The sequence below is a fragment of the Streptomyces sp. NPDC014894 genome, from assembly GCF_043080985.1.
Classification (GTDB): domain Bacteria; phylum Actinomycetota; class Actinomycetes; order Streptomycetales; family Streptomycetaceae; genus Streptomyces.
Map to the genome: position 1 here is coordinate 10,820 of NZ_JBIBWD010000021.1, position 56,927 is coordinate 67,746.

The 56,927-nt window shown below is 73.3% G+C and carries 42 protein-coding genes, 1 tRNA gene and 2 pseudogenes (1 of these 45 cut by a window edge); 14 read left to right on the forward strand and 31 right to left on the reverse strand.

From position 1 onward, the window contains the following. Positions 1-586 precede the first annotated feature (586 nt). From mpaD to ACF089_RS33220, 3 genes and pseudogenes are all read right to left on the reverse strand, one after another. Positions 587-1,894 (reverse strand): daptide-type RiPP biosynthesis aminotransferase, encoded by a 1,308-nt coding sequence (gene mpaD, locus ACF089_RS33210; protein ID WP_392034998.1) that lies wholly within the window; start codon positions 1,892-1,894, stop codon positions 587-589. Positions 1,895-1,905: 11 nt separating this feature from the next. Continuing rightward, positions 1,906-2,943, reverse strand: coding sequence for a ketoacyl-ACP synthase III family protein (locus ACF089_RS33215; protein ID WP_392035001.1), 1,038 nt, complete (start codon positions 2,941-2,943; stop codon positions 1,906-1,908). 55 nt (positions 2,944-2,998) lie between these two features. Beyond that, a pseudogene (locus ACF089_RS33220) lies at positions 2,999-8,692 on the reverse strand (beta-ketoacyl synthase N-terminal-like domain-containing protein); the annotation flags it as partial. Between the two features lie 368 nt (positions 8,693-9,060). Here ACF089_RS33220 and ACF089_RS33225 point away from each other — a divergent pair. The 3 genes from ACF089_RS33225 (at position 9,061) to ACF089_RS33235 (ending at position 12,686) form a co-directional block, all read left to right on the forward strand. Then, positions 9,061-10,251, forward strand: coding sequence for a cytochrome P450 (locus tag ACF089_RS33225; protein ID WP_392035004.1), 1,191 nt, complete (start codon positions 9,061-9,063; stop codon positions 10,249-10,251). Between the two features lie 125 nt (positions 10,252-10,376). Beyond that, positions 10,377-11,366, forward strand: a complete 990-nt coding sequence (locus ACF089_RS33230; RefSeq protein WP_392035007.1) for an SAM-dependent methyltransferase — start codon at positions 10,377-10,379, stop codon at positions 11,364-11,366. 54 nt (positions 11,367-11,420) lie between these two features. Further along, on the forward strand, positions 11,421-12,686 hold the full coding sequence (locus ACF089_RS33235; protein ID WP_392035010.1) for a cytochrome P450: 1,266 nt from the start codon (positions 11,421-11,423) through the stop codon (positions 12,684-12,686). Between the two features lie 35 nt (positions 12,687-12,721). Here ACF089_RS33235 and ACF089_RS33240 read toward each other — a convergent pair whose 3' ends face one another. The 4 genes from ACF089_RS33240 to ACF089_RS33255 all read right to left on the reverse strand — a co-directional run bounded on the left by ACF089_RS33240 (position 12,722) and on the right by ACF089_RS33255 (position 16,360). Further along, positions 12,722-13,042 carry a hypothetical protein gene (locus ACF089_RS33240; RefSeq protein WP_392035013.1) on the reverse strand — a complete coding sequence of 107 codons (321 nt, stop codon included), beginning with the start codon at positions 13,040-13,042 and terminating at the stop codon, positions 12,722-12,724. A gap of 93 nt (positions 13,043-13,135) precedes the next feature. Continuing rightward, the gene (locus ACF089_RS33245; RefSeq protein ID WP_392035015.1) at positions 13,136-14,398 is read right to left on the reverse strand and encodes an acyltransferase family protein; all 1,263 of its coding nucleotides are present in this window, start codon (positions 14,396-14,398) and stop codon (positions 13,136-13,138) included. 104 nt (positions 14,399-14,502) lie between these two features. Beyond that, a complete protein-coding gene (locus tag ACF089_RS33250; RefSeq protein WP_392035018.1) occupies positions 14,503-15,321 on the reverse strand; it encodes an SGNH/GDSL hydrolase family protein in 819 nt (272 codons plus the stop codon). A gap of 244 nt (positions 15,322-15,565) precedes the next feature. Next, on the reverse strand, positions 15,566-16,360 hold the full coding sequence (locus ACF089_RS33255; protein ID WP_392035021.1) for a polysaccharide deacetylase family protein: 795 nt from the start codon (positions 16,358-16,360) through the stop codon (positions 15,566-15,568). 147 nt (positions 16,361-16,507) lie between these two features. Between ACF089_RS33255 and ACF089_RS33260 the strand changes: the two genes are divergently transcribed. Genes ACF089_RS33260 through ACF089_RS33270 form a run of 3 tightly spaced genes read left to right on the forward strand, consistent with a single transcriptional unit; the run spans position 16,508 to position 19,229 of the window. Continuing rightward, complete coding sequence (locus ACF089_RS33260; RefSeq protein WP_392035024.1) at positions 16,508-17,209, forward strand: response regulator; 702 nt, start codon at positions 16,508-16,510, stop codon at positions 17,207-17,209. Then, positions 17,206-18,678: an ATP-binding protein gene (locus ACF089_RS33265; protein ID WP_392035027.1), complete on the forward strand. Its 1,473-nt coding sequence runs from the start codon at positions 17,206-17,208 to the stop codon at positions 18,676-18,678. Before ACF089_RS33260 ends, ACF089_RS33265 begins: the two co-directional genes overlap by 4 nt. Then, positions 18,675-19,229 (forward strand): GerMN domain-containing protein, encoded by a 555-nt coding sequence (locus ACF089_RS33270; protein WP_392035030.1) that lies wholly within the window; start codon positions 18,675-18,677, stop codon positions 19,227-19,229. The genes ACF089_RS33265 and ACF089_RS33270 overlap by 4 nt, the downstream gene beginning before the upstream one ends. A gap of 419 nt (positions 19,230-19,648) precedes the next feature. On the opposite strand, the gene ACF089_RS33275 is transcribed toward ACF089_RS33270, so the two are convergent. Then, the gene (locus ACF089_RS33275; RefSeq protein WP_392035032.1) at positions 19,649-20,074 is read right to left on the reverse strand and encodes a winged helix-turn-helix transcriptional regulator; all 426 of its coding nucleotides are present in this window, start codon (positions 20,072-20,074) and stop codon (positions 19,649-19,651) included. A gap of 76 nt (positions 20,075-20,150) precedes the next feature. Here ACF089_RS33275 and ACF089_RS33280 point away from each other — a divergent pair, with 76 nt between their 5' ends. Beyond that, a complete protein-coding gene (locus ACF089_RS33280) occupies positions 20,151-20,561 on the forward strand; it encodes a RidA family protein (protein WP_392035035.1) in 411 nt (136 codons plus the stop codon). A gap of 93 nt (positions 20,562-20,654) precedes the next feature. On the opposite strand, the gene ACF089_RS33285 is transcribed toward ACF089_RS33280, so the two are convergent. Continuing rightward, complete coding sequence (locus ACF089_RS33285; protein ID WP_392035038.1) at positions 20,655-21,674, reverse strand: zinc-binding dehydrogenase; 1,020 nt, start codon at positions 21,672-21,674, stop codon at positions 20,655-20,657. A 61-nt stretch (positions 21,675-21,735) separates the two neighbouring features. Between ACF089_RS33285 and ACF089_RS33290 the strand changes: the two genes are divergently transcribed. Continuing rightward, complete coding sequence (locus ACF089_RS33290; protein ID WP_392035040.1) at positions 21,736-22,044, forward strand: ArsR/SmtB family transcription factor; 309 nt, start codon at positions 21,736-21,738, stop codon at positions 22,042-22,044. A 144-nt stretch (positions 22,045-22,188) separates the two neighbouring features. Here ACF089_RS33290 and ACF089_RS33295 read toward each other — a convergent pair. Both ACF089_RS33295 and ACF089_RS33300 read right to left on the reverse strand, forming a co-directional pair. Next, positions 22,189-22,439, reverse strand: a pseudogene (locus ACF089_RS33295) (CGNR zinc finger domain-containing protein); the annotation flags it as partial. Positions 22,440-22,567: 128 nt separating this feature from the next. Further along, positions 22,568-22,655, reverse strand: a tRNA-Leu gene (locus tag ACF089_RS33300). A gap of 468 nt (positions 22,656-23,123) precedes the next feature. On the opposite strand from ACF089_RS33300, the gene ACF089_RS33305 reads away from it, so the two are divergent. The 3 genes from ACF089_RS33305 to ACF089_RS33315 are packed head-to-tail and all read left to right on the forward strand — an operon-like array spanning position 23,124 to position 25,761. After that, complete coding sequence (locus tag ACF089_RS33305; RefSeq protein ID WP_392035044.1) at positions 23,124-23,825, forward strand: class I SAM-dependent methyltransferase; 702 nt, start codon at positions 23,124-23,126, stop codon at positions 23,823-23,825. Positions 23,826-23,842: 17 nt separating this feature from the next. Beyond that, the gene (locus ACF089_RS33310; protein WP_392035047.1) at positions 23,843-24,547 is read left to right on the forward strand and encodes a tRNA-dependent cyclodipeptide synthase; all 705 of its coding nucleotides are present in this window, start codon (positions 23,843-23,845) and stop codon (positions 24,545-24,547) included. Then, positions 24,544-25,761 carry a cytochrome P450 gene (locus tag ACF089_RS33315; RefSeq protein WP_392035050.1) on the forward strand — a complete coding sequence of 406 codons (1,218 nt, stop codon included), beginning with the start codon at positions 24,544-24,546 and terminating at the stop codon, positions 25,759-25,761. The genes ACF089_RS33310 and ACF089_RS33315 overlap by 4 nt, the downstream gene beginning before the upstream one ends. Positions 25,762-25,829: 68 nt before the next feature. Here ACF089_RS33315 and ACF089_RS33320 read toward each other — a convergent pair whose 3' ends face one another. Together ACF089_RS33320 and ACF089_RS33325 are read right to left on the reverse strand one after the other, a co-directional pair. Beyond that, on the reverse strand, positions 25,830-26,111 hold the full coding sequence (locus tag ACF089_RS33320) for a heavy-metal-associated domain-containing protein (protein ID WP_392035053.1): 282 nt from the start codon (positions 26,109-26,111) through the stop codon (positions 25,830-25,832). A gap of 171 nt (positions 26,112-26,282) precedes the next feature. After that, positions 26,283-28,448, reverse strand: a complete 2,166-nt coding sequence (locus ACF089_RS33325) for an MMPL family transporter (protein WP_392035056.1) — start codon at positions 28,446-28,448, stop codon at positions 26,283-26,285. A gap of 278 nt (positions 28,449-28,726) precedes the next feature. On the opposite strand from ACF089_RS33325, the gene ACF089_RS33330 reads away from it, so the two are divergent. Then, entirely contained in the window at positions 28,727-31,933 is a 3,207-nt protein-coding gene (locus ACF089_RS33330; protein WP_392035059.1) for a BTAD domain-containing putative transcriptional regulator, read from the forward strand. A gap of 610 nt (positions 31,934-32,543) precedes the next feature. Further along, positions 32,544-32,966, forward strand: a complete 423-nt coding sequence (locus ACF089_RS33335) for a nuclear transport factor 2 family protein (RefSeq protein WP_392035062.1) — start codon at positions 32,544-32,546, stop codon at positions 32,964-32,966. Between the two features lie 230 nt (positions 32,967-33,196). On the opposite strand, the gene ACF089_RS33340 is transcribed toward ACF089_RS33335, so the two are convergent. From ACF089_RS33340 to ACF089_RS33425, 18 genes are all read right to left on the reverse strand, one after another. Continuing rightward, on the reverse strand, positions 33,197-33,595 hold the full coding sequence (locus ACF089_RS33340; RefSeq protein WP_392035065.1) for a nuclear transport factor 2 family protein: 399 nt from the start codon (positions 33,593-33,595) through the stop codon (positions 33,197-33,199). Between the two features lie 155 nt (positions 33,596-33,750). Beyond that, on the reverse strand, positions 33,751-34,842 hold the full coding sequence (locus ACF089_RS33345; RefSeq protein ID WP_392035068.1) for a sugar phosphate isomerase/epimerase family protein: 1,092 nt from the start codon (positions 34,840-34,842) through the stop codon (positions 33,751-33,753). 34 nt (positions 34,843-34,876) lie between these two features. Next, positions 34,877-36,304 (reverse strand): alkaline phosphatase family protein, encoded by a 1,428-nt coding sequence (locus ACF089_RS33350; protein WP_392035071.1) that lies wholly within the window; start codon positions 36,302-36,304, stop codon positions 34,877-34,879. Beyond that, complete coding sequence (eboE, locus tag ACF089_RS33355; RefSeq protein ID WP_392035073.1) at positions 36,301-37,470, reverse strand: metabolite traffic protein EboE; 1,170 nt, start codon at positions 37,468-37,470, stop codon at positions 36,301-36,303. The genes ACF089_RS33350 and eboE overlap by 4 nt, the downstream gene beginning before the upstream one ends. A gap of 12 nt (positions 37,471-37,482) precedes the next feature. Further along, entirely contained in the window at positions 37,483-38,331 is an 849-nt protein-coding gene (locus tag ACF089_RS33360) for a TatD family hydrolase (protein WP_392035076.1), read from the reverse strand. Then, entirely contained in the window at positions 38,331-38,927 is a 597-nt protein-coding gene (locus ACF089_RS33365) for an EboA domain-containing protein (protein ID WP_392035079.1), read from the reverse strand. Before ACF089_RS33365 ends, ACF089_RS33360 begins: the two co-directional genes overlap by 1 nt. Further along, positions 38,921-39,796 carry a sugar phosphate isomerase/epimerase family protein gene (locus ACF089_RS33370; protein ID WP_392035082.1) on the reverse strand — a complete coding sequence of 292 codons (876 nt, stop codon included), beginning with the start codon at positions 39,794-39,796 and terminating at the stop codon, positions 38,921-38,923. The genes ACF089_RS33365 and ACF089_RS33370 overlap by 7 nt, the downstream gene beginning before the upstream one ends. Then, the gene (locus ACF089_RS33375; RefSeq protein ID WP_392035084.1) at positions 39,793-40,803 is read right to left on the reverse strand and encodes an SCO3242 family prenyltransferase; all 1,011 of its coding nucleotides are present in this window, start codon (positions 40,801-40,803) and stop codon (positions 39,793-39,795) included. Before ACF089_RS33375 ends, ACF089_RS33370 begins: the two co-directional genes overlap by 4 nt. A 263-nt stretch (positions 40,804-41,066) precedes the next feature. Beyond that, the gene (locus ACF089_RS33380; RefSeq protein ID WP_392035087.1) at positions 41,067-42,191 is read right to left on the reverse strand and encodes an inositol-3-phosphate synthase; all 1,125 of its coding nucleotides are present in this window, start codon (positions 42,189-42,191) and stop codon (positions 41,067-41,069) included. 252 nt (positions 42,192-42,443) lie between these two features. Next, complete coding sequence (locus ACF089_RS33385) at positions 42,444-46,250, reverse strand: ThuA domain-containing protein (RefSeq protein WP_392035090.1); 3,807 nt, start codon at positions 46,248-46,250, stop codon at positions 42,444-42,446. A gap of 215 nt (positions 46,251-46,465) precedes the next feature. After that, on the reverse strand, positions 46,466-47,470 hold the full coding sequence (locus ACF089_RS33390) for a sugar phosphate isomerase/epimerase family protein (RefSeq protein WP_392035093.1): 1,005 nt from the start codon (positions 47,468-47,470) through the stop codon (positions 46,466-46,468). Positions 47,471-47,519: 49 nt separating this feature from the next. Continuing rightward, the gene (locus ACF089_RS33395; RefSeq protein WP_392035096.1) at positions 47,520-48,737 is read right to left on the reverse strand and encodes a Gfo/Idh/MocA family protein; all 1,218 of its coding nucleotides are present in this window, start codon (positions 48,735-48,737) and stop codon (positions 47,520-47,522) included. A 56-nt stretch (positions 48,738-48,793) separates the two neighbouring features. After that, complete coding sequence (locus ACF089_RS33400; RefSeq protein WP_392035099.1) at positions 48,794-49,840, reverse strand: substrate-binding domain-containing protein; 1,047 nt, start codon at positions 49,838-49,840, stop codon at positions 48,794-48,796. A gap of 79 nt (positions 49,841-49,919) precedes the next feature. Beyond that, entirely contained in the window at positions 49,920-50,960 is a 1,041-nt protein-coding gene (locus ACF089_RS33405; RefSeq protein ID WP_392035102.1) for an ABC transporter permease, read from the reverse strand. Continuing rightward, positions 50,957-52,489, reverse strand: coding sequence for a sugar ABC transporter ATP-binding protein (locus tag ACF089_RS33410; RefSeq protein WP_392035105.1), 1,533 nt, complete (start codon positions 52,487-52,489; stop codon positions 50,957-50,959). The genes ACF089_RS33405 and ACF089_RS33410 overlap by 4 nt, the downstream gene beginning before the upstream one ends. A gap of 577 nt (positions 52,490-53,066) precedes the next feature. Next, the gene (locus ACF089_RS33415; protein ID WP_392035108.1) at positions 53,067-54,248 is read right to left on the reverse strand and encodes an ROK family protein; all 1,182 of its coding nucleotides are present in this window, start codon (positions 54,246-54,248) and stop codon (positions 53,067-53,069) included. 291 nt (positions 54,249-54,539) lie between these two features. Then, positions 54,540-55,016: an NUDIX domain-containing protein gene (locus ACF089_RS33420; RefSeq protein ID WP_392035111.1), complete on the reverse strand. Its 477-nt coding sequence runs from the start codon at positions 55,014-55,016 to the stop codon at positions 54,540-54,542. 31 nt (positions 55,017-55,047) lie between these two features. Beyond that, positions 55,048-55,995: a beta-ketoacyl-ACP synthase III gene (locus ACF089_RS33425; RefSeq protein ID WP_392035114.1), complete on the reverse strand. Its 948-nt coding sequence runs from the start codon at positions 55,993-55,995 to the stop codon at positions 55,048-55,050. A 215-nt stretch (positions 55,996-56,210) separates the two neighbouring features. Between ACF089_RS33425 and fdhD the strand changes: the two genes are divergently transcribed. After that, positions 56,211-56,927 carry the 5' portion of a formate dehydrogenase accessory sulfurtransferase FdhD gene (fdhD, locus tag ACF089_RS33430; RefSeq protein ID WP_392035117.1) on the forward strand. Its footprint extends 123 nt past the window's final position, so the window shows 717 of its 840 coding nt (coding positions 1-717); its start codon is at positions 56,211-56,213; its stop codon lies beyond the right edge, outside the window.

Genomic DNA, 56,927 nt, shown 5'->3' on the forward strand with positions numbered 1-56,927 from the left:
CGCCCGGCCCAAGGCCCCACCGAGCCCCGGGCCCGCCTCGGCCGATGTCCGGTCGAATCCTGCGCAGCCCAGGAAACGGAGCCCGAGGGCAAGCCCGACCGAGCCCCCGACCCACCCGAACACGGACCCGACCGGGACAGGCGGCCGCCCGGCCCAAGGCCCCACCGAGCCCCGGGCCCGCCTCGGCCGATGTCCGGTCGAATCCTGCGCAGCCCAGGAAACGGAGCCCGAGGGCAAGCCCCGCCGAGCCCCCGACCCACCCGAGCGGGGGCCCGACCGGGACAGGCGGCCGCCCGGCCCAAGGCCCCACCGAGCCCGGGCCCGCCTCGGCCGATGTCCGGTCGAGTCCTGGGCAGCCCAGGAAACGGAGCCCGAGGGCAAGCCCGACCGAGCCCCGGACCCGGCCGGGACAGGCGGCCGCCCGGTCGGAGACCGGACCGAGCCGCAGACCCACCGCGGCGGGGAAGCCCGGCCGAGCGCGGGGTCAGGCCCGAAGGGCAGTCCGAGGGCCCGCCCGGGTGGAGCCGTCACCCGGGCGGGCCGGATGCGCCGGCGGCCCGGGGGCTTGGCCCGGGCGCCGGCGCTCTCAGGAGGCGCGGGCGGACTCCCTGGCGGCCGCCCTCGCCTCGCGCGCGGCGGCGAAGTCGGTGAGACCGGCCTCCACCGCCGCGAGCAGTTCGCCGATCTCCGCCTCGGACCAGGTCAGCGCGGGGAAGAACTGGAGCGCGCTGGGGCCGGGATACACCAGGACGCCCCGGGCCCGCACCGCGTCCAGCATCCGCATGACGTGCGGCTGCCAGTACGGCGCGCCGGACGGGGTCCGCAGATGCAGCGCCTGGAAGCAGCCCAGACCGGTGACCTCGGCGGCGAGGTCGAGCCGCGCCACGAGCCCCTTGAGCCCCTCGGCGAGCAGCCGCCCGTTGCGGCGGGCCGTGCTCAGGGCGTCGAGTTCGCGGATCTGCTGGAGGGTGGCGACGATCGCGGCGCAGCTGGCGGGGGTGCCCGCCTGGGTCTCGCCGTGGATGAGGGTCGCGTCGTGCTCGGCGAACTCGTCCCAGACGCGGTGGCCGACGAGGACGGCGGAGGCGGCGCAGGATCCGTTGGTCAGGCCCTTGGAGGTGAGCAGCAGATCGGGCGACTCGGGCCACAGTTCGCTGGCGAAGAGCGTTCCCGTACGGCCGAATCCGGCGGCGACCTCGTCGCAGACCAGCAGATAGCCGTGTTCGCGGCGGAGGGTGACGAGGGCTTTGACCATGTCGGCGCCCAGGGCGAGCGAGCCGCTGCCGAGGACCGGTTCGACGACCACGGAGGCGACCTGGGAGCCGCACTCCTCCAGCAGCCGGGTCAGCTCCCGCGGGTCGTCGTGGCCGACGTGGCGGATGAGGCTGGTGTCCGCGCCGTACATCGGCTTCCGGAAGTCCTCGCCGGAGAGCGAGAATCCGCCGTAGGTCTGGCCGTGGTAGCTGCCGCGGAGGCCGACGATCAGTTTGCGGTCCTCCTGGCCGCGCAGGCTGGCGTACTGCCGTGCGATCTTCATGGCGACGTCGTTGGCCGAGCTGCCGGAGGTCGAGAAGAGGACGCGCGCGTACGCGTCGGGCCCGGCGGCCTCGATGAGGGCGCGGGCGGCGTCCCGGGCGTAGTCGTGGCTGCGGCGGAAGGCTCCCATGTACGACGCCTCGGCGGTGGCCCGGGCGACGGCCTCGGCGACGGCCTCGTTGCCGTAGCCGAGGTTGGCGTTCCACAGCCCGGAGGTCGCGTCCAGCACCTCCGCGCCGTCGGCGAAGGTCAGTCGGTGTCCGTGGGCGCGGACCACATGGCGGTGCGGGGAGCCGTGCTCGCTGGGCGGCAGCAGCAGATCCCACACGGGGTGGTCGGCGACGGTGTGTTCGGACATGGGTCTCCCCCTCAGTCGAGCCACGATGGACGGTCGTCGATGCGGATGGCGGCGGTGGTGCCGGTCCAGCCGGGGGCCGCGGAGTGCAGAAGGACGTGGTCGCCCGCGCCGATCGCTCCGGAGGCCAGCATGCGGTCGAGTGTGACGAACTGGTCGCAGCCGCCCATATGGCCGGTGTGGCGGCCGAGTTCCCAGCTGGAGCGGCCCGCCGGGATGCCGAGGGGCTCCAGGAACCACTGGTCCAGGGCCCGGCCGTCGGCGTTGACGGAGATCACGGCGGCGACGTCGGAGGCGTTGATGCCCGCGTCGACGATCGAGCGCTGCAGCAGTTCGAGGCTGAAGGCGCTGATGAGGTCGATCGCCTCGGTCATGGGCATCACCGACTCGGTGAACTCCCTCACCGTCCGCGCGAGGCTGAGCGGCTCGAACCTGGGCTCCCTGGGCGGCAGCAGATCGTCGTCGCCCCGGTGCCAGCCCTCCAGTTCGGGCAGGGTGGCGGAGTTGACGGCGAGGACCTCGGCGAATCCGGACTCCGCGCTGAGGGTCACGGCCGCCGCGCCGTCGCCGACCACGATGGCCGGGGCGAAGCCCCGCCAGCGGTCGATGAGCGGGGTGGAGTAGTTCTCGGCGGAGGTGATCAGCGCGCTGCCGCGCCGGGCGGCGCCGGTGAGCTGGCCGACGGCGGTCTCCAGGCTCGCGAGCATGCCGTTGCAGCCCTGTCGGATCTCCAGCGACGGGATCCGGCCGAGGCCGAGTTCGCGCATGATGTAGCCGGGTACGGAGATGTCGTCGGGCCCCTGGTAGAAGGCCCCGGAGTGGAGGAAGGACTCGATCGGCTCGCCCGGGTCGGCCCGGCGCTCCAGGGCGGTGCGGGCGGCGAGTACGGCCATGTCGGGGGCGGCGAGGTCGCCGGCGACATGGGTGCCGCGCCAGCCGATGGTGTCGTACAGCTCCTGGTCGTACAGGCCCTGGGCGATCGCGTCCTCGGCGGTCGTGTGGGGCGGCAGATGGGTGGCCACGGAGCTGAGGTGGACGCCGGTTACGTTCACGGGGCGCGCTTCCGCCTTTCGGTGGTGGTACGGGGGTGTGGTGGGCGGCCCGTGCTCAGCCGAGCCGTTCCTTGAGGTGACGCACCAGCAGGTCGGCGGTGGGGCAGTCGCGGACCAGGGTGGTCGGCAGCCGCAGGCCCGTGGCCCGGTTGAGGCGGTTGCGGAACTCGATCGCGCTGAGCGACTCCAGTCCGAGGTCCTTGAGGGGGCGTCCGGTGTCGACCTCGTCGGGCGAGGCGTAGGACAGCACGGCGGCCACATGGGTGCGTACGAGGCCGTGCAGCAGGGTGTCGCGGCCGGCGTCCGGCAGGGCGGCGAGCCGCGCCCGGAGCGCGTTGTCGTCCGCCGCCGCCTCGGCGCGGATCCGGGCGGCGGGGCGGTCCGGCAGCCGTACCAGCCGCCGCAGCAGCGGGTGGAGGCGGCCGGTCCGGGCCCGGGCCCGCAGCGCGGCCGTGTTCACCTCGGCGGGCAGGAGTACGGGGGCGCCGAGGGCCCGCGCGGCGTCCAGGAGGTCGGGGGCGTCGGGGAGGCCGAGCGGTTCGAAGCCCGCCGGGCCGCTCGTGCCCGCGCCGGCGCAGGCGTCGGCGGCGGTGTGCCAGTGGCCTCCGGCGATGCTGACGGCGGGCTCTCCGGCGGCGTGCCGGGCCAGGGCCACGGCGTCGAGGGCGGCGGCCTCGGCGGCGCGCGCGAGCCGGCCGGGCGGTGCGCCGAGTGTGCCGTCGGCGTGCGAGAGGAGGACGAAGGCGTCGAGCGGTCTGCCGCGGGTGAGGCGGTCGAGAGTGCGGGCGACGGCCGCGGCCCCGCCGCCGCCCGGGTCGCCTCCGCCTCCGCCTTCGTCTTCGCCCGGTCCGCTCGCGTGTGCCGCCGTGTCGCCCGTGTGCGCGTCTCCTGTGGCCGTGTCGCCCGCGGCCGCGTGTCCCGCGGCCGCGTGTCCCGTGGCCGCGTGGACGACGACGGTGAGCGGACGCGCGTCGGGCACCTCGTCGAGAAGGGCGGCGAGGGCGATCGGGTCGGCGGGATCGATGTCGGCGACGGTGACCGTCACCGGCGCGCCGCCGAGTTCGGCCGCGGCGGGGCCGGCGCCCGCGTCGTGCCCCCCGGGGCCGGTCAGCAGCAGCAGATGGCGTACGCCGTGGCGCTCGACGAGCCGCCGGGCGAGCGACGCGCCCAGCGGGCCGGTCCCGCCGGTGATGAGCGCGGTGCCGCCCGGGGTCGGCTCCGGGATCCGGTCGGGCCACTCCACCGGGGTGAGACGGGGCGTGTACGGGACGCCCCGGCGGAGCGCGAGCTGCGGCGCGTCGGCGCGCAGGGCGGCGGCCAGGGCGCGCCGGGACGCCGGGCTGTCGTCGAGATCGAGGAGGGCGCAGCTGTCGGGGTGTTCGGCCTGGACCGACCGGATCAGGCCGACCAGCGGCGCGTCCACCAGGCCCGGGACGTCCTCGCCGTCACGGGCGGCCACCGTGTGCCGGGTCAGCAGGACGAGCCGGGCGGCGCGCAGCCGGTCGTCGGACCGCCAGCGGTCCAGGGCACGGCAGGGGCTCGGGGCGTGCTCGTACGGATCGCGCGGCACGCCGGACCCGGTGGCGGTGGCTGTGGCTGTGGCGGTGGCGGTGGCGGTGGCGGTGAAGGAGGCTCCGAGCAGGATGACGGTGTCCGGCGCGGGGCCGCCCGCCGTGAGGGCGTCGCCGAGGGCGTCGAGATCCCGGTGGGCGTCGGTGTAGAGACCGGCGGCCATGAGCGCGCCGCGCACTCCGGCGGGGTCGGCGCCGACGAGCGCGCACCGCCCCCGGTCGGCGGGCGGGCCCGGCGGCGCGGCGGCGGTCCACTCCACCCGGTGCGGTGTCCCCCGGCGGATCCCGCCGAACGGCACCGGCCCGGGGCCCTCGGTCCGCTCCAGCGCGGCCACCGACAGCACGGGCCGTCCGGTCTCGTCGGCGGCGTGCAGCGACAGTCCGCCGCCGGGCCGGGGCTCGACCCGCACCCGCAGGGCGACGGCTCCGGCGGCGTGGAGCACCAGGCCCCGGAGCGTCAGTCCGGGCGGAGCCGCGTCCGCCCGCGCGGCGTCGTCCGCCGGGGTGTCGGCCGACGGGTGGGTGTCGTCCGTGACGTCGCCCGGCGCGGCGTCGTCCGACGTTGTGTCGCCCGACACGGTGTCGTCCCACGCGGCGCGGGCCACGTCCAGCGCGCCTTCCAGCAGCGCCGGATGGATGCCGTACGCCGCTGCCGCCCCCGAGGTCTCCCGGGTGAGCGCCGTCTCGCCGAAGGTCTCCCGGCCCCGCCGCCACAGCCCCCGTACCGCCTCCGTCGGGCGCCGCGCCGCCACCGCGCCGCGCGGCGGCCAGGTCCCCGCGAGGTCGGCCGTACGCCGCTCGCTCGGTGCGCCCGGCGGCGGGGGCTCGGCGGCCGATGCGGTGAGGCTGCCGAAGGCGTGGCGGGTCCAGGGGCTTCCCGGCGGGGCGTCGTCCCGGCGGCTGTGGACGGTGAGCGGGCGCGGGCCGCCGGGGCCGGGGGCCGGGGGGCCGGCGAGGACCTGGAGGGAGAGCGCGCCGTGCTCGGGGAGCACGAGGGGGGATTCCAGGGTGAGTTCGTCGATCCGGTCCCGGCCGGTCTCGTCCCCGGCGCGGACGGCCAGCTCCAGCAGGAGGGCGGGCGGGCAGACGCCGTCCGGCCAGGGCTGGGCGCGCCGGGAGAGACGTCCGGTGAGCAGCACGCCGCCGGCGCCGGGGATCTCCGCGGCCGCGCCGAGGAGGGGGTGGTCCGCGGGGGCGAGACCCGCCGCCCGTACATCGCCGGCCGCTCCGGGGTCGGCCTCGACCCAGTAGCGGGAGCGCTGGAAGGCGTAGGTCGGCAGATCGGTGCGCGGCGGCGGTCCGTCGCCCGCGACGGCGGCCCAGTCGACGGGCACGCCCTCCGTCCAGGCCCGGGCGAGCCCGGCGAGGAGTACGGGGTGCTCGGGCCGGCCGGCCCGCAGGGCGGGTACGAAGAGCGGTTCCGGGCCGGCGTTGTCCCGGCCGGCGAGCGCTCCGGGTCCCAGGCCGCTGAGCACTCCGTCGGGTCCCAGCTCCAGGAAGACGGTGGCCCCGCCGGCGGCGAGGGCGGCCACTCCGTCGCCGAAGCGAACGGCCCGGCGGACGTGCTCCACCCAGTACTCCGGGGTGAGGGGCTCGCCGGCCGGGGCGAGCCGGCCGGTGAGGTTGGAGAGGAGCGGCAGCCTCGGCGGGTGGAAGGTCAGCTGCTCCAGCTCGGCGCGGAAGGCGTCCAGCATGGGGTCCATCCGGGGCGAGTGGAAGGCGTGCGAGACCCGCAGCCGTCTGGCCCTGCCGCCCCGCTCGCGCCAGGCGGCGGCGATCGTGAGAACGGCCTTCTCGTCGCCGGAGACCACCACGGACTCGGGGCCGTTGACGGCGGCGAGGCCGACGCCGGGCCCCGCGGCCGCGATCAGCTCGGCGGCCCGGTCCTCGGTGGCGTCGAGGGCGGCCATCGCGCCCCCCGGCGGCAGGGCCTGCATCAGCCGTCCCCGGGCGGCGACCAGCCGGGCCGCGTCGCGCGGCGACAGCACGCCCGCCGCCTGCGCGGCGACGATCTCCCCGACGGAGTGGCCGCCGACGACGTCCGGCCGTACGCCCCAGGACTCGACGAGCCTCAGCAGCGCGGTCTCGACGGCGAAGAGCGCGGCCTGGGTGTAGACGGTGCGGTCGAGGAGTTCGGCGGCGTCCGGCAGTTCGGCCCCGGTGCGGGCGCGGCGGCCGCTGATCACGTCGGCGACCGGTTCGGGGACGTGCCCGGCGAGTTCCCGGTCCAGCTCGGAGCAGACGGCCGTGAAGGCGTGGTCGAACACCGGGAACCGGGCGCGCAGCCCGTCGCCCATGCCGAGGCGCTGGGCGCCCTGGCCGGTGAAGAGCACCGCGAGCCGGGCGTCCCGGCGGGCGACGCCCTCGATCACGCCGGGGTCCTGTTCGCCCCGGGACAGCGCGTCCAGTCCGGCGAGCAGCGTGTGCGGCGCGCCGTCGTCGGCGACGACGACGGCCCGGTGCTCCAGGGCGGCCCGCCCGGACGCCAGGGCGCGGGCGGCGTCGGCGGGGTCGAACGGGACGGCCGGGACGGTGCCGGCCGCCGGCCGCGCGGCCTTCCCGGTCCCGGCCCGGTCCTGCGCGGTCCCGGCCCGGTCCTGCGCGGTCCCGGAAGAATCCCGCGCGGCCCCGTCGGCCCCGCCCTTCGCCGTCTCGACCTCGCCGTTCGCCGTCTCGGCCCGCGCCCAGGCCGACAGCCGCCGCGCCTGGGCCCGCAGGGCCTCCTCGCCGCGGGCCGACACCGCCCAGGCCACGGCGCGGGACCCGCCGGAAGGGGCCGTGGCGGGGTTGCGGGCCCCTGCCGACGGGGCGTTGACGGAAGCGCGCGCCCCGGCGGACGGGACCGTATCCCCTGTGCCGACAGGTACGGCGGCGGGCCCCAGGGATACGGCCCCGGGCGCCTCCTCCAGGATCAGATGCGCGTTGGTGCCGCTGATCCCGTACCCGGAGACGGCGGCCCGCCGGGGCCGGCCCGTACGCGGCCACGCCCGCTCCTCCCGGAGGAGGGCCAGCGGGCCCGCCGCCCAGTCGATGTGCGGGGAGGGCTCCTCGACGCGCAGGGTCCGGGGCAGTACGCCGTGCCGGAGGGCCAGCACGGTCTTGATGGTCGCGGCGACCCCGGCGGCGGCCTGGGCGTGCCCGAGATTGGACTTGAGCGAGCCGAGCCACAGCGGTCGGCCCGGCTCGCGCCCCGGCCCGTACGCCGCCTGGAGCGCCGCGGCCTCCACCGGGTCGCCGAGGGCGGTGCCGGTGCCGTGCGCCTCCACGGCGTCCACGTCGGAGGCGGTCAGTCCGGCGTCCGCGAGGGCCCGCCGTACGACATCGCGCTGCGCGTGGACGTCGGGGGCGGTGAGCCCGTCGCTCGCGCCGTCCTGGTTGACCGCGGATCCCCGGATCAGCGCGAGCACCGGATGTCCGTGGGCCCGCGCGTCGGAGAGCCGCTCCAGCAGGATCACGCCGACGCCCTCGGCCCAGGCGGTGCCGTCGGCGGCGGCGGAGAAGGGCTTGGCCCGGCCGTCGGGGGCGAGGCCGCGCAGCCGGCTGTACTCCACGAACATGGCGGGCGTGGACATGACGTTCACGCCGCCCGCCAGCGCGAGGGAGCAGTCGCCCCGGTCGAGCGCGCGGCACGCCAGGTGCAGGGCGACCAGGGAGGCGGAGGAGGCGGTGTCGACGGTGATCGCGGGTCCCTTGAGGCCCAGGGTGTAGGCGACCCTTCCGGAGAGCACGCTCGCGGCGCTGCCGGTGAGGGTGTGTCCGGCCGCCTGCCCCTGCGCCCGCTGAAGGAGCGTCAGATAGTCCTGGCCGCCGGTGCCGGTGAACACCCCGACCGGCTCGCCGCGCAGCGAGGTGGGCGGCACCCCGGCGCGTTCCAGGGTCTCCCAGGAGGTCTCCAGGAGCAGCCGCTGCTGCGGGTCCATCGCCAGCGCCTCCCGCGGGGAGATGCCGAAGAGGCCCGCGTCGAAGTCGGCGGCGCCGTCGAGGAAGCCGCCCTCGCGGGGGGTGGAGACGCCCGGGAGCCCGTCGTCGGCGGCGCGCAGCCGGTCCAGGTCCCAGCCTCGGTCCTCGGGGAAGGCGGACATCGCGTCGCGGCCGGCGGCCACCAGCTCCCACAGCTCCTCGGGGGTGGTGACCCCGCCGGGGAGGCGGCAGCCCAGGGAGACCACCGCGATGGGGTCGCGTTCACCGGTTGTCACGAATCAGCACTCCACTACCGCCTCATGGCGCTCGCTCACCCGGCCCGGCCGGCCGGTGGTCCCCGGGCCGGAACGGGCACGCCGGACGGCCCGCCCCGGCCGGCCCACCCCAGACTGCGGTGCCCGGCCCTCGCTGTCATCGCCCAGATTGCTCACCGCCGCCGGGTGCGTGGTGGATGAATCCCGCGCAATACAGGAGTTGAGGACCGTGATCCTCCGGTACCAGGCTGAGGCGGTCGGGTCGTGAGCCCGCACTCCCCGCCGGCGGTCCGCGACGGCGGCGCGCCCGGAGCCCCGGCTTCGCGCGGCCGCCGGCGCGCGCTGTTCGCGGCCGATCGGAAAGAGGCAGGATGACGCACGGATCCACCCGCCCGGTGACGCTGCCCACGGTCCGCACCTCCCCCTTCGACCCGCCGCGCGAGCTGCTCCGGCTGAGCGAGGAGGGGCCGCTGACCCGGATGGCGTTCCCCGACGGTTCGGTGGGCTGGCTCGCCACCGGGCACCAGGTGGTGCGGACCGTGCTCGGCGACGCCCGCTTCAGCTCCCGTACCGAGCTGCTGCGGATGCCGGTGCCGTACCCGTGGGAGGCGAGGCCCGCGCCGCCCGGGTTCTTCGTGGGCATGGACGCGCCGCGGCACACCCGGTTCCGTACGCTGCTGGCCGGTCAGTTCACCATGCGGCGGATGCGGCGGCTCACCTCGCGCGTCGAGGAGATCGCCGAAGGGCGTCTCGACGCGATGGAGCGCCGCGGCTCCCCCGCCGACCTGGTGGCCGACTTCGCCCTGCCGATTCCGGCGCTGACCATCTGCGAACTGCTCGGGGTGCCGTACGAGGCCCATGAGGCGTTCCAGGACCACGCGGCCGTCATGGTGTCGTCGGGCAGCACTCCGGAGGAGATGGCGGCGGCGAACACGGGCCTGGACGAGCTGATGCTCGACACCGTGCGCCGTAAACGGACCGGTTCGGACGACGATCTGCTCGGCGGGCTGGTGTCCTCCGGGGAGCTGGACGAGTCCGAGATCGCGGGCGTCGGGAAGCTGCTGCTCGTCGCCGGGCACGAGACGACGGCGAACATGCTCTCGCTGGGGGTGTACGCGCTGCTGCGCCACCCGGAGCAGCTGGCGGCCCTGCGCGAGCGCCCGGCGCTCATGGACTCGGCCGTGGACGAGCTTCTGCGCTACTTGAGCATCGGCCAGTTCGGCCCGCTGCGGGCGGCGCTGGAGGATGTGGAGCTGGCCGGGCGGCTGATCCGCAAGGGCGAGGTGGTGATGACGTCCGCCCCGGCGGCCAACCGCGATCCCCATCGCTTCCCGAACGCCCATGAGCTGGACGTCGGCCGTTCGGCGTCGGGGCATCTGGCGTTCGGCCACGGTATGCACCAGTGCATCGGGCAGCATCTGGCGCGCATCGAGATGCGGGTGGCGTACGCGGCGCTGTTCCGCCGCTTTCCCCGGCTGCGGGTCGCGGTGCCGCCGGAGGAGCTGTCCCTGCGGTCGGAGATGTTCGTGTACGGCATGCACCGCTTCCCGGTCTCCTGGTGAGACGGGCCGGTTCCGGAGGGTCCCGCGGCGCGGTGCGGCCGCCGGGAAGGCGCTCGGCGGAGAAGCCGACGGAGGACTCGGCGGAGGACTCGGCGGAGGACTCGGCGGAGTTGAGGAACCCCGCCATGGACGCGAACACGGAGACGGAGAGGGGCATGAGCATGGGCGCGGAGACGGGTACGGGCACGGGCACGGAGGCGGGCGGGGTCACGAGCGCCGGCACGGACACGGGCGCGGAGCCGAGCGCGGGCGGCGGGCCGGGCACCGCGCGGCGGGAGCCCCCGGGAGTCGCCGCGCCCACCCCGGCCGGCGTCGGGGAGGTCTACGACCGCTTCGCCCGGCTGACCCCGGAGGTCTCCCCGCACGCCGATCTCCACTACGGCTACTGGGAGTCGCCGGAGGACCCCGCCACCTTCGAGGAGGCGTCGGCCCGGCTCACCGATCTGATGATCGAGAAGGTGGTGCTCTCCCCCGGCGGCCATCTCCTCGACGTCGGCTGCGGAATCGGGGGCCCGGCGGTCCGGCTGGCCCGCGCCACCGGGGCCGAGGTCACCGGCATCACCGTGAGCCGGGAGCAGATCACCCTCGCCACCCGGCTCGCCGAACACTCCGGGCTCGGCGGGCGGGTGCGGTTCGGATACGCCGACGCCATGGCGCTGCCTCACCCGGACGCCTCGTTCGACGCGGCCTGGCTGCTGGAGTCCGTCATCCACATGCCGGACCGCGCCCGCGCGCTGCGCGAGATCGCCCGGGTGGTCCGCCCCGGCGGCCGGGTGGTCCTGACCGATCTGTGCGAACGGGCGCCGCTGGACGGGGAGCGGCAGGACACCGTGGACGCCTTCTTCCGGGCGGCCGAGATGAGCCCGATGGTCACGCTCGACTCCTATCCGGAGCTGGTGCGCTCGGCGGGTCTGGTCCTCGACGAGGTGCTGGACATCACCGACCACGTGATGCGGCGCACCACCCAGGAGCTGTCCCGGCGTATGCGCGAGGCCCGGGAGCAGCTGGACGCGACCTACGGCGACGACCCGGCGTACCAGCTGGATCCGGCCCGGCTGAGCGATATCGGCGAGCTGGGCTATGTGCTGGTCACCGCGCACCGCCCGGCCGAGTGAGACCTCACGCGCACGACAGTCCCCCGGTACGGGGCGAAGGAGTGGGAGCACCGCATGGATGACCGGACCGACCGGACACCGCACGGAACCACCGGGGTCGCGGCGCGCCGCGACCCCGCCGCCGAGGCCGTCTTCCTGGAGATCATGGGGAATCCGGCGGCCGACGATCCCTACCCGGACTACCGCAGGCTGCGGGAGCTGGCTCCGGCGCTGCTGGCGGGCGACGGCGCGCTGATCCTGACGGGCCACGCGGAGTGCGACGCGGCCCTGCGGCACCGCTCGCTGGGGCGGGGGGACGACATGGACGGCTTCCGGCTCGCTCCTGTGCCCGAGGAGCAGGTCAGGGAGGTGATGGCGACGCTGCGGCTCAGTATGGCCTTCGTCGACCCGCCCCATCACGCCCGGCTGCGGAGGCCGGTGGGCGCGGTCTTCACCCACCGTCAGGTGGAGGCGCTGCGACCGGCGGTGACCGCGCACGCGGACCGGCTGCTCGGCGCGCTCGCCGACGCCGGGGAGGGCGATTTCATGGCGGCGGTGGCGGGGCCGCTGCCGGAGATCGTGATGGCGGATCTGCTCGGCGTCCCGGCCGGGGACCGGGCCGCCGTACTGCCGCTGGCGATGGCGCTGGCCGCGCTGATGGAGCCGGTCACGGACGCCGAGGTGTTCCGTACGGCGGCCGGCGCGCAGCGCGCGCTGTGCGGCTTCTTCACCGAGCTGATCGCCGAACGAAGGGCGCGCCCGACCGACGATCTGCTCAGCAGGCTGGCCAACGCCTCCGGGGACGGCGGTCTGGGCGACGAGGAGATCGCCTCCACCGCGCTGCTGCTCCTGGGCGCGGGCATCAAGACCACGACCCATCTGCTGGGGAACGGGGTGCGGGCGCTGCTGGAGCGCCCCGACGAGCTGGAGCGGCTGCGCGGCCGGCCCGATCTCGTCCCGTCGGCGGTGCAGGAGATGCTGCGGTACGACGCCCCGGCCCAGCTGGACGCCCGGGTGGCGCGGGAGCCCCTGCGGTTCGCGGGGGTCGATCTGATGCCGGGTCAGACGGTGATCACGGTGATCGGCGCGGCCAACCGGGATCCCGCGCGGTTCCCCGACCCCGACCGCTTCGACGTCGGCCGGGGCGACAACGCGCATCTGTCGTACGCGGCCGGTGTGCACTTCTGCCTGGGGGCCCAACTCGCCAATCTGGAGGCGGAGGTCCTTCTCGGCCTGCTCTCCGCGCCCGGCTCCCGCCTCGCCCCGGCGGGCCCGCCCCGCCGCCGCGCCGGCCTGGGCCTCCGGGGCTTCGAGACCCTGCCCGTCGCCCTCGCCCGCTGATCGTCACCGGCTCCCCGGCACGGGCCGGGGGGCCTTCAGGGCCGGTCCCGCCCGGCGGACTTGACGAGGTCGTTCGCGGCGATGAGACCGAGTCCGGGCACGGCCTCGCGCAGCGTCCTCACGGCGTGGACGTGGTCCCGCTCGGGATCGGCCCCCGCGTCGCGCAGGGTCCGGCGCACCCACCGCGCCGTCCGCTGCTCGTCCGTCGACGCCCGGTGCCGTTCGACCACGCTCAGCGCCTCCTGGAGCCCGGGCCGCGACGACGGGTCGGCCGCTTCCAGCGCGGCGACGAGGTCCGCGTGGACGGCGTCGGCGTCATGGACGAGTACGACGGGAGGGGTGCGCCTGGTCGCCATGGGGTGATCGGTCCCTTCATCAACAGTGCGTCCGAATCATGGTATTAAACGCCCTGCCGGGTCCCGTACGCGGGTACGAGGGCCGCACGGCCCTCATGACCGGAGGGCGCCGCCCCCGGGGGCGAGGCGCGTGATGTCGACGGTTCCGGCTCCGGTCCGCGGCTCGGGGATGAGGGCCCACAGGGCCGCCAGCGCGAAGAAGGCGGCGAGGAGGACGGCTGCTCCCCTGCGGCCTTGTGCCCAGCGGGCCCGGAACCGGATGGGGTCCTCGACGAGCGTCTTGGAGGCCGCGGCGGCTGCGACGGATACGCCGATGATGACGGCTGTACGGCCCCAGCCGGCCATGCCGAGGCGTTCCTCGCTGAGCATCAGGTAGACGGGCCAGTGCCACAGATAGAGGCTGTAGGAGATCAGGCCGAACCAGCGCAGGGCGGGGGTGCCGAGGATCTGTCCGACGGGAGTGCGTGGGGCCCGGGCGAGGCAGGCGATCAGCAGAGCCGCGGCCAGTGCGTGGAGGAAGAGCCCTCCGTGGAAGAGGGAGGGCGAGTCCTGTCCGTCGGCCGTGATCCAGTGGACGCCGATCCCGCAGGCCAGGACGAGGGCCCACCATCCGGCCGCCCGTTCGCCGATGCGGTCCAGGACGCGGGACGCGGTGGCGGTGGCCGTCAGTGCGCCGAGGAGGAGGGAGAAGGCGCGGGTGTCGGTGCCCTCGTAGACGCGGGTGGTGTCGACCGGATCGGTGAGAGCGATCATGACGATCAGGGAGAGGGCCGCGCCGGTCACGGCCACCGCCGCAACGCGCCGGTCTCCGTACCGGCCTCGGGCCGCGAGGCCGATCACCAGCGGCCACAGGAGGTAGAACTGCTCCTCGACGGCGATGCTCCACAAGTGGCCGAAGACTCGGGTGTCGCCGGCCTGCCAGTAGCCGACCTGGTCGGCGATGAAGTGCCAGTTGGTGAGGTTCGCCAGCACCCAGGGGGTGTCGTCGAGCGCGTGGCGGAGCAGGGACGGCGGGCCGAGGGCCCACAGGAGGAGCAGGGTGCCCGCGATCATGACGGCGAGGGCGGGCAGCAGCCGGCGTGCCCGTCGTCCCCAGAAGCCGAGGAGATCGATACGGCCGTCGTGTGCCCGTGCCTCCCTCAGCAGCAGACCGGTGATCAGGAATCCGGACAGGACGAAGAACAGGTCGACACCGAGGAAGCCGCCGCTGAAGTGGCCGGCGTGGAAGAACAGCACGCCCAGAACGGCGAGCCCGCGCAGTCCGTCGAGCGGTGCGATGTGCCGCCCGGCGGGCGACGGCGGGACGGTGGCCCCGGAGCGGGGGCGTCGGAGGCAGGGAGGTGTTCGGCTGGTCATGGGTCTCCGTCGGGGTGAGCCGGGTGCCGCGGCGCACATGGACCGCGACACCCCTGCGTCGGTTTCCGGTGCGGGAACGGGCGTCGACCGCCCTCTCCGGCCGGCTACGAGCAGCCGAACTTTCCGTACACCTTGTCGGCGGTCCATGCCCCCGTGGCCCACTGGCCGGCCGCTGCCGGGGTGAAGGGGTAGAGCGTGTCGAGCTTCTTGCCGAACCACTGCGCGAAAGCGGCCGAGCCCTGCTGGCAGGAGTGGATGCCGTCCTCGCTGCGCTGTGCCTCGGCGGCGGTGCTGTCGGTGCCCCACAGCGTCGAGGCATCGAGGAAGTGGACGGTGTCCGGATGCTGCTCGGCGACGCTCTCGGCCGACTTCGGGGCGGTGTCGATCGCGGCCGCGTGGGGCTTGTAGAAGTCGTCGATCTTGAAGGGGGGTACGGACACGATGACGAGTTCGGCGCCCGCGTCGTTCACGGTCTTGGTCAGGCGCTCGTAGGCGGCGCGCTGCTCCTGGGGGGTGCCCCAGTCGAAGGTGGTGATCTGGTAGGCGACGACGTCCGGCTTGAACGCGGCCAGTTCTCCGGGGAGTTCTTCCCAGGTCGGAGCGGCTGTCTCGCCGACCACACCGCCACCGCCGGCGGCGGCCACGGATTTGAACGTGATGCCGCCGGCGGTCATGGCCGCCCCGAGAGCCGGGGCCTGCGCCTCGCCGATGGAGTCGCCCATCCACAGGAGTCTGTCCGGCCTCGTGCCCTTCTTCTCACCGCCGGCGGACGATTGGTCGCCGGGTACCGCGGCTGTGGTGGCGCGGGCAGGAGTGTCGTCGGCACCGCCGCAGGCGGTGAGGGCAAGCCCGCTCGTCGCCGCGAGGAGGACGAGGCGGACGGTGTGCCCGCGTCGGGGGGAGAAGGAGTTCGTGCTGTTCATGACTCCAGCGAAACCGGCCGGGCGGAGTGACCGGGAGGCTGTTTTCGTCTCGTCACGTACCGGGAGACAGGTCGGCATACGTTGCCAGAGCCCTGGTCACCGCGGCATCCGTGCGGTGCCTGTCGGCGCGGTCAGGGGCGCGGGTCGGCGGGTCCCGCCGGGGACGGCTCCGGCGATCCGGCTCGACGCCGGACGCCCCACCGTGTCGATCCCGCGCCGGGGACGAGGATCGCGTGAGCGAGCGTCATGCGGCCCGGGGGAAGCTGAAGGCGTAGCCCTGCTCGGTGAACCAGGGGAGGAGTCGCTCCATGGCCTCGATCGTCTGGGCCCGGTTCCCGCCCCCGTCGTGGAGGAGAACCGTCGGCCCTCGGGGGATCTGGTTCTTCACCGCACGGACGATCGTGTCGGCGCCGGGCCGGCGGAAGTCGCCGGGATCGACGTTCCAGCCGAGGCTCCGCATCCCGTGGGCAGCCGCGATCTGGCGGCTTGGCGGGGTGAAGGCGCCGCCCGGGGCGCGGTAGTACCGGACGCGGGCTCCCCCGGACGCCCGGTCGATCATCTTCTTGGCGTCGAGGATCTCCTTCTGCTGGTAGGCGACGGGCTTCTTGTCCATGGCGGTGTCGTGGCTGACCGCGTGGTCGCACAGCCGGTGGCCTTCGGCGACCATCCTCTTGACGAGGTCGGGGTGGGCGGCGGCGTTCGGGCCGGTCAGGCAGAAGACGGCCTTGGCCTTGTGCCGTTTCAGCAGTTCCAGTGCCTTGGGGGTCCAGCGCGGGTCGGGGCCGTCGTCGAGCGTGAGGTTCACCGTTTTCCCGGTGTCCTCGGACTCCCGGACGATGGCCGTGTCCACGGTGGGCGTGGGCAGGGCGGGAGCGGCAGCCGCCCTCGGGCCCGCCGCCGTGCCGCCGGTCGCCTCATCGCTCGAATCCGCCGTCATCGTGATGGCGGCCGTCCCTGCCAGAACCAGGACCGCGGCGGTGGTGACCACCGTCCGTCGGACTGTGCGGGCGCTCCGGCTGCTGTGTGTGTGATCGCTCATGCCTCCGACAGAACCGGGCATTGACCGGCAACGACCGGTTGTCATCGTTTCATCATGAAGTACGGGGAAAAGCGTCATACCCTTCGAACATCCTGGTCGGAAATGCCCCTCGCCCAGACCGAGCAGATGGAGAAGTGAGCACCGCCCATGGCACGAGTCCTGCTCATAGAAGACGACCCCGCCGTGCAGAAGGGCGTCTCGCTCGCGCTCGGGCGCCGGGGTCACGACGTGGAGGTCGCCGCCCGGGGCGAGACCGGGCTCCTCGCCCTGGAGCGCTACCGGCCCGATCTGGTGCTGCTCGATCTGATGCTGCCGCGGATGAGCGGCCTGGAGGTGTGCCGCCGGATCCGTGAGAGCAAGCAGGTTCCGATCATCATCCTCTCCGCCCGCGGCGACGAGATCGACATGGTCGTCGGACTGGAGGCGGGCGCCGACGACTACATCACCAAACCGGCCGGCGGCGAGATCATCGAAGCCCGGATGAAGGCCGTTCTGCGCCGGGTGGCGCCCTCCCAGGACGCCCGGGGGGCAGTGCTCCCGACCGGAGTGGAGCACTATGCCGACCTCACGGTGGACCGCACCACCCTGGTCGTGACCAAACACGGCGCGGAACTGCCCCTGGCTCCTTCCGAGCTGAAACTGCTGCTGTTCCTCACCTCGACCCCGGGACAGGTCTACAGCCGGCACCAGCTGTTGGAGCAGGTCTGGGAGTACGCCTTCTACGGGGACGTCCGACTCGTCGACGCCTGCGTGATGCGGCTGCGCGCCAAGATCGAGAACCATCCGCGCCGGCCGGTGTACGTGCAGACCGTGCGCGGCTTCGGCTACCGCTTCGGACCCGTGGAGTGAGCACCCGGTTCCGCCTTCCCAGGGGGCTGCGGGCACGGCTCGTCGCCGCCTTCCTCGTGGCCGCGGCCTTCGGCGCCCTGCTCACCGCGGGCCTCACCTTCCAGCAGGCCCGCTCGGCCATCCTGGAGCGCACCCAGAACTCCGCCGTCGCCGACCTGCGCGCCCAGCTCGACTCGCTCGCCCCCGACCTGACCATGCCCCCCAGCGGTAAAGACCTGCGCGGCCTCACCCTCCAGCTCGACCGGGCCGGAGGCGCCCGGGCATGGCGTTCCTCCGCGTCGTACCAGGGCGGCGATCCCGTCTCGGCCTCCCCCGGCGCACCGCCCGTGCCCCGGGGACTGCGCGAAGCCGTCCAGGACAACGGCCAGGCAGCATACGAACGCACCGAAGGCGACGGCGATCCCCGGCTGACCGTCGGCATGCCCGTCGCCCACACCCCCGACCCGGCACGACCCAACAGGGCGGGCAAGCTCTCCGGACTCACCGTCTACGCCTCCTTCCCGCTCGACGACGACCGGGCCGATATCGACGCTCTCGTCACCGCCGCCCGCACCGGAGCGATTCCCTCACTCGTCCTCGCCGTCATCCCGGCCCTGTTCGCCGCCCGCAGCGTGCTGCGCCCGGTACGACGGCTGCGCAGCGGCGCCGAACGCGTCGCCGCGGGGAAGTTCGACACCCGTCTCGACGCCGAGGGGCACGACGAACTCGCCGATCTGACCCGCTCCTTCAACACCATGGCCGCGACCTTGCAGAAGGACGACGCCGAGCTGCGCCGCATGGAAGCGGGCGCGCGCCGTTTCGCCGCCGACGTCGCCCATGAGCTGCGCACTCCCCTCGCGGCCATGATCGCCGTTACGGAGGTCCTCGACGAGGACGCCGCGTGCGGCGCCCTGCCCGCCGACACCGCCGACGCCGTCCGGCTGATCAGCGGGGAGACCCGCAAGATCGCCCGGCTGGTGGAGGATCTGATGGAGGTGTCGCGTTTTGACGCCGGGGCCGCCCCGCTGGACGCGGAGAATCTGGACCTGCGGGCCATCGTGTCCAAAACCCTGCGGCTGCGCGGTTGGGCCGACGACGAACGCGTCGGCACCGACCTGCCGGCCCCGGTTCCGGTACACGCCGACCCACGCCGTGTCGATGTCGTCCTGGCCAACCTCATCGGCAACGCCCTGCGCCACGGCAGTCCCCCCGTCACCGTCTCCGCCCGCGTCGAGGACGACCAGGCGGTCGTCACGGTCACCGATCACGGCCCCGGCATCCCCGCCGACGTACTTCCGCATGTCTTCGAACGCTTCTACAAGGCCGACGCGGCGCGCGCCCGCTCGGAAGGCAGCGGCCTCGGCCTGGCCATCGCCCAGGAGAACGCTCTCCTGCACGGCGGCGTCCTGACCGCGGGCAACGCCCCCGGCCGCGGCGCCGTCTTCACCCTCGCCCTTCCGCTCGCCGCGTCCCCCCAGGAACAGCGATGATCCACGCCCCCCGGGGACGGCGCGCCTTCCGCGCCTGCGCTGCCGCCCTGCTCGTCGCCGCGGCTGCCGGCTGTGGGATCAGCGCCACCGGACCGGTGCGGGCGGGTGCGCCCGCCTCGGGCGTCCCGCAGCCCGGCACCACGGACAGTTCCGTCCGCATCTACTTCGCCGACCCCTACGGCGTCCGCGCCGTCACCCGCCCCACGGACCGGCCGCTTGACCCGCAGCAGGCTCTCGACCTGCTCCTGAAAGGCCCCACCGCCGCCGAACGCGAACGCGGCCTGACCACTCAAATCCCCTCGGCGGTCGGCCGTCTCACCGCCACCACGACAACCGGCACCGTCGACATTTCCATCCCCCTCCAAGTCGCCACAGGCGAACTCGACCTCACCGTCATCAGCCAGATCGTCTGTACCGCCGCCCACGCCCAGGTCCCGGGCGACAGACCCGCGACGCAGGTCCACATCCGCATCCACGAGAGCAGCCTGGGTCCCGAGGAACCGTGGACGGTCCGCTGCGCCCCCAACGGCGCCGCGACCTCCGTGAAGTGACACCCCGCACGGGCACACGCCCACTCCACGTCGCCGTCGCGATCACCAGAGGACGCAGATACCTCAGAGCGCCCCATGCCGTCCGGCTCAGTCCTGCGAAGGCCCTCCCGGGGTCGAGGACGGCTCTGCCGGAGGGCATCGAGGCCGATCAGATCACCCCGTACCCGGCAAGCAGCCTGCTCGGCATCGCTTCTCGGACGCGGCGCATTCCGGCCTGGGACCGCGGGCGGGAGACGGCTGGGCACCGGGCGATCACGCCGCGACGGGCATGCCGATCCACCGCCGCAAGCCCCGCAGCTCTCGGCGGAGCCTGCCGGAGGGCGGAAAGTGGATTCTTGCCGACCGGAGGGATCCTCTCGTGCCTGATCGCCCGTTCGACTCTCGTGCCACGGCGGGATTTCACTGGCTGAGCCGTGGTTTCACCGGGCGGCGGGAGCGCGGCGGGCCGGCGGGTGGTCGGGGGCCGTCTCAGGGAGGCCGGCCCCCTCCTCCCGCGCGTCGAAGCCTTCGCGGGCGCGCTCGATGGCGGGCATGTTCTGGGCGGCCCAGGCCAGCAGCACGTCGACGGGGCGCCGGAGGGTCTTGCCGAGCGGGGTGATCCGGTACCTGACCGCCACGGGGCGGGTGGAGACGACCTCGCGCTCGATCACGCCGTTGCGTTCGAGCCGCCGGAGCGTGGCGGTCAGCGACTTCTGTGTGACTCGGGGGATGGCCCGGCGCAGTTCGTTGAAGCGGCAGGGGCGTTCGCACAGCTCGTTGAGAACGCTGAGCGACCACTTGTCGAGGACCTGGTCGAGCAGTTCGCGGTGCGGGGCGTCGATGCGGAGTTCGTCGTCGGTATCCATGGCGAAACCTGGTCTCGTTGAAGTGTCTTCCTGCCACTAGGTAGCTTAAAGATACCTACTTCGCGGGAGAGAGACCATGACCGTTCAGCACTTCACCCCGGAAGGCATGCCGCAGCCGACCCCGTACCACCATGTCGCCGTGGGCACCGGGTCGAGGCACGTCCACGTCAGCGGCCAGGTCGCCCGCCGGGCCGACGGCACTCCCGTCGCGCCCGGCGATCTGGCCGGGCAGGTCGCCCACGCCCTGCGCAACACCGCCGTCGGACTGTCGGGCGCGGGGGCGTCGTTCGCGGACGTACTGCGTCTGACGTTCTATGTGACCCGGTGGAGCCCGGAGAAGATCGGCGACTTCATGGCGGGCGTGGAGGCCGTCGCCGACGAGATCGGCCTCCCGCTTCCCCTGCCCCCGGCCTCCCTCATCGGCGTCGAGTACCTCTTCGAGCCGGACGTCCTCGTCGAGGTCGAGGCGACCGCGCTCCTGGACTGATCCCTTCGGGCACGTGCCACCCCCCACTCGTCTCCACAGCCGAGCGGAGGGAAGGCGGCAGGCCGGATGGATCGGCAATGGGCAGCCGGTTGCTCAGCGCGACGGCGTCGTCCGGTGCGGCGGCTCGTCGAGGGGGTGCACGGCGATGGCGATCTTGCCGCGAGGGCGTCGGCGGCCGTCGGCGGTGGAGCCGCCCTCCAGCAGCGTGTGCGCCTGCACGATCTCGTCCAGCGGGAGCACCGTGCCGATCACCGGCCGGAGTTCGCCCTGGTCGACCAGGCGGCCGAGGGCTTCGAACTTCGCCCGGCCGGGGCCGGCGAAGAGGAAGTGGTAGGTCGCGTTCACGCCCCACGCGGCGAGCAGATTCTGCGGTTCGGGGGTGTCGACGATGGTCACCACGCGACCCCGGTCGGCGAGGACCTCCGGGCTGCGGGCGAGGGTGTCCCCGCCCACCGTGTCCAGGACGACGTCCACCCCGCCCAGCTCGCGGACCCGCGGCGCGTAGTCTCCGGTCGAGAAGTCGATCGCGTGGTCCGCCCCAAGGCCGGAGACGAACGCGTGGTCCCTCGCCCGAGCGGTGGTCACCACCTCGGCCCCCAGCGCGCGGGCGACCTGGATGGCGGCGGAGCCGACTCCGCCCGCTCCGCCGTGCACCAGGACCCGTTCCCCGGCCCGCACCCCGGCTCGTTCGACCAGCGCCTCCCACACCGTCACCCCCACGACCCCGAGACCGGCGGCCTCGACATGCGACAACCGTGCGGGCTTGCGGGCGACCAGGGCCTGGTCGACCACATGGAACTCGGCATAGGAGCCCGGTCCGTCGAAGGCCGGCGCTATGTACCAGACCTCGTCACCCGAATGGAAGTCGTCCGCCCCAGGGCCGGTCTCGACCACGACGCCGGACACGTCGTTGCCGATCACCGCGGGCAGCGCCACCTGGTCGCGGTAGTCGCCGCGCCGGGTCTGCAGGTCGAGGGGGTTCACGGACGTGGCCATCACGCGCACCAGCACCTGGCCGGGCCCCGGAGCGGGCCTTGGCAGCTCTCGGGCGGCGAACGCGTCTTCCGCGTCACCGAAGCGGACGAGTTCCATCACACGCATCGAAGTCGACATGCGACGAACTTAGATCGTCATATCGCGAATCGTCAATCTGTATATGCGTTAAGATCGTCGCGTGTTCTCGGAGGCGGAGTTGCTGGCTGTGTTCCGGGCCCTGTCCAATCCGGCCCGCCGCCAGATCCTGGTGTGGCTCAAGGAGCCGATGAGCTTCCCCGGCCAGGAGCCCGACGACATCGAGATCGGCGTCTGCGTGACCGACATCCAGCGACGTGCGGGTCTGGGGCAGTCGACCACCTCGCAGTACCTCACGATGCTGCGGCAAGCAGGGCTGGTGATCGCCACCCGGCGGGGCAAGTGGACCTACTACCGCCGCGACGAGGAGAACATCGCCCGCCTCCTGAAAACCCTGCGCGACGTCTTCTAGACCCGCGTCGAACAGACCTGTGTCGAAAGTCGATCCTGAGCTGTGAATGATCACAGCTCATGGCCGAGGCCGCGCGAGTGGATCGCGGCCCTTTCGGCCGGAGCGCCGGGCGCCGCTCGCACCGGGCCCCCGGGACGGGTCAGCGGTGCGCTCATAGCAACGGCGCGCCTTCTCACCGTTGCCGCAGACGGCCATCGAACACCAGCGGGCACGGTCGGCGCGGCTGCGGCCGAGCAGGAACAACCGGCACTCGGCGTTGACGCGGGGGCGCAGGCGTCCGGGCATCCGCTCCTCGGCGGCGGCCCGGGCGAGAACCGCCCGACGGCCGGCCGGGCGCGCGGAGGAGTCATGACCGCCCACGGAAGACCCTCCGAAGCGATCTCCGGGATCCGGTGGCCGGCGCGGCGGGCCCCCCGGGCGCACCCGCACCGAACAGGATCCCGCACACAAAAGAACTCCCAGCCGGACGAGCCGGTACTGGGAGTTCTGTAAAGCCAACCTGCGTATTCATGCGAAATATCGCTGGTGTCCGAGGGGGGACTTGAACCCCCACGCCCGATAAAGGGCACTAGCACCTCAAGCTAGCGCGTCTGCCATTCCGCCACCCGGACCAGGTGACCGCCCGGTTTCCCGTGGCGACAGGGAAAACAATACCAGGGGTTTGACCCTCACCGCGCCTGGCCTGCGCATACGTGGCACATGCCCCTGACAGGGCGCCCTGGGCGATCACCGCGCGGCCGGCTCGGCGGCGGCCGGGGCGCGGGGCGGGGCGGAGAGTCGGCGGAGGGCCGGCGGAGGGATCTGTTCCCGTGGGTGGGGGCGGGTGGGCGAGAGGGGATGGTTCGTCCTCGTACCTCCTGCGGGACAGCAATCTGGGCGAAGACAGGACGCCGAGACTGACGCAAGATCGTCAAGGAGCCGCCGCCATCCCCGGCGGGGGTGCTCCGCGTCCGTGGCGCGCCCGCGAGGGGTTCCGCGCCGCCTTCCCCGGAGGGACACGTATGAGCGGCAGTACGCGATCGGCAGTGGACAGCCAGTTCGACGAGACGGTGACGGCATACGAAAGGAGCATGAGCGCGATGCCGTTACGTGAGCATGTCGAGGCGCACAGTTTCCGGCTGGCGGCCGGCGCGGTGGACGGGCTGGCGGTCCTGGACATGGGGTGCGGGAGCGGGCTCTTCACCAGGATGCTGAGGAGCGCGGGAGCGGCGCGGGCCGTCGGGCTGGACTCGTCCGAGCCGATGATCGACTACGCGCGGCGGCGGGAGGAGCGGGACGGGCTGGGCGTCCGCTTCCTGCTGGGCGATGCGACGGCCGATTCCCCGGCGGAGCTGGAGAATCGTTTCGACCTGGTCACTGCGGTGTACATGCTGCCTTATGCCCGCACGATGGACGAGCTGACGGCGATGTGCGCGACGGCGCGGCGGGCCCTGCGGGCGGGCGGGCCCGGACGGTTTCTGACGTACACGATGAACCCCGGGCTCTCCGTCGCACCCGGCAGGTATCGGCCCTACGGTCTGGAGCCCGCCCTCGCGGAGCCCCGGCACGACGGCGCGGCCGGGGTGCTGCGGGCTTGGTTCGGCGAGCACACCCTCGGTCTCGACTTCGTCTACTGGTCCCGCGAGGCGCAGGAGGAGGCCCTGCGCCGGGCCGGGTTCACCGGGATCTCGTGGATCCGGCCCACCGTCTCGGCGGAGGGGGTGAAACTCTTCGGGGCCGAGTTCTGGGACGACTATCTGGACTGTCCGCACTCTCTGCTGCTCGAAGCCGTGGCCGGCTGAGGCGAAGGGGGAGAGGAATGTCCATACCGGTCGGATTCACCGTCGAGCCCTGCACACCCGAGAGCGCGCTGCTGGTGGACGAGGCGGAGCACGCCCTCATCGGCCTCTCGCCGTGGAACGCGTACTACAAACCGAGAACCGTGGAAGCGCTCGTGGACTGGGCCTGCGAGCACTTCAAGAAGGTCGACTTCGTCATACCGGGGTACGAGGCCGTGCACACCCTCACCGCCGCCGGATACGGCGTCGCGGACGCCGTGCACCGTACCCGCAGGGCCGTGAAGCAGCTCCGCAATCCGGTGCGGCGGGCCCTGCTGCGGCGCGGCGCCGACGATCCGGAGCACCGGGTGCACACCTGGACGGCGCTGACCGCCCGCCCCGCCTACGCGGCCGCCCGGCGAAGGGCCGAGACGGCCTATCGGGAGGACGCCGCGGTGCGCCGCGCCTGCCGGGAGACGGCGAGCGGCGCGGTGCGGCACGCGGGCGGCGGGACGGAGCCCACCGAGGCGCAGATCGACCGGGCGGTCGGCTACGCCATCGCGGAACTCCCGCTGGTGGTCGAGGGGCCGGAGGTGTTCGGCGTGACCTCGTCCGTCTGCGTCTACCACCGCCGGATGGATCTTCTGGAGCCGTTCATCCAGGGCGAGACGGCCGCCTTCCGCCCGTCGACGGGCCAGGGCTACGCCGTGGTGCGCCGGATCGAGAACCCCGGGAGCGCGTCGTGACCACGACCGCCGAGCCTGATCTTCCGCTGAGCTACCCCTTTCCGCCCGGGCCGCTGGGTACCCCGCCCCCGCTGCTGGCGTGGGCCCGCAAACACCGCCCGGTCTGCCCGGTGAGGCTCCCGTCGGGCGACATCGTCTGGATGATCACCCGCAAGACGGACATCACCCGGGTCCTCACCGACAGCGTCTTCTCGCGGGACCTGGTGTACGAGGGCGCGCCGCGTTTCGTCGGGGACGACTTCACGGCGGTGCGGGGCGGCATCTTCAATCTCGATCCGCCCGACCACGGCCGGGTGCGGCAGGTGATCAGCCGCTTCTACACCCGGACCGGGGTGGAGCGCTTCCGTCCGCTGGTGCGGCGGAACGCGGCCCGGCTGCTGGACGCGATGGAGTCGGGGCTCAATCCGGCCGATCTGGTGGCCGCGTACAGCGCGCCGCTCCCGCTCCGTGTGAGCTGCGACATCCTTCAGGTGCCGGTGGAGCACCGGTCGGCCTTCCACTCCTTCTTCCGGGCGCAGACCAATCTGACGATCACCGCGCGGGAGGTGAGCGAGGCGACCCGGGCCATCGGCGGGTTCACCGCGGAGATCGTGGAGAGCAAACGCCGCTCCGGCGGGGACGACGGGCCGATCGGCGCGCTCATCCAGGCCCGCGCCGACGGCGACATCAGCGAGGACGAGTTGCAGGGGACGGTCTCGTACCTGCTGGTCACCGGGTCCGATCCGCTGGTCTCGCCGCTGGGCGCGGGGGTGCTGACGCTGCTGGTCCACCGCCGTCAGCTCGATGAGGTCCTGGCCGACGGGACGCTGTGGCCGAAGGCCGTGGAGGAGATCCTGCGCTACCACCACAACGGGGTGCTGGGCGTTCCCCGGGTGGCGCTGAAGGAGGTCACCCTGCACGGTGTCACCATCCGCGAGGGGGACGGGGTGAGCACGCCGATGCTGGGGGCGACCTGGGATCCGGCGCACTATCCGAATCCGTCGGTGTTCAACATCCACCGCCGTACGGACGGTACGGCGACCTTCGGCGCGGGGCCGCACTTCTGTCTCGGCGCGTCGCTGACCCGTATGTTCCTGCGCGTGGCCTATCAGGAGCTGTTCGACCGCTTCCCGGGTCTGATGCTCGCGATGTCCGAGCACGATGTGCCGTGGGAGTACGACGTGGCCTTCACCAGGCCCGCGAGTCTGCCGGTGGCCTGGACCGGCCCGGCGTAGACGGAAGAAAGGGTGGTGCGGGGACGATCCCCCGCACCACCCGGAATCCGCTGCCGCGCCGCCTCGCGTCAGGCGCGGCCCACCATCTCGTACCCGATGTCGTCCAGGGTCCGGGCCAGTTCGGCGTCGTCGAGCGCGCGGTCGGAGCTGACGGAGACCCGCTCGCTCTGGACGTCGACCTCGACGCCGCGCACTCCGTCGAGGGTGGTGATCGCCTTGGTGACGGTGGCGGCGCAGTGGGCGCAGACCATGCCCTCGACCAGATAGGTGGCGGTGACACCCGGCTCCTGGGGGGCTTCGCCGGATCCGCTCGGCGCCGAGTCACCGCGGGAAGTCTCGGGGGAGGCCATGAGCTGCTCCTGTGGTCGGGGTCCCGGACATCCCCGACCAAATACCCATCGGGGGTATACAGGTTACCGTAAGCGGTCGGCGACCGCACTCCCCGCGACAGCCCGGCCGACGGCGGCGGCCGCCCCCCGCCCCGGCCGTGGAAGGCCGGGCCGGAAGCGGCCGCCGTCCGCTCACGCGCCGCCGACGAGATCCTTCTCCGGCCGGCCGGCCTGCTCGGGGCCGTCCGGATCGGGCGCTTCCACGGCCACCCGCGGCAGGCTCTTGTCCAGCCACCCCGGCAGCCACCAGTTGGCGTCGCCGATCACATGCATCAGGGCCGGCACCAGCAGCATCCGCAGGATGAAGGCGTCGATGGCCACCGCTCCGGCGAGCGCCACACCCGTCATCACGGCGGCCTGGTCGGCGCTGAGGACGGCCGAACCGAAGACCAACACCATGATCAGCGCGGCGCAGTTGATGACCCGGCTGGTGTCGGTGAGACCGACGCGCACCGCGCGCGCGTTGTCCCGGGTGCGCACCCACTCCTCGTGCATCCTGCTGATGAGGAAGACCTGATAGTCCATCGACAGACCGAACAGCAGCGGCAGCATGAACGCCGGGATGTACGAGGTGATCGGCCCCGCCTTGCCCAGGCCCAGCAGATCGAGCCCCCAGCCCCACTGGAAGATCGCGACGATGATGCCGAAGGCGGCGCCCGCGGCGAGCAGATTCATCACCACCGCCAGCAGCGGCACCACGACACTGCGGAAGGCCAGCATCAGCAGCAGCGAGCCCAGCACGCTGAGCAGCGCGATGAACAGCGGCAGCCGGTCGGTGATCTCCTCGGCGAAGTCCATCTGGACCGCCGTGTTGCCCCCGACATGGACCTGAAGGGTGGTGCCGCGCTCGGCCTGCGGGACGGCGGAGTCGCGCAGCTCGGTGATGAGCGCGTCGGTCCTCTCGTCCTGCGGGGCGTGCTCGGGGATCACCTGGTAGATCCGGATCTCGGCCCCGGGGGGCGTCGGCACCTGCGCCACGTCCGCGATCGAGTCCATCGACCGCACCCGCTCGATCAGACCGTCCAGGGCCGTGACGTCGCCCTCGCCGCCCGGGACGTCGGCGACCAGCTGCAGCGGCCCGTTGAACCCGGGCCCGAAACCGTCGGCGAGCAGGTCGTACGCCTGGCGCGTGGTCTGCGTCTCGGGCTGGTTCCCCTGGTCGCTGGTGCCCAGCCGCAGCGAGAACGCGGGAATCGCCACCACCGCCATCGCCACCACGGCGACGGCCGCGACCAGCCGCGGCCGGCTCTCGACCCGGGCCGCCCAGCGCACCGCGAGACCGCCGGCGCCCGCCTCGGGCTGCGGACCGCTCTCGGCCAGCGCCCGGCGCTCACGGCGGCTGAGGACCTTCATCCGGAACAGCCCCAGCAGCGCGGGCAGCAGCGTGACCGCGCACACCACGCTCAGCAGCACGATGATGATCGTGGCGATCGCGACGCCGTTGAGGAACCGCATGTCGAGGGCGAACACCGCGAGCAGCGACAGACAGACCGTGCCGCCGGCGAACACCACCGCGCGGCCCGAGGTGTTGATCGCCCGCTCGGCCGCCGTGTCAGGCTCCAGACCCGCCTTGAGGCCCTTGCGGTACCGCGTGACCACCAGCAGCGCGTAGTCGATGCCCACGCCGAGGCCGACCAGCGAGGCCAGGATCGGCGCGGCGTCGGGAAGGGTGAGGCCGTGGCTGAGCACGCCCAGCGCCATCACACCCGTGCCGACCCCGAAGAGCGCGGTCAGGATGGGCAGCAGCATTCCGAAGAAGGAGCCGAACGCGATCAGCAGCACGATCGCCGCGGCCAGCACGCCGACCAGCTCCGCGAGCCCCTCGGCCGGCAGCTGGGCGTTCTCGATCGCCAGACCGCCCAGCTCGACCTTCAGCTCGTCGGTACGGGCCTCCTCGGCGCGCTCGATGACCTTCTGGGTGTTCTCCTTGTCCAGGTCGAACGCCTGCTTGGTGAAGGTGACCTCGGCGTAGGCGATCTTCCCGTCCTCGCTGATGTGCCCTTCGCCGTCCTTGTCGTACGGGCTCAGCACCGCGCCCACGTCGGGCAGTCTCGCGATGTCCGCGAGGGCCCGCGTCATCCGGTCGCGGACCGCGTCGTCCCGCACCGAACCGCTCCGGGCCTCCCACACCACGGTGTCGACGTCGCCCGCGCGCTCGGGGAACGCCTTCTCCATGCGCTCGATCGCGCGCATCGACTCGGTGCCCGGCATGTCGAACGCGCTGGAGTAGGCGCTGCCGGCGGCCGAACCGCCCACGCCTATGCCGAACAGCGCGCCCAACCACAGAAGGAGGACCACTATCCGATGTCTGAAACACCAACGCGCCAAGGCAGCCATGTCTCTCCAGAACTCTCACGGGGGAGGAAGGGGAACGAGCGGGGCGGGAGGGAGGCGAACCGCACTGAGGTGCACGGGGGAACAGCGGACTCGGCGGAACCCCCCTCCCGCGGTCGGCGGTACGGATACGGCCAACGTGACCCAGGCTGCACACCGCCGCTCACAACCGGCGCTCAGATCGCTCACATCGGGCATTCATTCGCAGCTCACACGGGAGCCGCGGATGACACCATGGGGGTATGGATGTTGGATTCCTCGGACCGCTGGAGGTCCGGGGCGGGGGGCAGCCCGTCACCGTGGGCGGTGCCCGGCTCCGCACGCTCCTGATCAGGCTGGCCCTGGAGGCGGGCAAATCCGTCTCCGTCGGCTCGCTGGCCGCCGCGCTGTGGCCCCGGGAGGCCCCGGTCAACCGGGGCCACGCGGTGCAGGCGCTCGTCAGCCGGCTGCGCCGGGCGCTGCCCGACGACACGCCGCTGCGCTCCGCCAACGGCGGCTACTGCCTGGACATCCCGCCCGACGCCGTGGACGCGCTGCGCTTCGAGACCCTCGCCCGCCGGGGCGGCCGCGCACTGCGCGAAGGACGCCCGCAGGACGCGTCCCGGCTGCTGGGAGAGGCCCTCACGCTCTGGCGCGGCGAGCCGCTCGCGGACATGTCGGAGTCCGCGTTCGTGACCGGCGCCGTCGCCCGGCTCGAAGAGCTGAGGCTGACCTCGGCCGAGGACCGGGCCGCCGCCGAGCTGGCGCTCGGCGCCGAACTCCCCCGGCTCGTCGCCGAGCTGGAGGCCCTCGTATCGCTCCATCCGCACCGGGAGCGGCTGCGGTCCCTGCTGGTCCGCGCGCTCCACGCGGACGGCAGATCGGCGGAGGCGCTCGGCGCCTACGAGCAGTTCCGGTCGTGGCTGGCCGACCAGCTCGGCAGCGATCCCTCACGCGATCTCCAGGAGACGCATCTCGCGGTGCTGCGGGCCCAGCAGGACGCCGCCCGGCTGCCCCGCGGCCGCCGCCGCGACAACCTCCGCTCCGAGCTGACCAGCTTCGTCGGCCGCGAACAGGAACGCGCCCGGCTCGGCGAACAGCTCGCCGACAGCCGTCTGGTGACGCTCGTCGGCACCGGCGGCACGGGCAAGACCCGGCTGGCGACCGCCGTCGCCCGCGACCTCGCCGACAGCGCCGCGCCCGGCGGCGTCTGGCTGGTCGAACTGGCCTCGGTGACCGACCCGCAGGACGTCGCCCCCACCGTGCTCGCCGCGCTCGGCTCCCGGGGCGTACGCCTCTCCGACGGCACCGGCGGCCCCGGAGACGTCGTCGAACAGCTCACCGAAGTGCTCGCCGCCGCCGCGACCCTGATCGTCCTGGACAACTGCGAACACGTCGTCGAGGCCGCCGCCCGTCTCGCCGACGAACTCCTCGGCCGCTGCCCGCAGCTGAGGATCCTCGCCACCAGCCGGGAGCCCCTCGGCATCCTCGGCGAGGCGCTCTTCCCCGTCACCCCGCTCGGGCTGCCCCGGCCGCTCTCCCCCGCCGAGACGGTGGCGGCCTGTCCCGCCGTACGTCTGTTCGCCGACCGGGCGGCGAGCGTCCGCCCCGGATTCGGCGTCACCGCCGAGAACGCCTCCGCGGTCTCCGACATCTGCCGGCGGCTCGACGGACTGCCGCTCGCCATCGAGCTGGCGGCCGCCCGGATGCGCACCCTCTCCGCGGCGCAGCTCGCCGAACGGCTCGACGACCGGTTCCAGGTCCTCACCGGCGGCAGCCGCACCGCCCGGCCCGAACACCGCACCCTGCGCGCCGTCGTGGCCTGGGGCTGGGACCTGCTCCACGAGGAAGAACGCTCCCTCGCCGAACGGCTCTCGGTCTTCCCCGCCACGATCACCCTCGACGCCGCCGAGCGCGTCGCCTCCGCCGGCGCCCACACCCTGGACACCCTCACCTCGCTCGTCGAGAAGTCCGTCCTCCAGGTCGTCGACGGCACCGAGATCCGCTTCCGCATGCTGGAGACGCTCCGCGCCTACGGACTGGAGCGGCTGGCCGCGCGCGGCGGCGTCGACAGCGCCCGGCGCGCCCACGCCCGCTGCTTCCTGGCCCTCGCCGAGAGCGCCGAACCGCATCTGCGCGACGGCCTCACCCAGATCGGCTGGACCCATGTGCTCACGGCCGACCGGGAAAACCTCCTGGCCGCGTTCCACTTCGCCTGCGAGACCCGGGACGCGGACACCGCCGTACGGCTCGGCGCGGCGCTCTGGTACTTCTGGACCCAGCGCGGCGAACACACCCAGGCCGTCCGGCTGCTGCGGACCGCGCTGCGCCTGCCCGGCGACACCGACCCCGCCGCGCGCGCCCTGGCCACGGCGGGCTATCTCCTCAACAGCATCCTCTCCGGCGACTCCAACAGCGCCAGGAGCGGGCTCGCCGAACTGCGCCCGTACGAGGGCCCGGCCCGGATCCCCTCGGCGGCGGGCGCGCATCCCGCGCCGACGCTGACGGCCCCGCTGCTCGCCTGGGTCAGGGGCGACTCCGAGCGGGGGCTGCGGGAGATCGACGGGCGGCGGGAGGTGCCCGATCCCTGGACCCGGGCGATGCTGTGGCTGATCCGCTCCATGTTCAGCCTCAACGACGGGGACCTCGTCCAGGGCTGCCGCGATCTGCGGCGGTGCGCGGAGGAGTTCCGGATCGTCGGGGAGCGCTGGGGGCTGGCCACCTCGCTGACCTATCTGGCGATCATCCTCATCTCCCGGAGCGAGTTCGAGGACGCCGGGGCCGCGCTGACGGAGGCCATGGGCCCCGCCCGCGAGCTGGGCGGCGACGATCTGCAACGGGTGTGGCTCGCGGTCTCGCACCGGCACGCCGGGCGGGTGGAGGCGGCCCGTGAGGAGCTGCGGAGCGTGGTGAGCAGCCCGTCGTCGGCGAGCCATCTGCGGATGGCGCGGCTCATCCTGGGCGATCTGGCCCGGCTGGACGGCGACTTCCCGGAGTCCTCGCGCCAGTACGCCCTGGCCAGGGGGGCCTGTTCGCCGGACACCTTCGACGACTCGGCCTTCGGAACCCTGTACTGGGCGGGTACGGGACGGCTGGCGCTGGCCCGCGGCGATCTGGCGGGGGCCCGGCGCTCACTGCGCAAGGCGCTCGACGGGGCGCTGGAGGCCGCCGACATGATGCTCGTGGCGATCGTCGGCGTCGCGGTGGCGCAACTGCTGCACAGCTACGACGACTTCCCGCTCGCGGGCCGTCTCCTCGGCGCGGCCCACGCGCTGCGCGGCGCGTCCGACGCCGGGAACCCCGATATATCCCGGCTGGTCGCAGCGCTGACCGAGGAGCTGGGCGAGTCCGGTTTCCGCGCCGCGTACGAGGAGGGGCGTGCGCTGGAGCGCGATGACGCGGTCGCGGGGATCCAGTCGCTGCTGGACCGGGGCGGGGTGGCGCCGGCCGCGGGAGTCGCGCTCGGCTGAGGGGCGCGGGCTCGCGCGGGGCGGGGGCTCGCGCGGGGCGTGAACGGCGGGGCGGGCGGCGGGCGGCCGGGTGCGGCGGGGCGGGTGCGGCGGGGGGGTGCGGCGGGGCGGGGGTGCTCGCAGGGGGCTGAGCCTCGGGGGCGGAGCCCGGAGGCGTTGGGCGGCGGGGTGGCGCGCGCGGGACGGCGGCGAGGCGGTACGTGCGGTTCCGCCGGGGCGGGCTGTGGTGCGGCGCCGACCCGGGGCCTCGCCGTACGGCGTCCGGGGGCCTCGCCGTACGGCGTCCGGGGGCTTCGCCGTACGGTGTCCGGGGCGGATCGTTTCCCTGCGCGGATCACGCGGCGCTCGGGGCCGCGTTTTCGGCCAGGGGTTTCGGCGGCCGAGCGGCGTACTGGCCCGTCCATGGCCGCGATCACGGACAGATGTCCGGCGGCGGCACCTCACCCCAGCTGCGGAATCCGCCTCGACCGCGCGACGGGGCGGCGCACGAGGCCGCGGCGCGCGCCCGGTGGCGTACGGCGCGCGCCTGTCGCTTTGCGCCACACCGGTCCCAACATCCTTTGCCGGTGCGGTACTTGGGGTGTATACCTGGGGAGGGTATCCATCGATCATGAGCGAGAGGACCGGCATGAGCGTCGATCTCGGAACGACTCCCGAGGCGTTCGTCAGCAACTTCTTCAATTCCTACGGAAAGGAGGTCGTCTTCGGGAGCGAGAATCCGGGGCAGGACGTCGACCGCTACTACACGCCGGACTTCACCCAGATCGCCGACGGCGCCGAGATGACCCGGCAGCAGCTGGTGGACCACATTCCGGCCGCGCGCCAGACGTTCGAGAAGATGCACTACGACGTGCAGGAGGCGCTGCTCAGCGGCACCACCCTGGCCACGCGGTTCACCTTCCACGGGACGCTGAAGTCGGGCGGGGCCATAGAGGTCGAGTTCTATCTCTTCGCCGAGGTGGCCGAGGACCGGCGGCTCAGCCGCATCCACCAGGTCACCCGCACGCTGAAGAACGACATGGCGGCCGGCTGAGGCCGAGCGGACCCGAGGGGACCTCGCGGCGCCGACGCGGTGCGCGACGCGAGGTCTCGACGCCTGCCGGGACGCCTGCCGGGACGCCCGGCCGCGACCGGGCCCGCGGGCACCGGGACCCCGCGAGGGCCGTCGGCGCCGTCGGCAACGCGGCGCGGCGCACTCCGCGACCGCCGCCCCGGCCGTGCGGCCCCGTGCTCCGGCACGGACCGCCGGTACGCGTCCGGGCGTCAGCCGTCGGAGTCCGGCAGATTGCGGGTGGCCGAGTTCGCCTGGGAGATCCGGCCGTCGTCGGCCATTTCGAGGAACTCGATGACCTCGATCCGCATCGTCTGGTGCTTCAGCGCGGCGTGGATGATGTAGCGCGACGCGAAGCGATTGCCGTCCTGCACCGCCTCGAGCACCTCGTACCGGCCGCCCGGGACCGCCTGCTTCCGCAGCGGGCGGACATGCTTGATCAACCGCTCCCGGCCCATGGCGATGCCGCCGCTGTTGATGACGAAGTCCGGGGTGTAGTAGCGATCGATGATCGCACCGGCCTCCTCGTCACTGAACAGCAGCTCCTCGTTGTACCGGTTGTAGCGCTCCTCGAGAAAGCTCCGCGGGTCCGTCACCGTGGCGATGCCCATTGACACTCCTACCTGGTACTCCGGGGGGGTATATTCGCTGCGGCTCAGTCAACCAGGGAAGACCGGTGGTCGCAACTGCCCGTCACCCGGGGCGTGTTGTGGAACGGAGCGTCGGGCGGGACCGGCCCGGCGGCAGCGGCCCCGCCCGGGGCGGATCAGCAGTCGTCCTCGCGGAGCCCGCGCAGATGGGCGCCGGAACGGCGGGCGAACGAGAGCGAGTCGGCCGGATTGTCGTGCTCCGCCTGCCAGTGGTGATCACGGCGGTCGCCGCGGGCGGCGTTCACCGCCGAGATGAAACGCCGGTAGTCGATGTCGCCGTCCCCGACGTCCGTCATCCGATAGCCGTCCCGGACGGACTCGTCGCGCTCGCCGTCCTTCACATGGAAGAGCGGATAGCGCTCCGGCTGCCGAAGGACGTACCCCAGCGGGTCCAGGGGCGCGGGCGTGCCGTCCGGGCGCCGGCTGAAACGGTGCCGCGCCACCTGGGCCCAGTAGACGTCCATCTCCAGGAACACCAGGTCAGGGTCGGTCTCGGCGAGCAGTACGTCGTAGAGGCGGACCCGCGGCCGGTCCGTGGCGAACGAGAACTCCTCGGCGTGATTGTGCTGATAGAACTTCATGCCCCGGCGGCGGGCCGCCGCGCCGTAGGCGTTGAAGTCCTCGGCCGCCCGCTTCCACGCGTCGACCGTGCTCCCGTAGCGGAAGGGGGAGGAAGCGGTTCCGATGTGCGGCAGGCCCAGCGCCTGGGCGTCGTCGAGTACCTTCTCCAGATTCTGCGCGAAGGTGTACGCGTCCGGCCGGGCGGAGTGGTAGCCCACATGGCCGCCGATCGGCCGCAGTCCGTGGTCGCGGGCGAGGCTCCGCAGCCGGGCGAGCGAGATGGGGCCGGCGGAACCCTGCTGGTAGCCCGCGAACTCGACCTCGTCGTAGCCGCTCCGCTCCAGCTCGGCGAAGACCGGCGCGAAGCCGAGGGTCGACACCTTGTCGCGCAGCGAGTACAGCTGTATGCCGAGACGGCCGCGCGGCAGCACGGGGCGGCCCCTCCCCCGGCCCCCGCCGTTCTCCTCCGTCCTGCCCCGGTGCAGGTCACCGCCGTGTTCCGGGCCCCGGCCGGGGGACGCGGAGACGGCCGGCGCGGCGGCTCCCAGCAGCGCGGCCGCGGTGGTCCCCGCCGCCACGCCGAGCATGCCGCGTCTGCTCAGCCTGTGGACGAGTTCGGGATCGCTGTCCTTGCCGAAACGGCTCATTGTGGATAACTCCTCGTCATCGGTGAGATGTGGTTCAGTGAAGACCGGCGAGGCCGAGCAGCAGGGCCTTCACATCGGCGGCGGCCACACGGCCGCCCACAGCACGGGGGACGGAGCACAGAATGAGCGGACCTTCGTCATCGCTCGGGGGAAGCCGGCCGTGGCTGCCGCGGACCGGCGACGGATCGAGCGGCACCACCGCCATCCGGTACCGCATACCGAGCCTCTTGCGCGCCAGCGCCCCCGCCGCCCTCAGCCGCACATACGGATCGCGCGGATCGAGGAACAGCTCGGCGGGGTCGTAGCCCGGCTTGCGGTGGATCTCCACCAGCCGGGCGAAGTCCGGGGCCCGGGCGTCGTCGAGCCAGTAGTAGTACGTGAACCAGGCGTCCGGCTCGGCGACGGCGACCAGCTCCCCCGCGCGGGGATGGCCGAGGCCCTCGGCCTTCTTCTCCTCGTCGCCGAGGATCCGCTCGACGCCGGGGAGCGCGGCCAGCGCCTCCCGGGCGGCCGCCAGATCCTCCGGACGGCGCACATACACATGCGCGATCTGATGGTCGGCCACGGCGAAGGCCCGTGACGTCGTCGGATCGAGATACTCCATGCCGTCCTGGGTGTGGACCTCCAGCAGACCGGCCCGCCGCAGCGCACGGTTCACGTCCACGGACCGGCTCACCGTAGTGATGCCGTACTCGGAGAGGGCGACGACCGTACGGCCCTGCTCCCGGGCGTCGTCCAGCAGCGGCGCCATCACCGCGTCCAGCTCGGCCGCGGCCCGGTGGGCGCGCGGGTCGTCGGGGCCGTACCGCTGAAGGTCGTAGTCGAGATGAGGGAGGTAGCACAGGGTCAGATCGGGATCACGGGTGCGCATGAGGTGGCGGGTCGCTCCGACGATCCACCGGCTGGACACGATGTCCGCGCCGGGGCCCCAGAAGTGGAACAGCGGGAAGTCGCCCAGCTCCGCCGTCAGCTCGTCGTGCAGGGACGGCGGCCGGGTGTAGCAGTCGGGCTCCTTGCGGCCGTCCGCGTAGTACACGGGCCGGGGCGTGACGGTGAAGTCGGTGTCCGCGCCCATCGCGTACCACCAGCAGACGTTCGCGACCGTGTACCCGGGACGGACCCGGCGCGCGGCGTCCCACACCTTGTCGCCGGAGACCAGACCGTTGTGCTGCCGCCACAGCAGCACCTCGCCCAGCTCACGGAAGTACCAGCCGTTGCCGACGACGCCGTGCCCGGCCGGCGGCGCGCCGGTGAGAAACGTGGACTGGGCCGCGCAGGTCACCGCGGGCAGCACCGTGTCCAGCGGCGCCCTCGACCCCGAGGCGGCGAGCGCGGCGAGCCGCGGCATGTGCTCCAGCAGCCGCGGAGTGAGCCCGACGACATCGACGACGAGCAGCGCGGCGGACCGGGGGGCGGGGGCGGGTGGGGAGGGGGGAGGGGAGGGGGCCCCCGAGGAGGTCATGGCAGCTCCTTCAGCCCGAGGCCCGCCAGCAGGTCCCGGGCGAGCGTCAGTTCGGCGGCGATGCCGTCCGCGAGCTGGTTCCGGTTGCGGGGGCGGGCTCCGGCGGGGAGGGCCTGCCAGGTGTAGGTCTCCACCTCCAGATGGCGGACGAGCGGCACGGCGGGTCCGACGAGCCGGCCGAGGGTGTCCCGGAGGACGGGCAGGGTGGAGGTGAGGGGCGGGGCGGGCGGGGCGTGCAGGGGGATGTGGAAGTGGGCGCGCCAGGGCGCGCCGTCGGGCAGCGTGTCCTGGGTGAGGGCTTCGCCGAGGTCGTCGGTGCCGCGCAGGCCGGCCGCGGTGCGGGTGCGGGTCTGGTGCAGGAAGCGGGGTTCGGCGAACGCGGCGAGGGCGGTGCGGACTTCGGGGAGGTGGGGTTCCTCCGCGTGGAGGGCGGCGGAGAGCTGGGCCTTGGCGATGGTGACGCCGGCGGCGGTGAGCCGGGCGAGCGCTGTCGCGGGGTCTTCGAAGGAGGTGGCCAGATGGCAGGTGTCGACGCAGACGCCGATTCTGCGGGAGCCGATGGCGGTGAGCGGTCCGATGGCGTCGGCGGTGGTCTCGACGGCGCAGCCGGGTTCGGGTTCGAGGCCGACGCTGATGGATTTCCCGGTCAGCTCCTCCAGGGCGTCGAGCCGTTGGGCGAGGGTGGTGAGGGCGGCGCGGGAGGACGCGGCGGCCCTGGGGTCGAAGCGGGTGCGCCAGGCGAGGGGGAGGGTGGAGATGGTGCCCTCGGTGACGTCGTCGGGCAGCAGTACGGCGAGGAGCCGGGCCAGGTCGGTGGTGTGGGCGAGGCGTTCCGGGTCGGTCCAGTCGGGCCGGTAGACGCGGTATTTGACGTGGTCGTCGCCGAATCCGTCGTAGGGGAATCCGTTGAGGGTGACGACTTCGAGGCCTCGGTGTTCGAGGGCGGCGCGCAGTCCGCGCTGGGCGGCGGGGTCGGTGATCAGGGCGTGGGCGGCGCCTCTGGCGAGCCAGAGGCCGATGCCGAGGCGGTCGCGGCCGAGGCGTCTGCGGACGGGTTCGCAGTGGTCGCGGAGTTGGGCGAGGACGCCGTCGAGGGTTTCGGCGGGGTGGACGTTGGTGCAGTAGGCGAGGTGGACGGTGGTTCCGTCGGGGTGGCGGAAGCGCATGGGGTCCGGTCCTCATTCCCCGCCGCGGAGGATGGAGTTGCCTTCGTGGAGGGGTGCGGGTGGGGCGGTGTCGAGGTGGAGGCGGCCGCTGAGTCCGTAGAAGGCGACGGGGTTGCGCCAGAGGACCCGGTCGGCGTCGTCGTCGGTGAATCCGGCGGCGAGCATGGCGTCGCCGACGCGGCGGGTGGCGGTGGGGTCGCTCTTTCCCCAGTCGGCGGCCGAGTTGACGAGGACCCGGTCCAGTCCGTGGGTGCGAAGGACGGCGACCATGCGGTCCTCGTCCATCTTGGTGTCGGGGTAGATGGAGAAGCCGAGCCAGCAGCCGCTGTCAGAGGCGTGTTCTACGGTGGTTTCGTTGAGGTGGTCGAGGAGGACGCGTTCCGGGGGGAGGGCTGAGGCGCGGACGGCGTCGAGGGTGCGGCGCAGTCCGGCGAGTTTGTCGCGGTGGGGGGTGTGGACGAGGGCGGGCAGGCCGTGGTCGGCGGCGAGCTGGAGCTGGGCGGCGAGTGCGGTGTCCTCGGCCGGGGTCATGGAGTCGTAGCCGATCTCGCCGACGGCGACGACGGAGTCCTTGACGAGGTAGCGCGGGAGTTCTTCGAGGACGGGGCGGCAGCGGGGGTCGTTGGCCTCTTTGGGGTTGAGGGCGATGGCGCAGTGGTGGGCGATGCCGTATTGGGCGGCGCGGAAGGGTTCCCAGCCGAGGAGGGAGTCGAAGTAGTCGTAGAAGCTGTCGGGCGAGGTGCGGGGCTGGCCGAGCCAGAAGGAGGGTTCGACCAGGGCGCGTACGCCTGCTGTGTGCATGGCCCGGTAGTCGTCCGTGGTGCGGGAGGTCATATGGATGTGCGGGTCGAAGATGCGCATCAGGTCTCCTCGGGCGGCTCGCCGGTCAGGGTCTGGGCGCGGATCAGGTCGGGGGGTGTGGTGCGGCCTGCGGCGGTGCGTTCGGCGGCGTAGTCGGCGAGCATGCGGGCGAGTTCGCGGTCGCCGCGCGCGCGGCGTCGCAGTGCGGCGACGGTGTCGAGGGGGACGCCGGTGAAGAGGCATTTGAGGACGGCGTGACGCCAGGAGTGGGCGTCGAGGTGCCGGGCCGCGTAGGGGCCGACGGCGGCGGCGACGAGCCGGGTGTCGTTGGTGCGCAGGGCGTCGTGGACGAGTGGGAGGGCGGCGTCGGGCGGGGTGAGGTGGTGCAGGTGCGGGAGGGCGAGGAGGAGGGCGCGGCGTTCGGCGGCGGTGCCGTGGCGGTAGAGCCGGGTGAGGGTGGGCGGGTCGGGGCGGGCCTGGTTGAGGAGCAGGGTGCGTACGGGGTCGGCGTTGAGCGGTCCGCAGTGGCGGCCGGCGGTGGCGAAGGCGGTCTCCCAGCCGGGTCGGCGGGCGGCGGCTTCGGTGAGGGCGTGGTCGAGCCAGTCGCGGGCGGCGGGGTCGAGGTCGGTGTCGAGCCGGGTGCGGGGGATCAGCATGCGGCGGCCGTTTCGTGGGCTCGGAGGCGGGCGAGGGAGGTGCGGGCGAGTTCGGGGCCGGCGTGGGAGTGGCGGGGCAGTTCGACGACGGTGAGGCCCTGGTAGCCGATGTCGGCGAGGGCGTGGAGTACGGGTGGGAAGTCGATCTCGCCGTCGCCGAGGGGCAGGTGTTCGTGGACGCCTCGGCGCATGTCCTCGATCTGGACGTGGCGGAGCCAGGGGGCGGCGGCGTGGACGCAGTCGGCGGGGGTGCGGTCCTCCAGGCACTGGCAGTGGCCGATGTCGAGGGTGAGTCCGAGGGGTTCGGGGTCGCCGAGGAGTCCGCGCAGGCGGTGGAAGTCGTCGAGGGTGGCGAGGAGGTGGCCTGGTTCGGGTTCGACGGCGAGGGGGATGCCGACGGTGGCTGCGGCGTCGAGGGCCGGGGTGAGGGATTCCGTGAGCCGTTTCCAGGCGGTGGCGGGGTCGGTGCGGTCGGGGGCGGCGCCGCTGAAGCAGTGGACGGCGTGGGCGCCGAGTTCGGCGGCGATCTGTACGGCGGTGATGAGGAGGGCGGTGCGGGTGGCGCGGGCGGCGGGGTCGGGGTCGAGGAGGGAGGGTCCGTGTTTGTGCCGGGGGTCGAGGATGTAGCGGGCGCCGGTTTCGACGGTGACGTCGAGTCCCAGTCGGGTGAGGCGGGCGGCGGTGCGGCGGGTGCGGGCGGGGAGGTCGGGGGCGAGGGGGTCGAGGTGCATGTGGTCGAGGGTGAGTCCGACGCCGTCGTAGCCGAGGTCGGCGAGGAGGGTGAGGGCGTCGTCGAGGCGGAGGTCGGTGAGGCCGTTGGTGCCGTAGCCGTAGCGGAGGGGCGGGGCGGGGGCGGCGGCTGGGGTCATGTGGGGCTGACTCTCCGGGAGAGGGTGCGGGCGAGGGGGGCGAGTGCGGCGAGGGCGAGGGCGGTCACGGCGGCGGCGGGGCCGGGGCGGCGGGCGGCGAGGGCGGCCTGGAGGGGGATCATGGCGCGGATTCCGGCGCCGACGGCGTGTCGGGTGAGGTGTGGGGAGGGGTTGAGGGCGGCGTGGAGGCAGGGGGTGGCGACGGTGCGGGCGTAGCGGAGTGCGAGGGCGGTGCGCAGGAGTCGCCGGGCCGTGGCCGCCGGGCCGGTGCCGGGGGTGGGGTCGGCTGTGGTGAGGGCGGCGAGTCCGGCCGCGGTGGCGAGGGCGGCGAGGGGGGCGGTGGTGGAGCCGCCGTGTGCTTCGTGGCGTGAGACGGCGGTGACGGCGGCGGTGTGGACGCCGAGGGCGAGGGCGGCGGGGAGCGCGGTGGCGGGGGTGCTCCGGTGGGGGGTGCGGGCGGCGGTGGCTCCGAGGAGGAGGTCGAGGGTGCGGGCGGCACCCATGGCGGCGGGTCCGGCGGCGGTGTGTTTGAGGCGGAGGTCGTAGGACCAGACGGTGATGGTCAGGGCGGTGGCGGTGGCGAGCGCGGGGCGGCCCGCGCGGGAGGCGAGGGCGAGTCCGGCGGCGGTGAGGAGGGTGGCGGCGGTGAGGGCGGCGGCGGGGGTGACGCGTCCGGAGGGGATGGGGCGGTGGGGGCGGTCGACGGCGTCTTCCGCGCGGTCGGCCCAGTCGTTGAGGGCCATGCCGGCCTCGTAGAGGCAGAGGGAGGCGCCGAGGGCGAGCGCGGTGCCCCGGTTGGGCCGGAGGCCGAGGGTCGCGGCGCCGGTGAGCGCGTCGCCGGGGACGGTGGTCAGCGCGGAGATACGGAGGAGTTCGGCCCAGGCTTGTAGCCGGTCCCGGGGTGCGGGTCCGGTGGGGGTGCGCCGGGGGCGGTCGGGTGTGGGCGCGCTCCCAGGGGCGTACTCGGGTGCGCTCCCCCGGACCGTCGCGGACCCAGACCCAGGCACAGGCCCAGGCCCAGGACCCGGCAGCGGCTCCCCCACCGTCGCGGACCCCGGTCCCGGCCCGGGTACCGGTCCGGGCCCAGGCGCGGGCTGCCCGGGCCCAGGCGCGGCGCCCGGTCCGGATCGGGGGGCGGTGCGGGCGGGGGCGGGGGCGGCCGTCCCGGTCAGCCGGTGGAGGGCGCCGCGGAGCCGCCGGGCGGCGGAGCGGGAGCGGGGGCCGGTGCGAGGGGGGCGGGCCGGTGTGGCGATCCGCCCGAGGAGGGTGGTCATCGGGCCTCCCCCAGACGCCGGGCGAGGGCGTGGAGTTCGGCGAACTGTTCGTGCAGGGTGGCGGGCCCGCCGTCGGGGTCCTTGAAGTAGAAGCCGAGTTGGGGCAGCGGCCCGGAGAGTCCGGCCTCGTGGGCGCGGGCGGCCAGCCGGGCGAGATCGAGGACGAGCGGGGCGGCGAGGGCCGAGTCGCAGCCCTGCCAGATGGTCTGGAGGATCGTCCGCGAGCCGAGGAAGCCGTCGAAGGCGATGTGGTCCCAGGCGGTCTTCCACTCTCCGAGGGCGGGCACCTCGTCGATGTGGACGGCTCCCTCGGGGGTGTGGCCGAGGGTGTCGGTGAGGACGCGTTCCTTGCCGGCGTTCTTGGCGGCCGCCGCGGCGGGGTCGGCGAGGGCCGCGCCGTCGTTGCCGCCCAGCAGATTGCTCCCGGACCAGGCCCGGACGGTGAGCGCGCGCTGGACGAACATGGGCGCGAGGACGGAGCGGAGCAGGGTCTGTCCGGTCTTTCCGTCGCGCCCGGCGTGGGGCGGTCCGCCGGTCGCTGCGGCGAGGTCGGCGAGGGCGGGGGCGCGGAGTCCGGTGGAGGGGGTGAAGTTGACGTAGGCGCAGTCGGTGCGGAGGGCGGCGGCCGCGTAGAGGGAGCTGGGGGCGAGCCGCTCGGCTCCCGGCGGGGGCGCGGGCTCGGTGGAGGCGACGTTGACGACGACGACCCGGGCGAGGCGGTTGCGGTCGCGGAAGCCGGCGATGTCGGCGGCGAAGCGGCGGATGAGTTCGTCGTCGGTGCGGGTGTCGCCGGGCTGGGGGCCGCCGGGGCGGACGGCGCGATCGGCGGCGGCGAGTTCGGCGTGGACTGCGGCGGCGAGTCCGTGGGGCAGGACGCCGGCGGCGGTGAGGTGCTCGGCGCGTTTGGGCAGCGGGCAGGGGTCGGTGTCGTGGCCGCCGAAGACGAGGGAGGCCAGGGCGGGCAGCCGGGCGGCGGCGAAGGGCGGGGTTTCGGTGATCATGCCGGTGGGCGGGTGCAGTCCGGCGGTGACGGCGGCGCGGCCGGCGATGGCGGTGGTGGCGACGGAGCCGCGGGCTCCGACGAGCCAGACTCCGGTGGGCGGGTTCTCGTTCGGCGACACGGGCTGCTGCCTCCCTGCCTGGCGGCTTCGAAGAGGTGGTGGGGCTGTCGGCTCTCGAAGAGGGGCCGTACTTCTCGCGGTGGGGGCCGATGGATCTCGAAGCGGGGCTCTGCTTCTCGCGGGCGCGGGGCCGGTGGCTCACGGATACGGGTCGGGCGGTTCCCGGACGCGGAGCACCGCCGGCTCACGGACGAGGGGGACGGCGGGCGGGGGGTACGGCGCCTCCCCGCCCGCCGTCGTCCGGGGCGGGGATCAGTCGCGCGCTTCCTTGATGGTGATGTCGCGGAAGGAGACCCGGTCGTCCGGCCCGTGGTTCTGGAGGCCGATGTGGCCGTCGGCGAGGCTGCGGGCGGGGTCGGTGTTGGTGAAGCTGTTGATCTTCGTGCCGTTCAGGAAGACCTGGAGGCGTTCACCGCGGACCTTGATCTCGTAGGTGTTCCACTGTCCGGGCGGCCGCAGGGCCCGGTCGCGGGCTCTGAGGTCGGCCGATTTGAATCCGTAGACCGCGCCGGTGGTGCGGTCGGGGGTGTCGGTGGCGTCGATCTGGATCTCGTAGCCGTGGTTGACGGCGGACCAGGGGTCGTCGGAGGCGGGGAAGCCGACGAAGATCCCGGAGTTGGAGTCGCCGGTGACCTTCCAGTCCAGTTCGAGGGTGTAGGAGCCGAGTTCCTTGGCCTGGTACCAGAGGAGGCCCATGCCGTTCTCGCCGCGCAGTTCGCCGTCGGCGACGGTGAAGGCGCCGGATCCGGCCTGCTTCCAGCCGTTGAGGGTCTTGCCGTTGAAGAGGGCGCGTTCGCCGGTCCGCGGTGTGCAGTCGGCGGCGACCTGTCCGGAGGCGTAGCGCAGGGCGCCCAGCAGGTGCTGGCGGAAGGCGGGTTCGGCGTACGAGTCCTTGGTGTGGCCGCCGCCGGTGTAGAAGGAGCGGCCGCCCTGGTAGGTCTGGCACCAGGCGATGGGGTGGTCGCCGTTCATGGTGCCGCCGTCGTAGGTGGTTTCGTCGAGGGTGGCGAGGACGCGGGTGCGCGGCCTGGGGTTGGCGGCGTAGTTGTACCACTCGTCGGTGCGCTGCCACTCCTGGCCGAGGTGCTGGGTGGCGGGGTGGGTGTGGTCCTCGACGCGGACGGTGGCGGGCTGGATCCGGGGGTGGGAGCTGAAGTAGGCGCCGACGAGTTCGCCGTAGAAGGGCCAGTCGTACTCGGTGTCGGCGGCGGCGTGGACGCCGAGGTAGGCGCCGCCGGTGGCGATGTAGTTCTCGAAGGCGGTCTGCTGGGCGGCGTTGAGGACGTTGCCGGTGGTGGAGAGGAAGACGACGGCGTCGTAGCGGGCGAGGTTGCTGGTGGTGAACTGGGCGGCGGTCTCGGTGGAGTCGACGGTGATGTTGCTGCTTCTGCCGAGTTCCTTGAGGGCGGCGACGCCGGTGGGGATGGATTCGTGGCGGTAGCCGGCGGTCTTGGAGAAGACGAGGACGCGTTTGGCGGTCCGGTCGGCCGGGCTGTTGGAGAAGGTGAAGTCGTCGAGGTCGTAGAGGGCTCCGCTGCCGCCCTTGAAGACGAGGAAGAGTTCGGTGGTGTTTCTGGGGACGGATCTCAGGGCGATGTCGATGTCCTGGAAGGTCTCCCAGCCTCCGGTGACGGGGACGACGCTGGCTCCGAGGAGCTTGCCGTCGGCGGATCCGGTGCGGACTTCGAGGAAGCCGCCGGCGCCGTTGGAGGCGATGCGCGCGGTGAGTTTGGTGGCTCCGGCGAGGTTGTAGGGCTTGAAGGAGATCCAGTCCGCGTTGTGGATGTCGCCGACGGTCTTGCCGCCGTTGGCGGTGGCTTTGTTGTACGTGCGGACGCCGGCGGAGCCGGTGAAGTGTTCGGCCTGGCGGTGGCGGGGCTGGAGCTGGATCTGGTCGTGGGTGGTGAGGGGTGCTTGGCCGCCGCCTCCGAAGTCGGTGTATTCGGCGTCGAGGACTCCGAAGATGTTGGCGTTGGGGTCGTGTCCGCCGTCGGAGGAGGTTTTGATGGTGCCGGTGCAGCCGTTGGCGGAGGTGATGGGGTGGCCGTGGCTGTCGTGGCCGAGGATGTAGCTGACTTTGACTCTGGCGCAGTCGACGGGTCCGTCCTCGGCGTCGGTGGCCTTCACCTTGAAGGTGATCTCGTCGCCGAAGCTGAAGAGGGTTCCGTCGTCGGGGAGTTGGAGGGTGACTTTGGGCGCGGTGTTGCCGACGACGACGCGGACGCCGGCGGAGCCGGTGCGGCCGCTGGGGTCCTTGGCGGTGTGGGTGGCGGTGTAGGTGCCGTTGGCGCGGTAGACGTGGGTGGGGTTGGCCTCGGTGGAGGTGGTGCCGTCGCCGAAGTCCCAGTGGTGGGTGAGGGGGTCGCCGTCGGCGTCGGTGGTGCCGGCGGAGGAGAGGGCGACGCGCAGCGGGGCTTTGCCGGAGGTGCGGTCGGCGGCGGCCTCGGCGACGGGTGAGCGTCCTCCGGTGGCGTTCTCGATGCGGTAGAGGGCGGAGTTGTGGTCGCCGCCGAACCAGGCGGTGCCGTAGTCGAGTACGTAGAGCGCGCCGTCGGGTCCGAAGGCCATGTCCATGACCTGGGTGCCGGTCCAGGGGAAGGGGTTGATGGTGGTGACGGCTCCGTCGGGGCCCTGTTCGATGCGTTTGATCCAGCGGCGGCCGAACTCTCCGGCGAAGTAGTCGCCGTCGTAGGCCTCGGGGAATTTCACCGGGGAGGGGTTGGCCGGGTCGTAGCGGTAGACGGGGCCGCCCATGGGTGATTCGGATCCGGTGCCGAAGGCGGGTACGGAGCCGCCGTCGTAGGGGATCCACGCTTTCTGCGCGGGGGGCAGTTCGGTGAGGCCGGTGTTGTGGGGGGAGTCGTTTCTGGGGGCGGCGCAGTTGAAGGGGGCGCCTGGGGTCTTGGTGGCGAAGTCGTAGTCGACGTAGGGCTCGCCGGCGACGTTGCAGAGGGGCCAGCCGAAGTTGCCGGGGCCGGTGACGCGGACGAAGCCGACTTTGCCGGAGGGGCCGCGGGCGGGGTCGGCGGCGGAGGCGTCGGGGCCGTAGTCGCCGAGGTAGACGTGGCCGGTCTTCTGGTCGACGCTGAACCGGAAGGGGTTGCGGAAGCCCATGGCGTAGATCTCGGGCCGGGTTCTGGCGGTGCCGGGGGCGAAGAGGTTTCCGGCGGGGACGGTGTAGGAGCCGTCGGGGTGGACCTTGATGCGGAGGAGCTTTCCGCGGAGGTCGTTGGTGTTGCCGGAGGTGCGGCGGGCGTCGTAGGCGGGGTTGCGGCCGGCGCGTTCGTCGATGGGGGTGTATCCGTCGGAGGCGAAGGGGTTGGAGTCGTCGCCGGTCGACAGATAGAGGTTGCCCTGGGCGTCGAAGTCGATGTCGCCGCCGACGTGACAGCAGATGCCGCGGGTCGCCGGGATGTCGAGGATCTTCTTCTCGCTGGCGTTGTCGAGGGTGCCGTCGGGCTTGAGGACGAAGCGGGAGAGCCGGTTCACTCCGTCGAAGCGGGCGAAGTCGGCGGCGGTGCCGTCGGCGGGGGCGTCGCCCTGGGGGGTGTCGAGGGGCGGCGCGTAGTAGAGGTAGATGAAGCGGTTCTGGCTGAATCCGGGGTCGAGGCCGATGCCCTGGAGGCCCTCTTCGTCGTGGGTGTAGACGGGGACGGTGCCGGCGATCCGGGTGGTGCCGGCGCTGTCGGTGAGCCGCAGTTCGCCGTTGCGTGAGGTGTGGAGGACGCTGCGGTCGGGCAGGACGGCGAGCGATATCGGTTCGCCGGTCTCGGCCGCGCCCTTGGCGAGGGTGACTTGCTGGAACTGTTCGGCCGCCGGGTCCGGGGCGGTTTCGGCGGCGGCGGGGGACGGGGCGATGGCGAGGGTGGAGGCGGCGAGCAGGAGGCCGGTGACGAGTGCGAACGCCTTGCGCGCTCGTGGTCTTGTCCTTCGGGCAGGGGGGTTACGGTGCGGGTTCGGGTGCACGTGTCTCCTCCGGAGTGGACCGGTCGAACGGGCGGGAGTGCCGTGGAACCGGAGTGCGCCGTCACACCGGAACCAGCTAGGTGCAGTACACATCTGGGACGGTAGACGCGTAGGTCCGGGTCGCATAGCCCTTGCGCGGGGCCTAAGTTCATCTTTTTCCCGCCACAGGACAAAGCGGTTCCGGGCAGGGCGGACCGGCCCGGCGGCGGATCCGGCCGCCGGGCCTCGGACCTGCGCCGCCGGGGCCTCGGACCTGCGTCGATGGGCGTCGGGCCTGCACCGGTGGGTCGCGGCGGGCCCCGGCGGGGTCAGTCGCCGGCGCCGAAGGCGGCGTCGAAGGAGGCGGCGGGCGGCTCGAAGTCGAACTGCCGGAGGTGGGCCAGCGCCTCGGGCGCGCCGGTCAGCCGGTCCATTCCGGGGTCTTCCCACTCCACGGAGATCGGCCCCCGGTAGCCGATGGAGCGCAGCATCCGGAATACGTCTTCCCAGGGGACGTCGCCGTGTCCGGCGGAGACGAAGTCCCAGCCGCGCCTGGGGTCGCCCCAGGGCAGATGGGAGCCGAGCCGGCCGTTGCGGCCGTCGAGCCGGCGGCGGGCGTCTTTGCAGTCGACGTGGTAGATGCGGTCGCGGAAGTCGTAGAGGAAGCCGACCGGGTCGAGGTCCTGCCACATGAAGTGGCTGGGGTCGAAGTTCAGGCCGAAGGCGGGGCGGTCGCCGACGGCGGCGAGGGCGCGCCGGGTGGTCCAGTAGTCGTAGGCGATCTCGCTGGGGTGGACCTCGTGGGCGAAGCGGACTCCTTCGGCGTCGAAGACGTCGAGGATGGGGTTCCAGCGTGCGGCGAAGTCGTCGTAGCCGCGGTCGATCATCGTCTGGGGTACGGGCGGGAAGAGGGCGAGGAGGTGCCAGATGGAGGATCCGGTGAATCCGACGACGGTGTCGACGCCGAAGGCGGCGGCGGCGCGGGCGGTGTCCTGGATTTCGGCGGCGGCGCGGGTGCGGACGCCTTCGGGTGTGCCGTCGCCCCAGATTCTGGCGGGGAGGATGGCGCGGTGGCGTTCGTCGATGGGGTCGTCGCAGACGGCCTGGCCGACGAGGTGGTTGGAGACGGCCCAGCAGCGCAGGCCGTACTTCTCCAGGAGGGCGTGCCGGCCGGGGAGGTAGCCGGGGTCGGCGAGCGCCCGGTCGACTTCGAAGTGGTCGCCCCAGCAGGCGAGTTCGAGTCCGTCGTAGCCGAAGTCGCGGGCGAGGCGGCACACCTCCTCCAGGGGCAGATCGGCCCACTGGCCGGTGAAGAGTGTGAACGGACGTGGCATGGCGCCTCGCCTCCCTCTCTCGTTCCTGCGCGGTGGTTTCCGGTGCGGGTCAGGGCATGGGCGGTACGGCGGTGTGGACGGCGTTCTTCTCGGCGCTCTCCTCGACGGCGGCCAGTACCCGCTGGACCTGGAGCCCGTCCGCGAAGGAGGGGGCGGGCTCCGCGCCGTGGGCGATCGCCTCGATCAGGTCGCGGGCCTGGTGGGTGAAGGTGTGCTCGTAGCCGAGGGCGTGGCCGGGGGGCCACCAGCCGCGGAGGTAGGGGTGGTCGGGTTCGGTGACGAGGATGCGGCGGAAGCCGGAGTTGGCGGCGGGTTCGGTGTGGTCGTGGAAGGAGAGTTCGTTGAGCCGTTCGAGATCGAAGGCGAGGGAGCCGTGTTCGCCGTTGATCTCGAAGCGGAGGGCGTTCTTTCGGCCGGACGCCATCCGGCTGGCCTCGAAGGAGGCCAGGGCGCCGGAGGCGAGGCGTCCGTGGAAGAGGGCGGCGTCGTCGACGGTGACGGTCCCGCGGGCGGCGGTCATCGTCCCCGCGCCCATGCCCGTTCCGGCGCCGGGGACGTTCCGCGGCGGCAGGGGGCGTTCCCGGACGAAGGTGTGGGTGAGCGCGCTGACCCCGGTGAGCGGTTCTCCGGCCAGGTGCTGGGCGAGGTCGACGATGTGCGCGCCGAGGTCGCCGAGGGCTCCGGAGCCGGCGTGTTCCCGTCTGAGCCGCCAGGTGAGCGGGGCGGCCGGGTCGACCAGCCAGTCCTGGAGATAGGTGAAGCGGAGATGGCGCAGCGTTCCGAGGCGGCCCTCGGCGATCAGCCGCCGGGCGTGGGCGACGGCGGGCACGCGGCGGTAGTTGAAGCCGACCATGGCGATCTGGCCCCGGGCGCGGGCGCGGTCGGCGGCCGCGCACATGGCCTCGGCCTCGGCGACGGTGTTGGCGAGGGGTTTCTCGCACAGGACGTGCTTGCCCGCCTCCAGGGCGGCGACGGCGATCTCCGCGTGGAGGTCGCCCGGGGTGCAGATGTCGACCAGCTGCACATCGTCCCGGGCGACGAGGGCGCGCCAGTCGGTCTCCGCCGCGGCCCAGCCGTGGCGCTCGGCCGCGGCGCGCACGGCGGAGGGATCGCGGCCCGCGACGGCGGCGAGGACCGGCCGCATCGGGAGGTCGAAGGCGCGGGAGACGGTGCGCCAGCCCTGTGAGTGGGCGGCTCCCATGAACGCGTATCCGACCATGCCGACGCCGAGTGTCGGCGGTGCGGCCTCACTGTCCCTCTGTTGCATACGGTTCCTCCGGTCGTCCTCGTCGGTGTGCTCGGCGGCGGGGGCGGGCGCGCCGGTCAGCTGAAGCCGGTGGGCAGGTACTCGTCGACGTTGTCCTTGGTGACGACGGCCGAGTAGAGGGTGATGGAGGCGGGGATCTCCAGTTCGGACAGCCCGCCCACGCCCTTGCCCTGGGCGACGGCGCGGGCGATGTCGATGGCGGAGGCGGACATCGTCGGCGGGTAGAGGACGGTGGCCTTGAGGACGCTGTCGTCGGCCTTGATGGCGTCCATGGCGGATCTGGCTCCGGCGCCGCCGACCATCAGGAAGTCGTCGCGGCCGGCCTGGGCGATGGCGCGCAGCGCGCCGACTCCCTGGTCGTCGTCGTGGTTCCACAGGGCGTCGAACCGGCGCTGGGCCTGGAGCAGCTGGGCCATTTTGGCCTGGCCGGACTCGACGGTGAAGTCGGCGGCCTGGCGGGCGACTTTGGTGATGTTGGGGTAGTTCTTGAGGGCGTCGTCGAAGCCCTGGGTGCGCTGTTTGGTGAGTTCGAGGTTGTCGACTCCGGCGAGTTCGATGACTTTGGCGTCGGCCTTGTCCTTGAGGCGTTCGCCGATGTAGCGGCCGGCGTTGAGGCCCATGCCGTAGTTGTCGCCGCCGATCCAGCAGCGGTGGGCCTGGGGGGAGGCGAAGACGCGGTCGAGGTTGATGACGGGGATGCCGGCCTTCATGGCCTGGAGTCCGACCTGGGTGAGGGCTTTGCCGTCGGCGGGGAGGATGACGAGGACGTCGACCTTTTTGTTGATCAGGGTCTGGATCTGGCCGATCTGGGCCGCGGTGTCGTTGGAGCCTTCGGTGATCTCCAGGGTGACGTCGGCGTAGGTCTTGGCGCGGGCGCGGGCGTTGTCGTTGATGGCGTTGAGCCAGCCGTGGTCGGCCTGGGGTCCGGCGAAGCCGATGGTGACGGCTTTGCCGGGCCGGTCGTCGGCGGCGGGCGCGCGGCTGGTCTCGGTGTCCTTCTTCGCGGGTTCGTTGCTGGTGCAGCCGGTGAGGACGGCGCCGGCGGAGACGGCCGCGGTGCCGAGGAGGAGTCTTCTGCGGCTGGGGAGGGGGCTCTGTGGCATGGCGGGACCGGCCTTCGGTTGGTGTCGGACGGGCTGTGCGGGACAGGGCGGGGCGGGTGTGGAGCGGGGCGGGCGGGGTTCAGCTCTGGCCGGAGCCGCGCAGGGTGCGGTGTTGCACGAGGACGGCGGCGACGATGATCGCGCCCTTGGCGATCTGCTGGACGGCGCTCTCCAGGTTGTTGAGGGCGAAGATGTTGGTGATCGTGGTGAAGATCAGTACGCCGAGTACGGAGCCGGCGACGGTGCCCCGGCCGCCGCTGAGGAGGGTGCCGCCGATGATGGCGGCGGCGATGGCGTCCAGCTCGTACAGATTGCCGTTGGTGTTCTGGCCGGAGCCGGAGAGCACGATGAGCATGAAGGCGGCGATGCCGCAGCAGAGCCCGGAGAGCAGATAGAGCTGGAGCCGCTGGCGGCGGACGTCGATGCCGGCGAGGCGGGCGGCTTCGGCGTTGCCGCCGACGGCGAGGGTGCGGCGGCCGAAGGTGGTGCGTTTCAGCAGCAGGCGGCCGATGACGACGACGGCCGCGAAGACGAGGACGAGGGGCGGGACGCCGAGGATGTTGGCGTCCTTGACGCCGAGTTCGAGGACCGCGTCGACGGTGACGATCTGGGTCTTGCCGTCGGTGATCTGGAGGGCGAGTCCTCGGGCGGAGGCGAGCATCGCGATGGTCGCGATGAACGGCACCATCCCTCCGTAGGCGATGAGGAGTCCGTTCACGAGTCCGCAGCCGACGCCGACGGCGACGGCGGTGAAGAGGATGCCGGCGAATCCGTACTCCTGGGTGGCGACGGTGGTGGCCCAGACGGAGGCCAGGGCGACGATCGCGCCGACCGACAGATCGATGCCGCCGCTGGTGATGACGAAGGTCATGCCGACGGTGACGACGCCGATGACGGAGGCCTGGGTGAGGACGAGCTGGAGGTTGCTGGTGGCGAGGAACTCGTCGGGTTTGGTGAGGCCGCCGACGACGATCAGGGCGGCGAGGACGCCGAGGAGGGAGAGGGTGCGGACGTCGGGGCGCGAGGCGCGCGCGGGGCGGGTGTCCTCGCGCGGGGCGGGCGGGGTCTTGCCGAGGTCGACGGGTGCGTCCCGGTGCGCCGGAGAGGCGGGCTCGGTCATGGCTGCGGGCTCCCTTCCATCACGAGGTCGAGTACGCGGTGCTCGTCGAGGTCGCGGGCGTCGGCGGTGTGCACGACGGTTCCCTCGCGCAGGACGAGCACCCGGTCGGCGAGGCCGAGCACTTCGGGCACCTCGCTGGAGACGAGGAGGACGGCGAGCCCTTCGCCGGCGAGCCGGCGGATCACCGCGTACAGCTCGGCGCGCGCTCCGACGTCGACGCCCCGGGTGGGCTCGTCCAGGAGGAGCACGCGGCAGCCGCGCAGCAGCCAGCGGGCGAGCACGGCCTTTTGCTGATTGCCTCCGGAGAGGGTGCGGACGGCGGTGTCGGGTCGGTCGGGGCGCAGGGAGAGTTCTCTGGTGGCGCGCTGTGCGGCGGCGCGTTCGGCGGCGCGGTCGACCCAGCCGGCGCGGGCGAATCGGGGCAGTGAGGCGAGGGAGACGTTGCGGGTGACGGATTCCATGAGGAGGAGGCCCTGGGCCTTGCGCTCCTCGGGGGCGAGTCCGATTCCGGCGCGGACGGCGGAGCGGACGCTGCCGGGGCGCAGCGGGGCGCCGTCGACGAGGACGCGTCCGGCGGTGGGGGTGCGGGCGCCGTAGATCGTCTCCAGGATCTCGGAGCGTCCGGAGCCGACGAGTCCGGCGAGTCCGACGATCTCTCCGGGGCGGAGTTCGAGGTCGACGGGGGTGAATTCGCCGCGCCGGGCGAGTCCTTGGACGCTGAGGACCGGGGGTACGGGGTCGGCCTCGGGGGCGGTGGGGCGCGGGGGGCGGGCGGGGAAGACATGGGTGACGTCGCGTCCGGTCATCAGGGCGACGATGTCCCGGGTGGGGGTGGTTCTGGCGGGGAGTCCGCCCGCGACGGCCCGGCCGTCCTTGAGGACGGTGACGCGGTCGCCGATGCGGCGGATCTCTTCGAGGCGGTGGGAGATGTGGACGACGGCGACGCCGTCGGCGGTGAGGCCGGAGACGACGCGGAAGAGGTTGTCGACCTCGTCGGGGTCGAGGGAGGCGGTGGGTTCGTCCATGACGATGAGGCGTACGTCGTGGGAGAGGGCGCGGGCCATGGAGACGATCTGCCGCTGGGCGGCGGGGAGGTCGCCGACGAGCCGGCCGGGGTCGATCTCGGGGTGGCCGAGCCGGGCGAGGAGGCGCGCGGTCGCGGTGCGGGCGTCCTTGGCGCGGACGATGAATTTGGCGGTGGTGGGTTCGTGGCCGAGGTGCACGTTCTCGGCGACGGAGAGTCCTTCGACGAGGTCGAGTTCCTGGTAGATGGTGGCGATGCCGAGCCGCATGGCGGCGATGGGCGAGGTGAGGGCGGCCGGCTCGCCGCGCCAGCGGATGGTGCCGCTGTCGGGGCGGTGGGCTCCGGCGAGGACTTTGATGAGGGTGGATTTGCCCGCGCCGTTCTGTCCGAGGAGGCAGTGGACCTCGCCGGCGCGGACGTCGAGATCGACGCCGTCGAGGGCGCGGACGCCGGGGAAGGTTTTGGTGATGCCGTTCATGGTGAGCAGGGGCGGTGCTGGTGCCATGACAGATCCCCTCGGCGGATGGGGTCGTTGAGCACGGAGGGTTGAGGGTTCGCTGGGGCCGCCGGGCCGGTCGGTCCGGGCGATCGGTCCGGCCGGGTGGTCCGGGCGGCGGGGGTACGTCGGCGGGGGGCCGGGGCGGATTCCTGCGGCGGTCCGGTCCTGTCCGGTCCGGCCGCGCACGCCGGAGCCGGACGGGCCGGATCCTGCGGGATCCGGGGCGATGCGGTGGGAGCCGGGGCGGTGCGGTGGGAGCCGGGGCGATGGGCTGGGGGCGGGGCCGGTGGGCCGGTCGGGCCCGTGGGGTCGGTCAGGCCGGTGGATCGGTCGAGCCCGTGGAGTGTGCCGGGCCGGGTGGATCGGTCGAGCCGGTGGTCGGTAGCGCCCCTGGGACCGGTCGATCCGGTCGGTGGGACGAGCCCGTGGGACGCGCCAGGCGGAGGGGACGGTTGAACCGGTGGATCGGTCGAGCCAGTCGTTGCTCAGGCCGGCGGGTCCGGCGGGCCCGTGGCACGGTCGGCCGGGCCCGTGACCCCGTCGGGCCGGTGGGTCGGTGGATCGGTCGTGGCCCCGGGAGGGTTCAGGCCGGGGAGAAGAGGTGGTCGCTGATGAGCCGGGCCGCGCCGGTGACTCCGGCGATCTGCCCCAGCTCGCCGAGGACGATGGGGAGATTGCCGGTCGCCAATGGCAGCGACCGGCGGTAGACCTGGGTCCGTACGCTGGCGAGGAGGGTGTGTCCGAGGCCGGTCACCCCGCCGCCGATCACCACCAGCCCGGGGTTGAAGAAGCTGACGAGTCCGGCGACGACCTGGCCGACGCGGTTGCCGCCGTCGCGGATGAGGCGGAGCGAGGCGGCGTCGCCCGCGGCCGCCGCCGCGGCGACGTCGGCGGCGTTCAGGGAGCCGGCGGCGGCGAGCCGCTCGGCGAGTTCCGGGGAGCGGCCGGAGCGGGCGGCCTCCTCGGCGTCGCGGGCGAGCGCCGCGCCGCTGAAGTGCGCCTCCAGACAGCCCTGGTTGCCGCAGGCGCAGAGCCGCCCGCCGGGGTCGACCTGGATGTGCCCGATGTCGCCGGCGCTGCCCGTCGTGCCTCGGTAGACCTCTCCGCCGACGACGATGCCGCAGCCGATGCCGGTGCCTATCTTGACGCAGAGGAAGTCGGCGACGGAGCGGGCGACTCCGGCGTGCTGCTCCCCCATCGCCATCAGATTCACGTCGTTGTCGACCATGACGGGGCAGCCGAGGTCCTGGCTGAGGGCCTCGCGTACGGGGAAGCCGTCCCAGCCGGGCATGATCGGCGGGGCCACGGGGACGCCCTCGGGGAAGCGGACGGGCCCGGGGACTCCGATGCCCGCGCCGTCGAATTCCTCGGCGAGTCCGGTGGCTCTGAGTTTGGCCGCCATCGACAGGGCCTGCTCGAAGACGGCGACGGGTCCTTCGCGTACGTCCATGGGGTGGTTGAGATGGCCGAGGACCTCCAGTTCCGCGTTGGTGACCGCGACGTCGATGGAGGTGGCTCCTATGTCGACGCCGAGGAAGCGCAGTTCGGGGGCGAGCCGGATGTTGTGGGAGCGGCGTCCGCCGCGTGAGGCGGCGAGCCCGTCGGCGACGACGAGTCCGGTCTCCAGGAGCCGGTCGACCTCGACGGCGAGCTTGGAGCGGGAGAGGTCGACGAGATCGCCGAGCTGGGCGCGGGAGTTGGGCCCTCCGTCGCGCAGCAGCCGGAGCAGCCGGGCCTGGTGCGCGTTCGCGGGTCGAGCGGTCATCCGTCTCAACTGCCCCTCCCATCCCCCGGCCTTCGGCGCGGGGAACCCGATGCGGCTCGGCGATCCGGCTTTGAACCGAACGTAGCAGCGCTTTCCCGGAGGGGGAAGAACTTGCGCAGAGATCCGATGCGACTTCATCCACACCCAGGACAAAGGGGGGTGCTCCGACGGACCCGGCGACCGGTCGGGCCGTGGCCCGGAGGGCGGGGCGGAGGCGGGGCGGAGGCGGAAAGGCAGGCGGGCGCGGGGACGCGCCAGCAGGCGCGGGAGGACAGCGGGGGCGCGGGAAGGTCAGCGGCTGCGGGTCTCGGGGAGGGAAATCAGGCGGTCGAGGAAGACGCGCTGGCCGGCGACGAGCTTGCGGCGGGCCTCGTCCGGTCCGCACCACTGGGCGCGGTCGATCTCGGGGAACTCCTGGAGGCGGCCGGAGCGCGGGGGCCACTCCATGGTGAAGAGGCCGGGGACGACGAGGTCGGTGTCGAGGTCCCCGTCGAGCGCCCAGACGGTGACGATCTTGCCGTTGCGCTGGCGGGCTTCGCCGAGCGGCAGCCACGCGCCGTCGGGCGGGGCGAGGCCCAGCTCCTCCTGGAACTCCCGGCGGGCGGCCGCGCGCGCCTCTTCCTCCGGGGTGTACTGCCCCTTCGGCACCGACCAGGCCCCCTCGTCGCGGCCTTCCCAGAACGGTCCGCCCATATGGCCGATGAGGACTTCGAGGTCCGCGTCCCGGCCGCGGAAGAGCAGCAGTCCGGCGCTGGTCACAGCGGTCATGGGTCTCCTCGCCTGCCGGGCGGCCGGCGGCTCAGGGGCAGCGGATGATCTGGCCCGCGTAGGACAGATTGCCGCCGAAGCCGAAGAGCAGCACCGGATCGCCCGAGGAGATCTCCCCGCGCTCGGCGAGTTTGGCGAGCGCCATCGGGATGGAGGCGGCCGAGGTGTTGCCGGACTCGACGACGTCGCGGGCGATGACCGCGTTGACCGCGCCGATCTTGTGCGCGACCGGCTCGATGATCCGCAGATTGGCCTGGTGCAGGACGACGGCCGCGAGGTCCTCGGGGCGGACGCCGCCGCGCTCGCAGACCTTGCGGGCGATGGGGGGCAGCTGGGTGGTGGCCCAGCGGTAGACGGACTGGCCCTCCTGGGCGAACCGGGGCGGGGTGCCCTCGATCCGTACCGCGTGGCCCATCGAGGGGACCGAGCCCCAGAGCACGGGCCCGATGCCGGGCTCCTCGCCCTCCGGGACGGCCTCGACGACCGCGGCGCCCGCGCCGTCGCCGACCAGGACGCAGGTGGTGCGGTCGGTCCAGTCGGTGACGGCGGTCATCTTGTCCGCGCCGATCACGAGGACCCGCTCGGCGGCCCCGGCCCGTACGGTGTGGTCGGCCGTGGCGAGGGCGTGGGTGAAGCCGGCGCAGACCACGTTGACGTCCATGACCGCCGGGGACTCCATGCCCAGCCGGGCGGCGACGCGGGCGGCCGTGTTCGGGGAGCGGTCGATGGCGGTGGAGGTGGCGACCAGGACCATGCCGATGTCCTGGGGGCTGAGCCCGGCGGAGGCGAGCGCCTTGGCGCCGGCGTGCGCGGCCAGTTCGTCGACGGGCTCGTCGTCCGCGGCGGTGTGGCGGGTCTCGATGCCCACGCGGCTGCGGATCCACTCGTCGCTGGTGTCGACCAGGGCGGCGAGGTGCTCATTGGTGAGCACGGCGGCCGGTTGGTAGTGCCCGAGGGCGGTGATGCGTGAACCTGTCATGGCGGGTCCCCTCCGTGCGGGCAGTGGAATGCCCCAGTCTTCGCTGCTACCAACCGGTACGGCGGCAGGTGATCCCACAGGATGGGCCCCGTGAATTTGGAGCTTCCCGAAGAGTGACGGTACCGGTGGGTCCCCCTCCCCGGCCTCCGGGGGCCCGCCGTCGGTGAGAATGGGGCGGTCCGGAGCACCGCGCCGAAGAATCGGGACTGATCATCATGGGACGGCTCACCGAGCGCCGCCGCGTCATCCGCATCCGGGACGGCGTGGTCTCGACCCGTCCCGACACCCTGGTGGCGGAGGAGCCGCTGGAGATCCGGCTGAACGGGAAGCCGCTCGCGATCACCATGCGCACCCCGGGCGACGACTTCGCGCTCGCGACCGGCTTCCTGGTCAGCGAGGGGGTGATCGGGGCGGCGGACGAGGTGCGGACGATCGCGTACTGCGCCGGGGCGACGGCCGAGGGCGTGAACACGTACAACGTGGTGAATGTGACGCTCGCGCCCGGGGTGACGGTCCCGGACATCAGTCTGGAGCGCCATGTGTACACCACGTCGTCGTGCGGGCTGTGCGGCAAGGCGAGTCTGGACGCGGTGCGCACCACGGCGCGGTTCGCGATCGCGGACGCTCCCCGGCTGCGGGTCGCTCCGTCGCTGCTCAGCGCCCTCCCCGACCGGCTGCGGGAGGCCCAGCGGGTCTTCGACCGGACCGGCGGTCTGCACGCCGCCGCGCTCTTCTCGGAGGACGGGGAGCTGCTCGACGTCCGGGAGGACGTGGGACGGCACAACGCGGTGGACAAGCTGGTGGGGCGGGCGCTGGCCGGGGGCGGGCTGCCGCTGTCGCGGGCGATTCTGCTGGTGTCGGGCCGGGCGTCGTTCGAGCTGGCGCAGAAGGCGGTGATGGCCGGGGTGCCGATGCTCGCGGCGGTGTCCGCC

What these genes read in the sequence shown, in the direction of transcription:
- ACF089_RS33330 (WP_392035059.1), top strand. Translation starts at nt 28,727, where the DNA reads ATGGATGTTGGATTCCTCGGACCGCTGGAGGTCCGGGGCGGGGGGCAG.
- ACF089_RS33245 (WP_392035015.1), bottom strand. Translation starts at nt 14,398, where the DNA reads ATGACCAGCCGAACACCTCCCTGCCTCCGACGCCCCCGCTCCGGGGCC.
- ACF089_RS33240 (WP_392035013.1), bottom strand. Translation starts at nt 13,042, where the DNA reads ATGGCGACCAGGCGCACCCCTCCCGTCGTACTCGTCCATGACGCCGAC.
- ACF089_RS33340 (WP_392035065.1), bottom strand. Translation starts at nt 33,595, where the DNA reads ATGGGCATCGCCACGGTGACGGACCCGCGGAGCTTTCTCGAGGAGCGC.
- ACF089_RS33250 (WP_392035018.1), bottom strand. Translation starts at nt 15,321, where the DNA reads ATGAACAGCACGAACTCCTTCTCCCCCCGACGCGGGCACACCGTCCGC.
- ACF089_RS33345 (WP_392035068.1), bottom strand. Translation starts at nt 34,842, where the DNA reads ATGAGCCGTTTCGGCAAGGACAGCGATCCCGAACTCGTCCACAGGCTG.
- ACF089_RS33230 (WP_392035007.1), top strand. Translation starts at nt 10,377, where the DNA reads ATGGACGCGAACACGGAGACGGAGAGGGGCATGAGCATGGGCGCGGAG.
- ACF089_RS33390 (WP_392035093.1), bottom strand. Translation starts at nt 47,470, where the DNA reads ATGCCACGTCCGTTCACACTCTTCACCGGCCAGTGGGCCGATCTGCCC.
- ACF089_RS33255 (WP_392035021.1), bottom strand. Translation starts at nt 16,360, where the DNA reads ATGAGCGATCACACACACAGCAGCCGGAGCGCCCGCACAGTCCGACGG.
- ACF089_RS33420 (WP_392035111.1), bottom strand. Translation starts at nt 55,016, where the DNA reads ATGACCGCTGTGACCAGCGCCGGACTGCTGCTCTTCCGCGGCCGGGAC.
- ACF089_RS33395 (WP_392035096.1), bottom strand. Translation starts at nt 48,737, where the DNA reads ATGCAACAGAGGGACAGTGAGGCCGCACCGCCGACACTCGGCGTCGGC.
- ACF089_RS33285 (WP_392035038.1), bottom strand. Translation starts at nt 21,674, where the DNA reads ATGTCGACTTCGATGCGTGTGATGGAACTCGTCCGCTTCGGTGACGCG.
- ACF089_RS33410 (WP_392035105.1), bottom strand. Translation starts at nt 52,489, where the DNA reads ATGGCACCAGCACCGCCCCTGCTCACCATGAACGGCATCACCAAAACC.
- ACF089_RS33280 (WP_392035035.1), top strand. Translation starts at nt 20,151, where the DNA reads ATGACCGTTCAGCACTTCACCCCGGAAGGCATGCCGCAGCCGACCCCG.
- ACF089_RS33360 (WP_392035076.1), bottom strand. Translation starts at nt 38,331, where the DNA reads ATGCGCATCTTCGACCCGCACATCCATATGACCTCCCGCACCACGGAC.
- ACF089_RS33365 (WP_392035079.1), bottom strand. Translation starts at nt 38,927, where the DNA reads ATGCTGATCCCCCGCACCCGGCTCGACACCGACCTCGACCCCGCCGCC.
- mpaD (WP_392034998.1), bottom strand. Translation starts at nt 1,894, where the DNA reads ATGTCCGAACACACCGTCGCCGACCACCCCGTGTGGGATCTGCTGCTG.
- ACF089_RS33305 (WP_392035044.1), top strand. Translation starts at nt 23,124, where the DNA reads ATGCCGTTACGTGAGCATGTCGAGGCGCACAGTTTCCGGCTGGCGGCC.
- ACF089_RS33335 (WP_392035062.1), top strand. Translation starts at nt 32,544, where the DNA reads ATGAGCGAGAGGACCGGCATGAGCGTCGATCTCGGAACGACTCCCGAG.
- ACF089_RS33385 (WP_392035090.1), bottom strand. Translation starts at nt 46,250, where the DNA reads ATGTGTACTGCACCTAGCTGGTTCCGGTGTGACGGCGCACTCCGGTTC.
- ACF089_RS33415 (WP_392035108.1), bottom strand. Translation starts at nt 54,248, where the DNA reads ATGACCGCTCGACCCGCGAACGCGCACCAGGCCCGGCTGCTCCGGCTG.
- ACF089_RS33400 (WP_392035099.1), bottom strand. Translation starts at nt 49,840, where the DNA reads ATGCCACAGAGCCCCCTCCCCAGCCGCAGAAGACTCCTCCTCGGCACC.
- ACF089_RS33275 (WP_392035032.1), bottom strand. Translation starts at nt 20,074, where the DNA reads ATGGATACCGACGACGAACTCCGCATCGACGCCCCGCACCGCGAACTG.
- ACF089_RS33425 (WP_392035114.1), bottom strand. Translation starts at nt 55,995, where the DNA reads ATGACAGGTTCACGCATCACCGCCCTCGGGCACTACCAACCGGCCGCC.
- ACF089_RS33370 (WP_392035082.1), bottom strand. Translation starts at nt 39,796, where the DNA reads ATGACCCCAGCCGCCGCCCCCGCCCCGCCCCTCCGCTACGGCTACGGC.
- ACF089_RS33225 (WP_392035004.1), top strand. Translation starts at nt 9,061, where the DNA reads ATGACGCACGGATCCACCCGCCCGGTGACGCTGCCCACGGTCCGCACC.
- ACF089_RS33270 (WP_392035030.1), top strand. Translation starts at nt 18,675, where the DNA reads ATGATCCACGCCCCCCGGGGACGGCGCGCCTTCCGCGCCTGCGCTGCC.
- ACF089_RS33405 (WP_392035102.1), bottom strand. Translation starts at nt 50,960, where the DNA reads ATGACCGAGCCCGCCTCTCCGGCGCACCGGGACGCACCCGTCGACCTC.
- ACF089_RS33350 (WP_392035071.1), bottom strand. Translation starts at nt 36,304, where the DNA reads ATGACCTCCTCGGGGGCCCCCTCCCCTCCCCCCTCCCCACCCGCCCCC.
- eboE (WP_392035073.1), bottom strand. Translation starts at nt 37,470, where the DNA reads ATGCGCTTCCGCCACCCCGACGGAACCACCGTCCACCTCGCCTACTGC.
- ACF089_RS33310 (WP_392035047.1), top strand. Translation starts at nt 23,843, where the DNA reads ATGTCCATACCGGTCGGATTCACCGTCGAGCCCTGCACACCCGAGAGC.
- ACF089_RS33235 (WP_392035010.1), top strand. Translation starts at nt 11,421, where the DNA reads ATGGATGACCGGACCGACCGGACACCGCACGGAACCACCGGGGTCGCG.
- ACF089_RS33320 (WP_392035053.1), bottom strand. Translation starts at nt 26,111, where the DNA reads ATGGCCTCCCCCGAGACTTCCCGCGGTGACTCGGCGCCGAGCGGATCC.
- ACF089_RS33260 (WP_392035024.1), top strand. Translation starts at nt 16,508, where the DNA reads ATGGCACGAGTCCTGCTCATAGAAGACGACCCCGCCGTGCAGAAGGGC.